Source organism: Pseudomonas mercuritolerans (assembly GCF_025706525.1).
Taxonomy (GTDB): Bacteria; Pseudomonadota; Gammaproteobacteria; order Pseudomonadales; family Pseudomonadaceae; genus Aquipseudomonas; species Aquipseudomonas mercuritolerans.
Map to the genome: position 1 here is coordinate 172836 of NZ_JAMSHA010000008.1, position 56316 is coordinate 229151.

Here is a 56316-nt window from a genome sequence, read left to right on the forward strand (position 1 = left end):
TCTTAGTTAGTGTTCGCAGCGTTCTGTGCCAGATCGCTGTCGGCGCTCAACTCGCGCACGGCGATGTAACGTTCGCTGCGACGGGTGCGATCCAGCACCTGCCCTACCAATTGACCACATGCGGCATCGATGTCTTCACCACGAGTGGTGCGCACGGTGACGTTGAAACCGGCCTGATGCAACTGATCCTGAAAGCGGCGGATGGCGTTGTTGCTCGGCCGCTCGTACCCGGAGTGCGGGAACGGGTTGAACGGGATCAGGTTGATCTTGCACGGGATGTCTTTAAGCAGCTCGATCATTTCCACCGCGTGCTCAAGCTTGTCGTTGACGTCCTTGAGCAAGGTGTACTCGATGGTCAGCACACGTTTTTCGCCAAGGGCGGACATGTAGCGCTGGCACGACTCGAGCAGCATCTTAAGCGGATATTTCTTGTTGATCGGCACCAATTGGTTACGCAATGCGTCATTCGGTGCGTGCAGGGACAACGCCAGGGACACGTCGATGTGCTTGGCCAGCTCATCGATCATCGGCACCACACCCGAAGTGGACAGGGTCACGCGGCGCTTGGAGATCCCGTAGCCGAGGTCATCCATCATCAGATGCATGGCGGCGACGACGTTGTCGAAGTTCAGCAACGGCTCGCCCATGCCCATCATCACCACGTTGGTGATGGCGCGGTCGACGGTGGCCGGGACGCTGCCGAAAGATTTGTTGGCAATCCACACCTGACCGATGACTTCGGCGGCGGTGAGGTTGCTGTTGAAGCCTTGCTTGCCGGTGGAGCAGAAACTGCAATCCAGGGCACAGCCTGCCTGGGACGAAACGCACAAGGTGCCGCGCTTGCCCTGGGGAATGTACACGGTCTCGACGCAGCTGCCGGACGCCACGCGAACCACCCATTTACGGGTGCCGTCGCTGGAGATGTCCTCGCTGACCACTTCCGGACCACGCACTTCAGCAATGGCCTTGAGCTTGTCGCGCAAGGCTTTGCTGACGTTCGTCATGGCGTCGAAATCATCGACGCCAAAGTGGTGAATCCATTTCATTACCTGACCGGCACGGAAACGCTTCTCCCCGATTGAGTCGAAGAATTTTTCCATTTCCGGCTGGGTCAGACCCAGCAGGTTTGTTTTAACAGTCGATGTAGTCATGGATTCACCTTCACTCTGCAAGCAATGCTTAGCGAGTGGTTACTTCAGTAGCTGCGAAGAAGTAAGCGATTTCGCGAGCGGCAGCAGCTTCGGAGTCCGAACCGTGAACGGCGTTGGCGTCGATCGATTCAGCGAAGTCAGCACGGATGGTGCCGGCAGCAGCTTCTTTAGGGTTGGTAGCGCCCATCAGCTCACGGTTGCGAGCGATAGCGTTTTCGCCTTCCAGAACCTGAACGACAACCGGGCCGGAAGTCATGAATGCAACCAGGTCACCGAAGAAACCGCGCTCGCTGTGCTCAGCGTAGAAGCCTTCGGCTTCGGCTTTGGACAGTTGCTTCAGTTTCGAAGCTACAACGCGCAAGCCAGCGTCTTCGAAGCGAGTGGTGATCTTGCCGATCACGTTTTTAGCAACGGCGTCAGGCTTGATGATGGAGAAAGTACGTTGAACAGCCATGGTGTAACTCCAGAAACGGTAATTTGCGAAAAATTAAACCCGCGAATTATACGCGGGTTCTTGGGTATTGCCTAACCTGCGAGACGATCAGTCCAATTCTTTGGCCCAGAGCTCCTGAACCGCTTCGAGCACCTTCTCGCCGACACGGCCAGAAGTAGCATCGAAGTCAGGCAGCTCAAGGATCATCTGCTGCAAACGGACAAAACCTACAGAATACGGGTCGAGCCCCTCGTGGGCCTCGGCCAGCTCTTCGGCAATGCGTTGAACATCATTCCAACCGTAGCTCATGACAGTCTTACCAGTCAGTGCGGCGCTTCGGCCGCATGGTTAAGCGAATATTTCGGAATCTCGACGGTGAGGTCTTCCTCACCAACGATAGCCTGGCAAGCCAGACGCGATTGCGCCTCAAGGCCCCAGGCACGATCGAGGAAGTCTTCTTCCAGCTCGTCGGCCTCTTCCAGCGAGTCGAAACCCTCGCGGATGATGCAATGGCACGTGGTGCAGGCGCAGACGCCGCCGCACGCGCTTTCCATCTCGATATGGTGTTCGTGGGCCAGTTCGAGAATCGATGTGCCGGGCGCAGCCTCGACCACCATGCCTTCAGGGCAAAACTTCTCGTGGGGCAGAAAAATGACCTGCGGCATCAGATATCCTCGATTTCATTCAGGTTGCGCCCCGACAGAGCGGCTTTCACCGTCAGATCCATGCGGCGGGCAGCAAAAGCATCGGTCACTTGCGACAGACGCTTGGTCTGCTGCTCGATGGCGTAACCATCCGTACCTTTCATCAGTTCGGCCAGTTCCTGCATTTGCAGTTCGATGACCATGCGCTCTTCGGCGTCGAGCAAACGCTCGCCATCGGCCTCCAGAGCGCCCTGCACCGCTTCGAGCAGGCGCTGGGCATCGACTTGCTGCTCACGCAGAACGCGGGCGACCTTGTCGTCATTGGCATGCTGGAACGAATCTTTAAGCATCTTGGCGATTTCGCCGTCGGTCAGTCCGTAGGACGGCTTGACCTGAATGCTCGCTTCAACGCCCGAGCCCAATTCACGGGCAGACACGCTGAGCAGGCCGTCGGCATCGACCTGGAAGGTCACGCGAATTTTCGCCGCGCCCGCCACCATTGCCGGAATGCCGCGCAATTCGAAACGTGCCAGAGAGCGGCAATCGCTGATCAGCTCGCGCTCACCCTGCAACACGTGGATCGCCATGGCCGACTGGCCGTCTTTATAGGTGGTGAAATCCTGAGCGCGGGCGACGGGAATGGTGGTGTTGCGCGGAATCACCTTCTCCATCAGACCGCCCATGGTTTCCAGCCCCAGGGACAGCGGAATCACATCGAGCAGCAGCAGTTCGCCGCCATCGCGCTTGTTGCCAGCCAGGGTGTCGGCCTGGATCGCGGCCCCGATGGCCACCACTTGATCCGGGTCGATTTCCGTCAATGGCTGACGACCGAACGCTTCGGCAACGGCTTCACGCACACGTGGAACGCGGGTCGAACCGCCGACCATGACCACGGCGTGGACGTCTTCCAGTTCAATACCGGAATCGCGGACGGCGCGGCGGCAGGCTTTCAGGCTGCGCGCGACCATCGGCTCTATCAGCGCATCGAAGGCTTCGCGGGTCAGTTGTGCTTTCCAGTCGCCGTAAGCCACTTCAACGCTGGCAGCGTCGGTCAAAGCTTCTTTGGCCGCACAGGCGATTTGCAGCAGATTGCGTTGTGCACCCGGGTCGAGATCGGCGGACAGGCCAGCGCTCTCGATGATCCAGCCGGCAATCGCGTGATCGAAGTCATCGCCGCCCAGCGCGCTGTCGCCGCCAGTGGCCAGAACTTCAAAGACGCCGCCAGTCAGACGCAGAATCGAAATATCGAAGGTACCACCACCGAGGTCATAAATCGCCACCAGACCTTCAGCGTGCTGATCCAGACCATAAGCCACCGCAGCAGCGGTCGGCTCGTTGAGCAGACGCAACACGTTGAGACCGGCGAGCTTGGCCGCGTCTTTGGTGGCCTGACGCTGCGCATCGTCGAAGTAGGCAGGAACGGTGATTACCGCGCCAACCAGTTCGCCACCCAAGGTCGCTTCAGCGCGCTGACGCAGGACCTTGAGGATATCGGCGGAGACTTCAACCGGGCTTTTCGGGCCTTGCACGGTATCGATAAACGGCATGTGCGATTCGCCGCCGACAAAGCGGTACGGCAGTTGCTCGCCCAATTGCTTGACGTCGGACAGACCACGACCCATCAAGCGCTTGACCGAGAGCACGGTGTTCAGAGGATCAGAGGCTGCCGCCAGCTTGGCGGACTCACCGACTTCAACGCGGTCGGCGTGATAACGCACGGCGGACGGCAGGATGACCTGCCCGTTGGCGTCGGCCAGCGGTTCGGAAAGACCACTGCGCAGCGCAGCGACCAGCGAATTGGTAGTACCCAAGTCGATGCCCACAGCCAGACGGCGCTGGTGCGGTTGAGGACTTTGGCCGGGTTCGGCGATCTGCAGTAGAGCCATGGTGATCAGGTCTTGTCTGTCTGTCAGCGTGCAATCAGGGCAGCACTGGGTTAATCGTCGAGGCGCTCTTCCAGCTGGCGCACTTCGTAGGTGAGCTTGTCGAGGAACTGCATGCGCCGCATCAGGCGTTCGGCCTGCTCGCGTTGCGCTGCATCATCCCAACAGGCTGCGAAGCTTTCGTTGAGCTGCTCCTGAGCCGCCTTCAAGCGACGCTTGAACACGGCGACACCGTCGAGGTCGGCACTGTCCTGCAGATCTTCAAGCTCTTCGCGCCATTGCATCTGCTGCAAAAGAAACTCGGGATCGTGGACAGTGACTTCCATTGGCACTTCATGCCCGCTGATTTTCAGCAGATAGCGTGCGCGCTGGGCCGGACTCTTGAGCGTCTGGTAGGCGTCGTTGAGCCGCGCCGATTGCTCGAGTGCCGAGCGCTGCTCGCGTTCGGATGCATCGGCAAAACGGTCAGGATGGACGCCGCGCGCCAACTCACGGTAGCGCGTGGCCAACTGCTCGAGATCCAGGCGGAAGCTCGGTTGCAGCTCGAATAAAGCGAAATGACAAGGAATACCCACGACCAGCCTCAGATGTTGAAGCTTTCGCCGCAGCCACATTCACCGCGCACGTTGGGGTTGTTGAACTTGAAGCCTTCGTTCAACCCTTCCTTGACGAAATCGAGCTCGGTGCCGTCCAGGTAGGCCAGGCTCTTCGGGTCGATGATCACTTTTTCGCCGTGACTCTCGAACACCTGATCTTCCGCCACTACCTCGTCGACAAACTCCAGCACGTAGGCAAGGCCGGAACAGCCTGTGGTGCGAACACCCAGACGAATCCCTTCACCTTTGCCGCGCCCGTCGAGGGAGCGCCGCACGTGTCGAGCAGCCGCTTCTGTCATGCTGATAGCCATCGTTGACTCCTTACTCGTCGCCGAATCTTGAAATTCAGATCAAGCCTTTCTTCTGCTTGTAGTCGCGAACTGCCGCTTTGATAGCGTCTTCAGCGAGCACGGAGCAGTGGATTTTCACTGGCGGCAGGGCCAGTTCTTCGGCCAGCTGAGTGTTCTTGATGGTTTCGGCTTCGTCCAGGGTCTTGCCCTTCATCCACTCGGTGGCGAGGGAGCTGGAGGCGATTGCCGAACCGCAACCGTAGGTCTTGAACTTGGCGTCTTCGATAACGCCCTGATCGTTGACCTTGATCTGCAGACGCATCACGTCGCCGCACGCCGGAGCGCCGACCATGCCGGTGCCGACATCAGGATCTTCCGCGTTCATCTTGCCGACGTTGCGCGGGTTTTCGTAGTGGTCGATGACCTTTTCGCTGTAAGCCATGATTCTCAATCCTCACTCATCAGGGCCGCTCTTGAGACCCTGCAACTGCGCTGCGTTAACGCCGCGTCGCTACAGGATCTGTATCCGGCGGCTTCTATAGTTAGTGTGCCGCCCACTCGATTTTCGAGATATCGACGCCGTCTTTGTACATGTCCCACAGCGGCGACAGAGCGCGCAGCTTGGTAACGGCCTCGCAGACCTTCTGCGCGGCGTAGTCGATTTCTTCTTCGGTGGTGAAACGGCCGAAGGTAAAGCGGATCGAGCTGTGTGCCAGTTCGTCGTTGCGGCCCAGGGCGCGCAATACGTACGAAGGCTCCAGCGACGCCGAGGTGCAGGCCGAACCGGACGATACCGCCAGATCCTTGAGCGCCATGATCAGCGACTCGCCTTCAACGTAGTTGAAGCTCAGATTCAGGTTGTGCGGAACGCGGGCGGTCAGGCTGCCGTTGACGTACAGCTCTTCCAGATGCTCGACCTGCTTGTAGAAGCGATCGCTCAAGGCTTTGATGCGCACGTTTTCAGCGGCCATGTCTTCCTTGGCTACGCGGAACGCTTCGCCCATGCCGACGATCTGGTGGGTCGCCAGGGTGCCGGAACGCATGCCGCGCTCGTGACCGCCGCCGTGCATGGTCGCTTCGATGCGCACACGCGGCTTGCGGCTGACGTACAGCGCGCCGATGCCTTTAGGGCCATAAGTCTTGTGGGCGGAGAACGACATCATGTCGACTTTCAGCTTCTGCAGATCGATTTCGACCTTGCCGGTGGACTGAGCAGCGTCGACATGGAACAGCACGCCTTTGGCGCGCAGCATCTCGCCGATTGCAGCGATGTCGTTGATGGTGCCGATTTCGTTGTTGACGTGCATCACCGACACCAGGATGGTGTCTTCGCGCAGTGCGGCGTCAATCATTGCCGGGGTGATCAGACCGTCTTCGGTCGGCTCGAGGTAGGTCACTTCGAAACCTTCACGCTCCAGCTGGCGCATGGTGTCGAGGACAGCCTTGTGCTCGATCTTGCTGGTGATCAGGTGCTTGCCCTTGGAGGCGTAGAAATGTGCCGCGCCCTTGATCGCCAGGTTGTCGGATTCGGTGGCACCGGAGGTCCAGACGATTTCACGCGGGTCGGCGTTGACCAGATCGGCCACCTGACGACGGGCGTTTTCGACGGACTCTTCAGCCTTCCAGCCGAACACGTGGGAACGGGACGCCGGGTTACCGAAGTTTCCGTCGACCAGCAGGCATTCACTCATTTTCTGCGCAACGCGCGGATCAACCGGGGTGGTTGCAGAGTAATCAAGGTAAATCGGCAATTTCATGGACTATCTCCTAAATCAGGGCTGGCGTGCCGCGGGTAGCTCTTCGGCTGTCATTCGACGGCGGACGCTTCAATCTTGTCCAGGCGTGGCGCCTTGCTGCTGCAACGGCGCTGGTCCTGACGCTGGGCCACTTCTTGTACCTCACGGCGAGTCACAAGGTCGGCCAAGCTGATACCGCTCAGAAATTCGTGAATCTGCAGGCTCAAGTCGCACCACAGATGATGGGTCAGGCAGGTATCACCGGAATGGCAATCGCCCTGACCCTGGCATTTGGTGGCATCGACCGATTCGTTCACCGCATCGATCACCTGGGCAACCTGGATGCCCTGCATGTCGCGGGACAACTGGTAGCCACCACCCGGACCGCGAACGCTGGAAACCAGGTTGCTGCGGCGCAGCTTGGCGAACAGCTGTTCGAGGTAGGACAGGGAGATGCCTTGGCGCTCAGAGATATCGGCCAGAGACACCGGCCCGTGCTGCGCGTGCAACGCCAGGTCAAGCATGGCGGTCACGGCGTATCGGCCTTTTGTAGTCAGTCGCATGGACAGTTACCACGGAGTTCGGAATGGGCGGGAGTATGCAATTCCCGAGCATTTAAGTCAACTATAAGACCTAGTGCTTTAGTCGGGTTTACCCGCAAAAGAGCGCGCGCACTATAGCAAAGACGGGGCGCGGACAGCCAGCGCAACCGCGTGATCGTTCTTCGCGAGCAGGCTCGCTCCCACATTGGAATGCATTCATCTGTGGGAGCGAGCCTGCTCGCGAAAAGCAGCGCCGCGGTTCAGCCGGCTTTGGATTCGTCCTTGCCCTTCACGCAGGCGAAATCTTCTTCACGCAGCTCAGGCAGATCTTTCGCACAGTAATTGCTGCCCAGATCCTTCAGCGCGCCACACATTCCTTCCAGACGCCCGTCCACTGCTTGCAGATGATCGAGCAACTGGCCGATGGCGCGAGCCACCGGGTCGGGCATGTCTTCGCTGACGCCATAAGCGTCGAAACCGATCTTTTCCGCCATGGCCTTGCGCTTGGCGTACTGCTCTTCGTCGGTCTTGACGATGATCCGCCCCGGAATCCCCACCACCGTGGCACCCGGCGGCACTTCCTTGGTGACCACAGCGTTGGAGCCGACTTTGGCGCCGGCACCCACCGTGAACGGGCCGAGAACTTTGGCACCGGCGCCGACCACCACGCCATCACCCAGCGTCGGGTGACGCTTGCCTTTGTTCCAGCTGGTGCCGCCGAGGGTCACGCCTTGATAGATAGTCACGTCGTCGCCGATCTCGGCGGTTTCACCAATGACGATGCCCATGCCGTGGTCGATGAAGAACCGCCGACCGACCTTGGCGCCCGGGTGAATCTCGATCCCGGTCAGCCAGCGACCGAAGTTCGACACCAGCCGCGCCAGCCATTTCAACTCGTTGCGCCAGAGCATGCCGGCCAGTCGATGAATCCAGATCGCATGCATGCCGGGGTAGCAGGTCAGGACTTCAAAAGCGTTACGCGCCGCCGGGTCTCGATGGAATACGCTTTGGATATCTTCACGCAAACGCTCAAACATCATTTAATCCTTCCGCTTTAGAAGCTCGCCACGGGCCGCTTTCTGGGTTTCCGTGAGGATGCCACGCAAAATATTCATTTCCGCCCGGCTGACCGAGCTGCGTCCATACAACCGGCGCAGGCGCGCCATCAAGTGCCGTGGTTTTTCCGGATCGAGGAATTCGATGGCGACCAGCGTTTGCTCCAGGTGCTCATAGAATCGCTCCAGCTCATCCATGGTCGCCAGCTCGGCGCTTTTCACCGAGGCCACTTCTTCTTTCTCGACCTTGCTCGGCTGACCCTGTGCGGCCAGCCAGGCCATGCGCACTTCATAACTCAACACCTGCACCGCCGCCCCGAGGTTCAGCGAACTGAACGTCGGGTCGGAAGGGATGTGTACGTGAAAGTGACATCGCTGCAGCTCTTCATTGGTCAGGCCTGAATCTTCACGGCCGAACACCAAGGCAATCTCGGCGCCCTGCCCGGCTTCCTCGACCACCTTGTTGCCGCATTCGCGCGGGTCCAGCAGTGGCCAGGGAATGCGCCGGTCGCGGGCGCTGGTGCCGAGCACCAGATTGCAACCGACCAAAGCGTCTTCCAAGGTGGCGACGACTTGCGCGTTTTCAAGGATGTCGCCGGCACCGGAGGCGCGGGCGTCGGCCTCGTGGTGCGGGAAGACCCGCGGTTCGACCAGCACCAATCGCGACAGACCCATGTTTTTCATGGCGCGCGCGGCCCCGCCGATGTTGCCGGGGTGACTGGTGTTGACCAGGACGACACGAATGTTCTGCAGCAAGGGAGGCGCTCTCGGACACAGGAAAGGGGGGCAAATCTTACAGAACAGCCTACCGTTAAGCTATGAAAGCGAACAGCGTCCTTCACCTGAAGAAAAGTTCTGATAGAATGCGCGGCTTTCTTTAACAACCTTAGGTGACACATCCATGCAGCCCATGCTGAATATCGCGCTGCGCGCCGCCCGCAGCGCCAGTGAACTGATCTTCCGCTCCATCGAGCGCCTGGATACCATCAAGGTCGACGAAAAAGACGCCAAGGATTACGTATCCGAGGTCGATCGCGCCGCTGAACAGAAAATCATCGATGCCCTGCGCAAGGCTTACCCGAATCACTCGATTCAGGGTGAAGAAACCGGCCTGCACGCTGGCACCGGCATCGAAGGCGAAGAGTACCTGTGGATCATCGATCCGCTGGACGGCACCACCAACTTCCTCCGTGGCATTCCGCACTTTGCAGTGAGCATTGCCTGCAAATATCGTGGTCGCCTGGAACACGCAGTGGTTCTGGACCCGGTCCGCCAGGAAGAATTCACCGCCAGCCGTGGTCGCGGCGCTCAACTGAACGGTCGTCGCCTGCGCGTCAGCGGTCGCACCAGCCTCGACGGCGCCCTGCTCGGCACTGGCTTCCCGTTCCGTGACGACCAGATGGACAACCTCGACAACTACCTCGGCATGTTCCGCGCCCTGGTTGGCCAGACTGCCGGCATCCGCCGCGCCGGTTCGGCGAGCCTGGACCTGGCTTACGTAGCTGCCGGTCGTTTCGATGCGTTCTGGGAATCGGGCCTGTCCGAGTGGGACATGGCTGCAGGCGCCCTGCTGATTCAAGAAGCCGGCGGCCTGGTGAGCGACTTCACCGGCGGTCACGACTTCCTCGAGAAAGGCCACATCGTTGCCGGCAACACCAAATGCTTCAAGGCAGTGCTGACGGCGATCCAGCCGCACCTGCCGGCCTCGCTGAAGCGCTAAGCTTTACGCGAAACCAAAAAGCACCCTTCGGGGTGCTTTTTTTATGCCTACAATTCCAAACAGCACAATTCCCTGTGGGAGCGAGCCTGCTCGCGAATGGGCGTGTCAACAAAGGAAATATCAACTGTTGGACCATATTCGCGAGCAGGCTCGCTCCCACAGGTGAGAATCGCGCGCTGCCCTGAATCGCGGGTATAAAAAAAGCACCCCGCAGGGTGCTTCTTTTCACATCCGTAAATCCTTACTGAGCCGGCTCATTCTGCGACAGGATCAGCTTGCCTTCCTTGTCGACCGGAATCTGGTTGCCCGGATCGCGATCCATCCGCACTTTGCCTTCCTTGCCATCGAGCGAGTAACGCACGTCATAACCGACGACCTTGTCGCTGATGTCATTGACCGTGTTGCAGCGGGTTTGCGTGGTGGTGTAGGTGTCACGCTCCTGCATGCCCTCCTGCACCTTGTTGCCCGCATAACCGCCACCGACCGCACCGGCCACCGTGGCAATCTTCTTGCCGGTACCGCCGCCAATCTGGTTACCCAGCAAACCACCGGCCAGCGCGCCGACCACGGTACCGGCGATCTGGTGTTGATCTTTTACCGGTGCCTGACGGGTCACCGTTACATCCTTGCATACTTCACGTGGAGTCTTGATCTGTGTCTTGACCGGCTCAACGGCTAATACTTGCGCATACTCAGGGCCGCTTTTAACCAGGCTGTAGGTGGCAACAGCACCCCCGGCTGTGACACCGACAGCACCCAATACCGCACCAACCAGCAACGACTTGTTCACATGAACCTCCTGACCATCACATGCGGGACGCGCCCGCGCTTCTCCCAGCCTTGGAGCACAAAAAAAGGCGCGAGTTCAACTCGCGCCTTTTGTTGGCTGACAGCCGGGAAATCGTGGCCGTTATGGACGGTCGTCGACTTCCTTGTCGGTGTTGGCCGGAGGAATCAGATCCTCGGTGGTCAGGTTCAGCCAGATCAGCACCACGTTGGCGATGTAGATCGACGAATAAGTACCCGCCAGTACACCGATGAACAGTGCGATGGAGAAGCCGAACAGGTTGTCGCCACCGAAGAACAGCAGCGCCGCGATCGCCAGCAGAGTGGAGATCGAGGTCGCCATGGTGCGCAGCAGGGTCTGGGTGGTCGAGATGTTGATGTTCTCGATCAGCGTCGCCTTGCGCAGCACGCGGAAGTTCTCACGCACCCGGTCGAAGACCACGATGGTGTCGTTCAGCGAGTAACCGATGATCGCCAGCACCGCCGCCAGCACTGTCAGATCGAAGGTGATCTGGAAGTACGAGAGGATACCAACGGTCACGATCACGTCGTGGATCAGCGAGACAATCGCGCCGACCGCGAACTTCCACTGAAAGCGGAACGCCAGGTAGATCAGGATGCCGCCGAGCGCCAGCAGCATGCCGAGGCCGCCTTGGTCGCGCAGTTCTTCACCGACCTGCGGGCCGACGAACTCGACTCGCTTGACGGTCGCCGGGTTGTCGCCGCCGACCTTCTGCAGCGCTTCCGCTACTTGATGGCCCAACTGCGGGTCTTCACCCGGCATGCGCACGAGCAGGTCGGTCGTCGCACCGAAGTTCTGCACCACGGCTTCGTGATAACCGGAGGTCGCCAGTTGCTCGCGCACCTTGGTGACATCGGCCGGACGCTCGTAGGTCAGCTCGATGAGCGTACCGCCGGTGAAGTCCAGGCCCCAGTTCATGCCCTTGGTGGCGACACTGAACAAGGCAATGACGGTAAGCAACACGGTGACGCCGAACGCGAAGTTGCGAACGCCCATGAAGTTGATTGTACGTAACATGGCAGCCCCTTAAATCCACAACTTCTTGAAGTCACGTCCGCCAAAGATCAGGTTGACCATTGCGCGGGTCACCATGATGGCCGTGAACATCGAGGTAAAGATCCCGAGGGACATCGTCACTGCGAAACCCTTCACCGGGCCGGTGCCCATGGCGAAGAGAATGCCGCCGACCAGCAAGGTGGTCAGGTTGGCGTCGAGAATCGCAGTAAATGCCCGGCCGAAGCCTTCGTTGATTGCCCGCTGCACAGTCATGCCGGCGGCGATCTCTTCACGAATCCGCGAGAAGATCAGTACGTTGGCGTCGACCGCCATACCCATGGTCAAGACGATACCGGCGATACCCGGCAGGGTCAGCGTGGCGCCCAGCAACGACATCAACGCCAGCAGCAGCACCATGTTCACCGCCAGCGCGACGGTGGCGATGACGCCGAAGAAGCGGTAGATGGCGATGATGAACAGCGATACGAACAGCATGCCCCACAGGGAAGCGTCGATACCTTTGGTGATGTTGTCAGCACCCAGGCTCGGACCGATTGTGCGCTCTTCAGCGAAGTACATCGGTGCAGCCAGACCACCGGCACGCAGCAGCAGCGCCAGTTCGGACGATTCGCCCTGACCGTTCAGGCCAGTGATGCGGAATTGCGCACCCAGCGGCGACTGAATGGTCGCCAGGCTGATGATCTTCTTCTCTTCCTTGAACGTCTGCACCGCGACGTCTTTCTCGACGCCATCGACCACTTGCTTGGTGTAAGTGGTGACCGGACGCTGTTCGATGAAGATCACCGCCATGCTGCGGCCGACGTTGGAGCGGGTCGCGCGGCTCATCAGCTCGCCACCGTGACCATCCAGACGGATGTTCACTTCAGGCGTGCCGTGTTCGCCGAAACCGGCCTTGGCGTCGGTGACCTGGTCACCGGTGATGATCAGACCACGCTCGATCTGCGCAGGAGGACGATTGCCTTCGCGGAATTCGAACGATTCGGAAGTGGCTTTCGAAGCGCCCGGCTCGGCAGCCAGACGAAACTCAAGGTTGGCCGTCTTGCCGAGAATACGCTTGGCTTCGGCAGTGTCCTGCACGCCCGGCAGCTCAACCACGATGCGGTTGGCGCCCTGACGCTGGACGATCGGTTCGGCAACACCCAGCTCGTTGACGCGGTTACGTACCGTTGTCAGGTTCTGCTTGATGGAGTATTCACGGATTTCCGCCAGCTTGGCCGGGGTCATCGCCAGACGCAGCACCGGTTGACCGTTGAGGTCGGCCGGAACAATGTCGAAATCGTTGAAATTCTTGCGGATCAGCGCACGGGCCTGTTCGCGGGAGTCTTCATCGCTGAAGCCCAACTGAATGGCACCGCCCAGTTGCGGCAGGCTGCGATAGCGCAGCTTCTCTTTGCGCAGCAGGCTCTTGACGTCGCCTTCGTAGACTTTCAGGCGTGCATCGAGGGCTTTGTCCATGTCCACTTCGAGCAGGAAGTGCACACCACCGGACAAGTCCAGACCCAGCTTCATCGGGTGCGCACCGAGGTTGCGCAGCCATTGCGGGGTGGTCTGTGCCAGGTTCAGCGCGACGACGTAGTCATCACCCAATGCCTTGCGTACTACGTCCTTGGCCGGCAGCTGATCTTCAGCCTTGCTCAGACGGATCAGACCGCCCTTGCCGCCCGCGGTCAATGTGGCCGCCTTGACGTTGATGCCGGACTCTTTCAGCGCTGTGCTGACGCGAGCCAGATCGGCGTCATTGACCTGCAGAGCCGTGCTGGCGCCGCTGATCTGAATCGCCGGGTCATCGGGGTAAAGATTGGGAGCGGAATAAATCAGACCGATCGCCAGCACCGCCAGGATCAGAATGTATTTCCACAGAGGGTATTTGTTCAGCATCACGCCGCCCGTTATGAACGCGGGGCGCCTTGCGCGCCCCGTCGATTGAGTAGAAGTTGTTGCTCTTAGATCGCTTTCAGCGTGCCTTTTGGCAGCGTGGCGGCGATGGCGCCTTTCTGGAACTTCATTTCCACGGTGTCGGACACTTCCAGAACCACGAAGTCATCGGCAACCTTGGTGATCTTGCCGGCGATGCCGCCAGTGGTCACGACTTCGTCGCCCTTCTGCAGGCTGCTCAGCAGGTTCTTCTGCTCTTTGGCGCGCTTGGCCTGTGGACGCCAGATCATCAGGTAGAAGATGACCAGGAAGCCGACCAGGAAAATCCACTCGAAGCCGCCGCCCATTGGGCTTGCAGCAGCCGGTGCAGCTGCGTCAGCCATGGCGTTAGAGATAAAAAAGCTCATTTAGCACTCCAGTTGCAAATGTTGAATCTTGGGGTCAGAAAACTCAGTCCAAAGGCGGGACGGGAAGTCCGCGTTTGGCGTAGAAGGCATCGACAAAGGCGGCCAATGTACCCTGTTGAATAGCCTCGCGCAAACCAGCCATCAGCACCTGATAATGGCGCAAGTTATGGATGGTATTGAGCATGCTGCCGAGCATTTCGCCGCACTTGTCCAGGTGATGCAGATAAGCGCGCGAGAAGTTCTGGCAGGTGTAGCAATCGCAGGTCGGATCCAGCGGCGATTCATCATGGCGATGGAACGCGTTACGGATCTTCAGCACACCGGTATCGATGAACAGATGCCCATTGCGGGCATTACGGGTTGGCATCACGCAATCGAACATGTCCACCCCGCGGCGCACACCCTCAACCAGATCTTCCGGTTTGCCAACGCCCATAAGGTAACGAGGTTTGTCAGCGGGCATCTGCCCCGGCAGATAATCCAGCACCTTGATCATTTCGTGCTTCGGTTCGCCCACCGACAGACCGCCGATGGCGAGGCCGTCGAAGCCGATCTTGTCGAGGCCTTCGAGCGAGCGCATGCGCAGGTTTTCATGCATGCCGCCCTGAACGATGCCGAACAGCGCTGCGGTGTTGTCACCGTGGGCATTCTTCGAACGCTGCGCCCAGCGCAGCGATAGCTCCATCGATACCCGCGCGACGTCTTCGTCAGCCGGATACGGCGTGCATTCGTCGAAGATCATCACGATGTCGGAACCGAGATCGCGCTGCACCTGCATCGACTCTTCCGGGCCCATGAACACTTTGGCGCCGTCGACCGGAGAAGCGAAGGTCACGCCCTCCTCCTTGATCTTGCGCATCGCGCCGAGGCTGAACACCTGGAAGCCGCCGGAGTCGGTGAGGATCGGGCCTTTCCACTGCATGAAATCGTGCAGGTCGCCGTGTTCCTTGATCACTTGAGTGCCGGGTCGCAGCCACAGGTGAAAGGTGTTGCCCAGAATGATTTCCGCGCCCGTGGCAACGATGTCGCGCGGCAGCATGCCCTTGACCGTACCGTAGGTGCCGACCGGCATGAACGCCGGGGTCTCGACGGTGCCACGGGGAAAGGTCAGGCGACCACGACGAGCCTTGCCATCGGTGGCCAGCAGCTCAAAGGACATTCGACATTCGCGACTCATTCTGTTTCCTCTGGGCCTGTCTGTTCAGGGGCAGTTGGAGCGGGATTGCGGGTGATGAACATCGCATCCCCGTAACTGAAAAAGCGGTATCCGTTTTCCACGGCGGCCTTGTAGGCGGCCATGGTTTCGGGATAACCGGCAAACGCGGAAACCAGCATCAACAGCGTGGATTCCGGCAAATGGAAATTGGTCACCAGGGCATCGACCACATGAAACGGCCGGCCCGGATAGATAAAGATGTCGGTGTCGCCACTGAACGGCTTGAGCACACCATCGCGCGCCGCACTTTCCAGCGAACGCACGCTGGTGGTGCCGACCGCAATCACCCGGCCGCCACGCGCACGGCACGCAGCGACCGCATCGACCACATCCTGGCCGACTTCCAGCCACTCGCTGTGCATGTGGTGATCTTCGATCTTCTCGACACGTACCGGCTGAAACGTCCCCGCGCCGACGTGCAACGTCACGAACGCAGTCTCGACGCCCTTGGCAGCAATCGCCTGCATCAGCGGCTCATCGAAATGCAGCCCCGCCGTCGGCGCCGCCACCGCGCCCAGACGCTGGGCATACACGGTCTGGTAACGCTCGCGATCCGAGCCTTCATCCGGGCGGTCTATATAAGGAGGCAACGGCATGTGCCCGACGCGATCGAGCAGCGGCAACACTTCCTCGGCAAAACCCAGCTCGAACAACGCATCATGACGCGCCAGCATCTCGGCTTCGCCACCGCCGTCGATAAGGATCTTCGAACCCGGCTTCGGCGACTTGCTGGAGCGCACATGCGCCAGCACGCGGTGCGCATCGAGCACGCGCTCGATGAGAATTTCCAGCTTGCCGCCGGACGCTTTCTGCCCGAACAGCCGCGCCGGAATCACCCGGGTATTGTTGAACACCATCAAATCGCCCGGGCGCAAATGCTCAAGCAAATCAGTGAATTGACGGTGTGCCAGGGCGCCGCTCGGCCCATCAAGGGTCAGCAGGCGACTACCGCGACGCTCGGCCAACGGATGGCGGGCGATCAGCGAATCAGGAAGCTCGAAAGTAAAGTCAGCAACGCGCATGATGGGGTTCGTCTAGCAGGGCCGGAAAGTCTAGCGGAAATATCAAAAATTGACCATGAAACGTGATTGACCAACGGTAATCACCTCTCTATACTTCGCCGCCATTGAGCCCTGATGGCGGAATTGGTAGACGCGGCGGATTCAAAATCCGTTTTCGAAAGGAGTGGGAGTTCGAGTCTCCCTCGGGGCACCAACACAGAGAAAAAGGTCTTGCGAAAGCAGGGCCTTTTTTTTTCGTCTGGTGGAAAGTGGTTGGTGCAATGCCGGCCGCTATCACCTCTCAGATTCATGTTATTCAGTCGCCAAATGATTCAGACCGTCGGCATTATCGGCAAATAAAACGAGCCGAAGTCGAGAAGGCCCAATATGCGGAGAAACAAGCCGCGGCGAGTTATGCGGTAGCTCTCAGTGACGGAGACGACGCAGATGAGCAGCGTGCGGAGAATGCGCTGCGTCTCGCCTCCGAAGCACTGGCAATGGTGACACGTGGCAAGCGAGGATTGGCAGCGACCGCACAGGCCTTGAAAAACGAAGTCGAGAAGCTCGATGTGGAAATTGCAGAGATCAGAGAAGTTTTGAAAGATCTTCGTCAGCGCCAGCTACGCGTAGCGCGGATCATGTGGGCTGACCGCATGGACAAGGCCGCTCAGGAATTCGTCACCGTCGCGGCACACTTGGAAACCACCGAGAAAGCCTTGGGATGGACAAGCTCGTTGAGTGAGCTCTATGTGCCCTTGCAAACCCCGCATGGGGCTTCGTGCATCAGCGAGAAGACAATCAGAGATAAAGCCTATGCACTGTCCATGGAGCAGTTGCTAGCCGCATGACTCACCGCATCGCCGATACCTACGGTGTTGCTTTCCACCCTTAGCCGGATCACCAAATCGCGGAACACCAAACGTGTTCCGCGTAACTGGTGTTCCGGTTATTCGCATTTAGTGTTCCGCCTCTGAAAGCCTCGTATTCCGTGACCTCCGACGTTTCTGGAACACATGGAACTTGTGGAACACTGCCTTTTCGCTACCTACGGATTAGCTTTCCCCTCGCCCCTTTTCACGGCGTGAACCTTCAGCGCGAATGGACGCGCCAGATAGCTCCCGATCTGCCGATTGCTGTGTGCGACTAGTCCCAGGCGAGGAGCCGTAGCGGCAGATTTTACGGGTCCTCCTGAAGGGCCCCCCCCTACACGGGTTATCAGACTCGCAGGTTTCCTCAAGCTGAGATTTCTGCAGGGATGTCCGTCTTTTTATCCACCTATTATGAGCTCCCGCTTCCCCTGCTTCGCTACGATTCCTTTGGTTAATCAAAACACGACGTCGAATCGCATAGCCGTTATCTCTGCTCTCGTCGTAACTCGATAGCCTTTGAAGAATTTCAGAACGAAGCTAGCCTACTGATGAGCCTGAGCTTCATTGATCGGATAACCTAAGAGGCCCCTTCCACCATGGTAAAGCTTCCTATAGAGTGCAGCCCGGCGCAAAGGCTAGTCCACGATGTTTGGCGGAGGGACATATGAGCTCTGATATGAGCGCGGAGGCACTTCTCAAAGCTGCAGTTATTGACCGCTTGATAAATTCCGGAGTTTTGGATGAAAACTCTGTATTGGTTTCAGAACTAACGGTAGATAATTGGACGCATAGAACCGATATCGTTCTTGCAAATGGTCGCCTTTGGGGCTTTGAACTAAAGTCCGAGAGAGATTCCCTTACCAGGCTTCCCGCACAGATAGAGTCTTTTTCCCGGCATTTCGAAAAATTTGTTCTCGTAGTAGCAAAAAAGTTTGAAAAACGAGCTTTAGAACTTATTAAAAATGTGAACGGTGTCGGCCTATGGACTGCCTCGGACAATGGCGAAATAACTGAAAAAGTTCGTCCTCGGGCGCAATCAATATCTCCTGATGCTTCTATAAGCTTAATAACAGTTACTGAGCTACGTCGCCTTTTGACCGCCAACGGCATAAAGCATCAGAAAACAAACCGCAGAACTGAACTAGTCGAGCTCGCAAAAAAATTACCGACAAAGATACTAGCTGACGGCGCTCGCACTGCAATAAAAACACGTTTTAAGGAAGTTCACATCCGCTTCTTACACCAGCGCGAGAAGACAGGATCTTATGACGCTATTCCAGCACTGAGAAGAACGGTTGGTTCTAAACCACCAACCGCCTTTACCATTGAAGCGCACGATTTAACGAAGTACCCGATGATTCCGACAGAACATCCAGACCTTATAAATGCTCCTTCGGGACCTGTAATAGCAAGATCTCGCCGCTAAATATCGATATCAAAATCATCGTCATCATTAACTTGCGATACAATGTGTTGACGTTCGATATGCATGTTTACTCTCGCAGCAATCCAGTTTGCTGGTGCCGCGAAACCTGCAGGTACGCTGACGCTTGTTTCTTCAATTTTCGCGGCTCCCCATGAGAGCTGGGTAAATGCTGGATCCCAATCGGGAGACTGAATTATTGATCTCGCGCATTGCACGTATCCGCCAGCGCTCTCTCGATACCGACGATAAATCCATGAATCTTCCAGGCAGTAATCAATTCTTGGCACGTATCTACTTATACTAGGCTCAAACGGCTCTGAAAATATTGATGAATGGTCGCCGTAAATTGCTACACGATCGCCACCAATCTGCGCATGAAGCTCCCGCTCTTCAATTTCTAACACACCGTTTTCTTCACCATAGGCTGCGACAGAGCGAGGATATGAGGATCCGACGACAGCGACACGCGCCACAGGATCAATCGTCCTTAAAGCAGAAATTAGACGCCTAGCTTCAGACTCTCGTGGTGCAATCGCGCCTCTGATATAACCAAAATCCAACACGAACAGAATATTGTTTACGTCATCAACAGCAGAGATCGCCGCTTGTAAGGCAGGTAAATCGTGCGCACCATTTCTCGAACGAATAGCTACAACGCCATGCCGCCTTTCTATTTCAATTACTTGCCGAATATACGAGCGAACATTGCCACCTTGCTCCAACACTGCTGTTGGAATGTAGTTCTCACTACCGTTAAAAAGATCTCTCCATGCGGCATAACTTCCGGCAGGATCAAGATACTCTGAAAAGTTCGCACAGTGCTGGTGGCTATTCGAATTGATATCTATAAAAGCACGAGGAACAATACTTTTTACCGCATCTAAAACTTGCTGAACACCGGATGTTGTCCCGAGTTTACCAAGAGAAATTAGAGGAATTAAATCATCCTTCGTAGATTGTCTAAGCTCCCTATACCCGCGAAGTTCCGCCCTCCTTGATCTAAGGCATGGAAGATACTTGATACTGTCAAGATCATTACTCGTTATCATTTTGATCATCCTGATTGCGGGGTCTTACTCGGCGAGCAGGAGCCTCCGGTGTTAAGGCAGCTAGCTCATACATGGAGCGTATCGCCACGGAAATACTGTTGGACGTGGCACTCCATTCTCCTGCCTGGCGCCTTGATTCCTTTAGATCGATTTCCAGTTCACTGATGCGCTTACTTTGTTTGTGTGTGATTACCCACAGCCCAACCGCAAGGGTAAAGGAGGCTCCAGCTGCTATAGCTAAAAGAATTGTTTTATCCTGCCAGACAAGAGCCGCAACCCCAACCAATCCGAAAATGAACGCGGATATGGCCAATGTCGCACCGAGCCAAGAAGTGTTTGACGCACTTGCTGATTCCATTCACAAGTCCTCTGCCTTGCGCTGACGCCATCCCGTCATCGAGCGGCTACAGGGCTACTTAATCACGCCGATTGGCCACGAGCAACCACTGAAATTTCATCCGCGTCGGCACCGTCTTTAAGCAGGCTTTTCTCTGCCGCGGCTCAACAGGCCCCATAGCCGGTCAAATACTGCAAAGCGCCTACGAGGGAGCTCGACGAATAGCAAAGTAAACAGGCCTCAATCGCCACACTTGGGAGAGAAACATAAAACGTCCCGGAGTAGAGTTGTCAGCCTGTTTCGGTAACTCAGTCATGATATAGACGGTCTCCTCCCAACTCAGAACCTTGCTGCTCGCTACACGAGAGACAATCTCTGAATGGCTCACAGGCGTCACCTGTCTATGTAAATCCGGGAAGTCTGCATAATTTCTGATATCGACGGAAAATAGAGTATCCTCTTCAATATCTGTGCTGCTGATATCAAGCCAGATGGATTGTGCATCGGCCTGACCAAATATATTATTGGTCAGTGACATTCCGCAAAACGTGGAAATCCCAAAACCCGATGCGCATCGGGCTACTCTGAAAAGGCTCTTGTTAATTTTCCCTTCGACGCAAAGACTTCCAGGACTATCTATTTTTGGTCGTCGCGAGAAAAACGCTACCAAATGAAAACTATCCGCCTTCAAAGACTGGAGAGAAACATTCGTATTTTCTCGCCCTCCTGTAAAAAATATTGGGATCACCGCACCTAACGGTTTGAGAACCTCAATGAACTTCGGGATCAATGTATATTCGGCCGTTCGTTCAGAATAAAAACTAGGCAATCAACATCCTCCAACACCAATACTTAGCAAACTCATCACCCATCAAAACAACCACCCAATGAGACTTAGATGAAGCTGTCAATTTCAGAATGAGTTAATAATCCTTAGATAACCACTATCCTTCCCTAGGTTCGGAATCTGCGGATCAGTACTGACCCCGATCATATTCAGAGCTGCAAGGGTAATCTGATTAGTCGTCAGAGGCATAAATGATTGAGCTAACTGCCGAAAATTTGGCGCACAAGAACGGAGCGAGAGCCTTGCCGATAAATCTCGCTCAAGCAGAAGTCGCACGAACTCTTTGTGCTCATCTTCTGAGAAACTAGAGATCATTACTCTATAGTGAGGCAGAGCCATTTCCGATACTCCGTACCCATTACCAATCGAAGCCATAACGATGGTCTTTACATATCGTGACCTAACGCTCTCAGGAATCTTCCCATTATTTGGTATATAGGCAACTAAATTCCTAGCATGTACCGGTTCATTATGAAAATTATTATAGCCATTATGAGCATTAAATAAGGCAGTGATAGCTTCGGAAAGCTCTACCGCCAGATTATCTGGTGGCAAGTAACCCAAACCGTTCACACCCGCAAGAAACTCATGAGCAAGAGTACGTCTGGCGGCCTCACCGTTTGCGGCGAAAGTTGCAAAACGTAATCCGCACTCAAACCGGGAGTCGTCTTGCGCCAAGGCCCAACACTTTTGTGCTACTAGCTTTATATTTGACTTTATCTGAATTGAGGTGGTTTCGGACGTATACATTCCGAAGATAGTTCGTAAAAGTGATTTGACAATATCTACGGGCAGATGCTCCATACCTGCCCGTATGTGTTGCGCATCCTGCTCGCCAAGTATTGCATTTCGAATGCTATGTAAAAATCGCTTTACTTCTATTGCTGGACCTTCGGGATCCTTAGCAATAACTTCGCGAATACATGTTTCAAGCCAAGAAACCAACTGCAGCCCAGACAGGTCATTTTGATTCGGATGTGCAGCGCTCGCCCAGTTGCGCATATCTCGAATGTAATCAAGATGGCGATAACCTATATCAGAAAGAATCCCTGTTAAATGGCAGCCTCGAACAAGCTCCCACTCATCAATTTTCACTAAATCCTCTTCACTTTTTAACTTAGTTCTCCGCACGGTATCAGTAACGACACTATCAAAAAAGTACTCCAGATCAAATCTGGCGACTTTTTTACGCAGACTCACAACCGTTTCATCCCATATAAAGTTAAGCGCAGCGTCGAACAACCCCGCACCGCACGCAGCGATAAACTTTGATATATAGAGAGACTGCCCTCGCTTGGCATACTCTATCGTACTGACAACATCGGGCAAGTTATTAATTACCTTTTGTCGCTCATGAATTGGGACCAATACATTTTCAGTCGGCAACCCTAGGTGATTCAAATATGCAGTTAAGGCATGAGTAAATTGATCGACCCCGTTTGATACTTGTCCTTGCGCGGTGATAATTGGCGGCTGTGACATATTAGCTCCGTACTCTTATTGGCAGTCGATAAAAAAAACGTGCGAGCATGTAGGTTATTTCAAATTTGCAAACTCGATACGCACCCCACTATTTTTTTCATACAAATACAATTGGCTACTGGCAAAACCAATGTGTACCCGAAAATCTTTACTACCAATGCCTACGGTGTCGCATATCCACTGCTCCCTTCGCTCGCACATTTTTCTAGCCCAATCGAACTGTGCATAAATCTTCTGCAACTGCATAAAATCATTTATTGCGGTGCCGTCGCACATGACACCTCCCCCAGGTGGAAAGATCACCTCTCCGGACTGCTTCGTGACGGTCACGTTTACGGATTTCCTCCTGCAGTCCGCTCGCTGCTCAGTGGTAAGCGTGTCGGGAGTCAAAGTACGACCATTGCTAGGTAGCAGGGTAGGCCAGTTTTTTTCCACAATGTGGATCAATTCTTCGCGCACCCAAACATCAGAGTGTCCAGAACCATGAGGTTGCGTGTCCAGAAAGTAAACGCAGTCGTGATGTACTAAGCCAAAAGCTACGACTTGGGTGCCCTTCACCAGCCCGTTGGCCAACAGCTCCGAGCCGAGGTGAAAATGCAAAATGCCCCAATCATCAAGTAATCCATCAGATTTGTTTGCACACAACGTTGACCTGCTCAAATACGGAAACAGAGGTCTGCCCTCTAGGATCGCTAAGCAAAGATCGTCAAAACCACTCTGCAAATTTGGAGGTACAGAGAAGACGTCAGAGCGCTCGGTACGTCTAGGCACTGGAACGGGAGATCTACGCTGAAGCTTAAGAAATAGCAGCGCACACTCCGTGACGTCTCGACTGGACACCTCGACATGCATTTTTTTCAGTTCCGTTTGAACAAATGCAAGAAGGTCATCTTCAAAATCTGTGCGCATAGTTATCCTTTTTGTTAGCCTCCTGCAGCCTCAATCGTAGCAGTACCTGATTAAGAAGGTCGCCCAACAGAAAGTAGCGTGTATCCCTATTTGTATCCCTAAATCTGAAAATAGGCTGAAGGGCCCAGGGTATATAGGACACACGAGTCTCCCTCGGCACCAACATGGAGAAAAGGTCTTGCGAAAGCAGGACCTTTTTTCGTCTGGAGAGAAGTGGGTGGTGCAACGCTGATCATTGAAGCCTCGTACCGACTGGAGAGCAGTTGAAGCAGTCGAAATCACTGCATCGCAGACACCTGAAATGCTGGTTTCCCCCTCAGTCGCGGGGCACCGAACGTTACCCACGTAACACGTGACCCCGGCCTCATAGCCTAGAGGCTATTTCCTTCCACATGTAGTCATAGTTGTACTCCAACCAACGTACCAACAATTTGTCGTACTGCCTGCGAAACCAATTGCGCCGTCGCGCTGCGAGCCTTTCCTCTATTTCGGCCCTGAGCCAATTCGGGTCGAATCCAGTCCACACAGTAGGCAGGACTGCCGCAATGTTTGTGAAACACACTGGCGCTACTTCTGAATAAAAAATCTTGTAGAGCACCGCTGGATCAACGCCTTTGAGCTGACGAGCAACATAGTCGTAATCAGTAGGAAAATGGTTGAACGGCTCAGAAAGTGCGGCTCTGACGTTTGTCAGTTGTGGTTCAGTCAGAAGATGTCCCAATGAGAAAACTCCTCCAGCTCTTCATCCAGCGAATCCGCGACCAGTCCTCCAGCAACTCCGCCGGCAACAGATCCGACCAAGACCACCGCGATTGCGCATATAGGAGCGCCGGGACCACACAATGCTATGACTCCTGCGCCAGCGAGGAGGCCGCCTGCGGCGCCGCCGCCCACTATGATCCCTTGCCGAGCCGCTTCTTTAGGTTTGTTATCAGCTTCCAGGATTTGATACGTCGCCAAGGCGGCGGTCACGAGAACGCCGAGCTTGCCCATAATCACCATTTTTTTGGTGCCCTTGGTGAATTTCGCATCATCCCGACCGGCAGCTTCCAGAATGGTGTAATGAACCTTCTGCTGCTCTGCCGCTGAAAGGGTCTCGTAACTTTTTTTGAAGAGATCATTTGAGTAGCGATCCAGTAGCCACTTCAGCGTCCTGCCATCTTGCTTCTTCCTTTGAACCACCGCCAAACCCTGAGCAGAGGTCAACTTGCGATGTTCCATCAAGATTTTGTTTCGCATCTCATGACTGAACGCCACCCCTTCTTGGGCGGTAATCTTTCCCGCTTTCACATCCTCTATCGTTTGTAGAGACATGCGTTTGATATTTTTGAGATAGCTCGCCCTGATCTTTTCATCAGAGATCGCATCCAGTGAAAATCTCAGCGCAGTGCCCTCCATCAGCTCCAGAGCCCTGTCGAGTGGCGAGTCCTGAAGGGCGTGCTCGCGCTGGACTACGTAGCTGCCTGTCACAATGTACGGTTCGGTCATAGGACGGTCCTTATCCCAATATTTTGCTCAAAAGGCTTTCAGTAAGAGACGAGCCTTCTGCGAGCTGTTCTTCCTCGAATTTGAGCATCAGGCACGTCTTGCCCGACGGATTTGCGAATTTGACCGCATTGTCCTTGTTGAAGACCCCCGGGAGTGATGAACCATCATCAAAGTGGGCGACACAAGACAGTCCCTCATAGCTTTCCTCGGCAGGAATTCTGAAGCCAATCCATCTGGCTTGCCCGATTAGAGGTTCCGGCGGGACAAAGTCGCAAGGGGTGTGCGTATCACCAATGATGATTGTGCTCGACCCACCTATTACGATGCTGCCGTGCGTACCGCCCGTATTGATCGTGGCAGCATTTTTGCCATTTATGAAAACGGTTGAGGAAAGCCCCGAAGAGAGCGCACTGCCGCAGGTACATGAATCACCTTGGCGAGCTGCGGGCAAACCATCGAAGAACACGTCGGGCGAACCTGTCGCGATGGGGTTCGTTCCGTGCCCTGGAACAGGACAGCTGGAGGGATCGCTTTTACGAGCGGCTGGGTTAGCCATGGATGACTCCTGTCAAAAAAATCCTTTTCGAGAGGTAAACCTATCACGAAATTCAGCCTGGACGGCCGCATCCGATCATTCAAAAAAGTGCTCGATCACCAGACCGCGCTACCTGTTGCTTGGGTTAACGCGGTTGGTACTTCGCTGGCGTTTTCTACCTTGCCGTCAACTCAGGTTTCAGAATGGGACGCGGCTCCTCCCTACTCCTTGACTGCAAACATCCGTTCAGCAATCTCCCGCCCCCGCTCCAACCCTTCCTCCGTCAACCATATCGATTTGTTCCGGTTCACTGGATTACTGATCAAACCCTGTTCGTGCAAGCGGTTCATGATCTCGAAGTCATAGCCCTTCCACGCATTGCCGTCGTCGGAGCTATAAGCTGCCAGGAGAGCAAGGACGGCGTCGTCGATCAGTTTCATGTCGTAGTCCATGATGGTCACTCCGCTGATGTTCAGTGTTTGTAATCAAAGCGTCGTATCAAAGTGGATGTCAATGCTGCGCGAGCTTGTAGGTTTTAGATGCCCGATTGCTGGTTGCCTCGCATGCGATCCCCGCCCGTATAATCACGCCCGCACGGCAAACCTCCTCTGGCCTTTCGCGCATTGGTTTCAAACCTTCCACTTCACTGACAGACATCCCCATGGAAACCTCACTGGAAACCGTCGCCCTCTTCTCCCTCAAACTTGCCTACGAAGAAGAGGGCCTGAGCCCGATCCTGCGCGATGACATGGTCATGGGCGATTATCAGAAAGACGTTTTCGAGTTACTGGTGAAACGCGGCGATGTCGAGGCCATTCAGTTCAAGATGAACGAATGCCTGAACCTTGCGCTGGATGCCTTGGGTGGGGTCGAGAAGCCGTTGGGGCGGGAGTTGCGCAAGTTGTCGGCGGAGTTGGCTCAGGCGCGGTCGGTGGAGCAGCTGGGTCAGCCGCTGCTCGCGCTGAAGGGGTATCTGCGCGACATTCTTTGAATGCCGCGCTACAGCCACGCCGCTATCTCGTCCGATCAGCGACGTGCTTTCAGCACTCGAATATCCGTTGGGAAGCCGTCAGCGCCAGCCAGTTTTTTCCAGCCCATGTATTGAAACTCACCATTGGGATCAATGTAGTCGCCCTTCTCTGCCTGCCCGCCGCCAACTATCGCGACACGCTTCACTTCGCCGCAGCCGCCATCCGATGGTCGCACTGTGTAGATCACATAGGGCTTCACGTATTGCGTGGCGCGGAAGTATTGGCCGCAGATTTCGTCGACGGTGATCAGCATGGTTTTCAGGCGGGCTTCGCCGTCGGTGTCTTCGTGCAGTTTCAGGAAAGAGATGTCGCCGACGTCGCTGTAGCCGAGGGAACGGGCGCGTTGGTAGACGGGGGAGTTCTGGTGCGCAATACGGCCCTCCTCCACACCCCGTTGCATTTGCGCGGCGAACTCGGCTTTGCCTTGGGCCAGGGTTGCCTCGGCGTGAGCGGCGACGTTTTCGCAGTGGGCGTACTCGCTGGAGTCGAGGTGTTGCGGTAGCAGGTTGAGGCGGCGCTCGTTCATGGAGGCGAGGCTGTCTTGCAGGCCGGACGTTAGTGCATAGGCAGCGGAGACGCGACCGCTCTGGACGTCGGCGATTGTCTCCTGCATCCGCTGGCAATTGGCGAGGTAGTAATCCCAGCTGGCTTGCGGGTGTTCTTGCGCGAAGCAGAAGGCTGGGGTAATGGAGACGGCAAGGGTGAGAGCGCCGAGCAGTTGCAGCAAACGGGTTGTGGAAAACATGGGTATTCCATTACAGAGAAGGCATGGCGCGACGCTACTATTTTGCTATCTTGCCGTCCACTCTCTACAGGCGAGCAAGTTGCCGCCTCTGTCTCGTGGCAAGGAAAGAAATCCGATGGATGCTGTGTTGTGTTTGGTAGTCATGGCTGCAATGTGGTTCTGGGTGGTGCGACAGCGCGGGCACTGGAATCTGTTGTTGGCAAACCTCGCCGGAGCGGGCAGCGCTGTGGTGGCGGGCATTGTCTTCACACTGCTTTATGACGGGCTGTTCGGCACCACGATGGCAGCGCCCGGACTGCATAACAGCCTGGTGGTGTTCATGACCAGCGCGGGCGTTCTGGCGGGTGTTTGGCTGTGGATCGCCAAGCGTCGTCAGCCGGCGCATCCGGTTGCCCGTCAACTGCTCGCGGGGGTCTGTGGCTTTGCCGCCGGGATGGTCACGTTGATTTTTCTGGCGGCGAATTATTTTCCGCAACCGTAGCCGGACGGCGCGTCTATTTTGCTATCTTGCCGCGCATCGTCGGGGCTCGCTGATCGTCTCGCGCCGCGTTTGGATTGTTGAAAGGTAAGGAAAGGATCAAATGGAGTTTCTGCGTTTTCTGGCGTTCGTCGCTGTCTGGGGTTTCATGTGGCGCTGGGTGGTGAAGAACCGCGGTAGCTGGAATATTTTCTACGGCAATATCGTTGGCGCGGCGGGTGGGTTCATTGTCGGGCTGGTGATGTTGTCGATCACGTTCTCGCTGTTTCCTTCGTCGTTCGATCACGAGGCGCAGGCGCAAAACACGCCAGTCGTCGAATCGACCTCTGTGTTGCCTGAAGCCGAGGCTGTCACGCCCGCCACCGAGCTGAAAGATGCGCCGGTTTTTGCCGCCATTGAGGCGGACGACAAGCCTTCTCCCCCGGACTCCGCACTGTTGCCGAATAGCCTCAACCGGGCGCCGAAAACAATGGCGGTACAGACGGTGCTGAATCAAAGCGACTATGAAGGTCGCATGGCCCTGGCCGCACTGAACAAGAAGTTGCGCGGCGACGCACAGGCCGACAAATCGATGATCGCGTATGTCATGTGCAGCCCGTTTGTCACCAGCACCCTGCGTTATCCCGCTTCGGCGCGTTTCGCTGACAGCAAAGCGCTGGTCAGTCATCGCTACAAGGATCAGGTCTACAGTTTCAGCAACAGCGTCACCGCGCGCAACATGAATGGCGACGATGTCACCTACCGTTTCGATTGTTCCGTGCAGGAATTGCCACGGGTTGATGCGACGGCTGGGGAATGGCGTTTGCTGGCGCTGAAACTGCAAAAAACCGACTCTTAAGGCTGATTTAAGGGATCAAGGCGCCGGCTGCGCTATCATCGCCGGCCTATGCGCCTTGAACTTTGCCCTCGATGTTTTCAACACCTGATGACCTCACCTCGCTGCCTCCTGTACTGGCCGGCCCGCTGCTGCGGCGGCTGGAGCCGACGCGCGTGGTGCTGTGGCTGGTGGGCTCGCGTGAACTGACGCTGACCTTGCGCCTGCAAGGTGTAGGAGATATTCCGCTCGACTCAGAGAAATGCACGGTCATTGCCGTAGGCCGTCATGCGTTCGTGCATCTGATCGACGTTCAACTTGAAAGCGCCCTGCCCTGCGACACGTTTATCGATTACGACCTGCTGATCGATGACGCCATCGGTATGGCTCAGTGGGCACCTCATCTGCTTTACCCCGGCGCTACCTGCGCGAACCTCGTCGTGCGTTCGCGGATCGACCAATTGCTCCACGGCTCCTGCCGCAAGCCGCATCATCCGGCAACCGATGGTTTGCTCTGCGTCGATCAATTGCTGGCTGACGAAACCGATGCGCAGCAACGTCCGGCGTTGCTGATGATGAGCGGCGATCAGGTGTATGCCGATGACGTCGCCGGGCCGATGCTGCGGGCGATTCATGCCTTGATCGAGCGTCTGGGTCTGTTCGATGAGCACCTTGACGGTGCCGTGGTCAGCGACAGCGCCAAGCTCTATGAGCACCCGGCCAGCTACTACCACCGCGCGGATTTGTTACCGGCGCTGGAGAGCAACGAGACCTTGCGCGAGCGATTTTTCGGTGGCGCGCGTAAGCCTATTTTCACCAGCAGCAGTGCCGACAATCACCTGGTGACGTTCGCCGAAGTCATGGCCATGTACATGCTGGTGTGGTCGCCGACGCCGTGGTCGCTGATCAATCCGAGCGCGCCGACGCTGACGCCGGAACGCCGCAAGCGCTACCACCTTGAGCAGACGCGCATCGATGCCTTCAACGCTGGCCTGGGCAACGTCGCGCGGGCGCTGGCGCATCTACCGAGCCTGATGATTTTCGATGATCACGACATCACCGACGACTGGAATCTTTCTGCGCAGTGGGAGGAAACCGCCTACGGCCATCCGTTCTCCAAGCGCATCATTGGCAATGCGCTGATTGCTTATCTGTTGTGTCAGGGCTGGGGCAACAATCCGGATGCCTTCAAGGGCGCGTTGGAGCAGACCGCGCAACTGAGCGCCAGTGGCGACGACGGCTATCTGGACATGCCGGTGCAGGACGAACTGATTGATCAGTTGCTGCGTTTTCAGCAGTGGCATTTCGTGCTGCCGAGCACTCCGGCACTGGTGGTGATCGACACGCGCACCCGGCGCTGGCGCAGCGAGATGGCGCTCAAGCAACCATCGGGCCTGCTCGACTGGGAAGCCTTGAGCGAACTGCAACAGGAACTGCTCGATCACCCTTCGGCAATCATCGTGTCGCCGGCGCCGATCTTTGGCGTCAAGCTGATTGAAACCGTGCAGAAGGTGTTCAGCTGGTGCGGTTATCCGCTGCTGGTCGACGCGGAAAACTGGATGGCCCATCGCGGCGCGGCACAGGTGATCCTGAACATTTTCCGACACTCGCGCACACCCGGAAACTACGTGGTGCTGTCCGGCGATGTGCATTATTCCTTCGTCTACGAAGTCCTGATCCGCCACCGCAAGGCCGGCCCACGGATCTGGCAGATCACCAGCAGCGGCATCAAGAACGAATTCCCGCCAACGCTGCTGGAATGGTTCGACCGCCTCAACCGCTGGCTCTACTCACCGCGCTCGCCGCTGAACTGGTTCACCAAACGCCGCCTGATGCGCATAGTCCCGTATACGCCGGAACATGCCGAAGCCGGGGAACGGTTGTGGAATTCGGCGGGGATCGGACAGGTGTTTTTCAATGAACAGGGGCAGCCGAGCGAGATTGTTCAGCACAACGCGAATGGGGCGGTGAAGACGAGGATGCTGGCGCCGGAGTTTAAAGATGTGCCGGACTAAAGCCATGCGCTGATCTGTGGGAGCGAGCCTGCTCGCGAAGGCGCAATTTCAGTCGACATCTACTGTGAATAGTCGACCGCTTTCGCGAGCAGGCTCGCTCCCACAGGGCTTTGCGCAGACCAATCAATGTGCGGCTAGAGCCCGCCCAACCCCTCTGACGATCATCCCCACCTCGCGCTCATCAATCGTCAGCGGCGGCAGCAACCTGATGGTCTTGCCACGAGTCACGTTGATCAACAAGCCGTGATCCCGCGCGGCGATCAGCGTCAGATCGCGCACCGGTTGTTTCAGTTCGATACCGATCATGAGGCCCTGCCCCCGGATTGCCAGCACGTTCGGGTTGTCTGCCAATTCGGCGCGCAAGCGTTCCAGCAGCCGTGCGCCCTGCACCCGCGCATTCTCCAGCAGGCCTTGCTCTTCGATGATGTCCAGCACCGTGCAGCCAACCCGACAGGCCAGCGGATTGCCGCCGAAAGTGCTGCCGTGGCTGCCCGGGGTGAACAGGTCCGCCGCGCGGCCACGGGCCAGGCAGGCGCCGATCGGCACGCCATTGCCAAGGCCTTTGGCCAGAGTCATGACGTCGGGAACGATGCCTTCGTGCTGGAAGGCGAACCACTTCCCGGTGCGGCCGATGCCGGTCTGGATTTCATCGAGCATCAGCAGCCACGCGTGGCGATTGCACAGTTCACGCAGCGCTTTGAGATAACCCGGCGGTGCGACTTGTACGCCGCTTTCGCCCTGGATCGGTTCGACCAGAATCGCCACGATGCGCGCGCCGTGTTTGCGCTGTATTTGCTCCAGCGCGGCGAGATCGCCGAACGGCACTTTGACGAAGTCCCCCGGCAGTTCGTTGAAGCCCAGGCGCACCGCCGGGCCATCGCTGGCAGACAGCGTGCCGAGGGTGCGGCCATGAAACGCGTTGGCCATGACCACCACCAGCGGCTGCTCGATGCCTTTGCGCCAGCCGTACAGGCGCGCCAGTTTCAGTGCCGTCTCGTTCGCTTCGGCGCCGGAGTTGTTGAAAAACGCGCGCTCCATCCCCGACAACACAGTCAGCCGCTTGGCCAGTTGTTGTTGCCAATCGATGCTGTACAGGTTGGAGGTGTGCAGCAGCAATCCCGCCTGCTCGCTGATCGCCGAGACAATGCGCGGATGCGAGTGACCGACATTGGTCACTGCCACGCCGGCAACAGCGTCCAGATATTCGCGCCCCGCCTGATCCCACAGGCGCGTGCCCAGGCCCTTGGTGAAACTCAGGGCCAGTGGTTGGTAGGTGTTCATCAGGGCGGCGGTCATGACGTGAAACTCCATTGCAGGTCGGTGTTTTTGCAGTATGGTTAGCCACCTGAGCTGGATAAACTCGGAAAAACTTCAATCATTTAAAAGCTGAGCTTGATAATGGATTTGTTCCAGTCGATGGGCGTGTACGTCAAAGTGGTCGAAACCGGGAGCATGACGGCCGCCGCCGCTAAGTGCGAAATGTCGACGACGATGGTGGGCAATCATCTGCGCGCGCTGGAGCAACGGCTCGGCGTGCAACTGCTGCAACGCACCACGCGCCGCCAGCGCCTGACCGAATTCGGCAGCGTCTATTATCAGCGCTGCCTGGAAGTGCTCGGCCTGGTGGCCGACTCCGAACGCCTGGCCGAACAAGCGTCGGACGAGCCGCGCGGTTTGCTGCGTATCACCGCGCCGCTGACCTTCGGCGTCGAACGACTGACCCCGGCCCTCAGCGAATACTCCTTGCTCTATCCGCAAGTGAAGCTCGACGTGGTGCTGACCAACAGCCGTCCGGATCTGCTGGAGAACGGCCTCGATGTCGCGTTCCGCCTGGGCAATTTCGACCAATCCAACCTGATCGCCCGGCCTTTGATCGACTACACCCTGACGGTCTGCGCTTCCCCCGAATACATCGCGCGGCGCGGCATGCCGCACACGCCACAGGATTTGCAGCAACACGATTGCCTGTCCTTCGCCTACCCGGCTGGGGATGATTGGCAATCGGTGGAAAAACGCTGGCGTCTGAGCGGCCCGGAAGGTGAAGTCCTCGTCGACGTCAGCGGGCCGATGCTGATCAACAGCTCCGCCGGACTGCATCAAGCGGCGCGCAACGGCATGGGCATCATGATGCTGCCCGATGCGCTGGTGGAGCAGGATCTGCGCGACGGCAAACTGGTCAGGGTAATGACGGACTACCAACCGCCGAGCAGGCCGATGCATCTGTTGTATGCGCAGGATCGCTATCGACTGCCGAAGCTGAGACGGTTTGTCGAGTTTGCGATGCGTACGTGGGGGAAACCCGCTGACGCCATGCTCGGAAAATAACGCACGCCGGGAAAAATCCCGACCACCATACCGTTGCTCCGTGACAACGCCGCCCCGCTCCCCTAAATTAGTCGGCCTGAAAAAGACCTCGTGCTTTCTCGCCTCAACTCAAGTTAAAAAAGTAGTGAAATTTCAATGTCCGATTTCAACACCGCTGAATCCGTAGTCACCCAGTCGTCCAAAGCGGAATACGAAAACTCCATCAATCTTTCACAACACCTGCCACAAGCCAAAATCATCAGCGAGATGGTCCTGGACGCGTTCCAGTCGACCCGCGAAAGCGACCAGATCCGTGAATTGCGTGCGGCGATCCGTCAGGCGCATGACAGCTTTGATGACGACAAGGCGTACGAGCTGATGGGCGAACTCAAGCGCCTGAAAGACGCCGAGGCAGCGGACATCGCCGCGCTGGAAGACCTGAGCAGCAGGTTCTCGATCGGGCGCATTCTGTCCAGCTTCAAGGACGATCCGGCGTTTCAGGAAATCGTTTATGGTCTGGCGCTGAAGGTGCTGAATCAGACCCACCAGGCGATCAGCAACCCGAGCGGCGGCAAGAGCAAGGCCGCCAAAAAGAAAGAAGTGGAAATCTTCACCATCAGCAAGGACGGCGCCAGCGTAACCCTGCCAATGCGCACGCCGCGTTCGCGCCTGAATGTTGATCGTGAGGCACTGGAATTCCTCGGTTTCACCTTCGTGGGTGAAGGCGATGAAGCCGAGCTGGAGAGCGAAACCTTCGTCGATAACGCCGGCACGGAACAGGCGGTGAACCGCAAGAACATCATCACTGCCCTGCAGCAGCAGACGGCGTTTGACGGGTATAGCATCGCGGCGCAGTAATCTGCAAAGCGCTTGTGAAAAAGCCCCGCGCTGAGTGATCAGGCGGGGCTTTTTTCGGCTTGAGGTTTGCGGTGCTGGTTCGATCGTAGCCCCTCACCCCAGCCCTCTCCCGAGGGAGAGGGAGCCGATTTGTGGGTTATTCAACATTGCGTTCAACGCGATACCGCATGTCGACGTATCTCGCCCAATCACCTCGGTCAGTCCCCTCTCCCTCCGGGAGAGGGCTAGGGTGAGGGAAGCATGCGCCGGAGATCTCAAGCCGAAGGATGCAAAGCCGCAATCATGTCCACTTCAATCGCCGCATTCTTCGGCAACTGATACACGCCGATGGTCGTACGTGTATGCCGTCCGGCATCGCCCAGCACATGGCTGAACACATCCGAAGCGCCGTTGGCCACTTCGCTCAGGTCGACAAAGTCAGCAGTCGACTTCACATACACCGTGACCCGCAACAACGCGCGAATCTTGTCCAGCGAACCGACCGCATCGACGATCAGCGCCAGGCAACGCATGGCGCTGATGCTTGCGGCGGCTTGCGCATCCTTGAGGTTCAATTCCAGCCCCACGCGACCGGGATACAGGACCTTGCCATTGACCCGCGGCACCATGCCGCTGATGTACAGCTCATCGTGATGACGGATCAGCGGCGCGTAATTGCCACCGGCGGTGTTCTCGCCATAGATGTCGTAGTTGAGTTCTTTGGCCAGGGCGATAAAGCGCTCATCGCAGGTCATCCGTTCGGTCATTGCGCCCAGCCTTTTTGAGTTAAGCCAATTTGTTTAGCCAGATGAGGGCCGCATCAGACTCACTGGCATGCCGTTGACATATTTGGATCCAAATCTAGGTCTTTTACTTGAACTGCGCAACCAGCCAATACAAAGGCCAGTTTCAAAGCACTTCGGCTCTCCCGCCACACTAATGCCAGTCGGCGGGGCATATCGCTACGATTGTGTCCATCCGATAGCAAACCTAATGTCCTGGAAAAGCGACAGACAATCCAACCCGTGGCTAAGCACTTAGCTACTTATTTGCGGTTATAGGTGCTTTCCGCTATAACCATGAATAATTCCGTATGAGATCTAGCTGTGGACAAGAATACCAACCCCTTCAACCCCGGAGCAGGTGTTTCCCCACCCGAATTAGCGGGCCGATCGGAAGTACTCGAAACGGCAGAGACTGCATTGGCTCGCACAAAGCGCGGCAAGCACGCAAAATCCTTGATGATATTGGGCCTACGCGGTGTCGGAAAAACGGTACTTCTGAATCAGATCAATGATCGAGCTTTGGCATTGGGTTATCTCGCCGAAATGCAGGAGGCCCATGACGGTGCGGAGTTGAAACAGCTCTTGATTCCGGTGTTACGCCGCGTGCTGTTGCGTTTGGATCGAGTGCAGAACACGGTCGAGACGGTCAAAAGAGGGATACGCATACTTCGTAGCTTTATCGGCAATATCACCATCGCGGCGGGCGGGGCCGAAGTTACGCTTGGCGGAGACTCCGAAGCCGGCTATGCCGACAGTGGCAATCTGGAAGATGATCTCCGTGACGTTCTGATAGCAACAGCGGAGGCCGCGAGGGACGCAGGGAAACCAGTCGCCATTTTGATTGATGAATTACAGTATCTTTCCAAAGATGAGCTTGGCGCGCTTATCCGCGGCATCCACGCGGTCAACCAGGCAGCTCTCCCTCTGATTCTTTTTGGCGCGGGTCTTCCACAGCTTGCGGGCCAAGCAGGCGATGCGAAAAGTTATGCGGAGCGACTATTCGAATTTCCTCGTCTGGGCGCTCTCTTAGAGACAGATGCCTGGAAAGCCTTGCGTGATCCTGTTGAAGAAGAAGGCGCCAGTATCTCTGACGACGCATTGCGTGAGATTTTTGAAAAAACCCACGGCTATCCCTATTTTTTGCAGGAGTGGGGCTATACCGCTTGGAACATTGCCAAAGCACCGACCATAACCGAGGCCGATGCGCAGGCAGCGACAGAGGAAAGCATCCGTAAACTTGACGAGTCGTTTTTCAGGGTCCGCTTTGATCGCACCACGCCGGCTGAAAGGGACTACATGCGTTGCCTTGCCGAGTTGGGAGAGGGACCGCAACGCTCTGCTGACGTAGCCAAAGCGCTGGGGCGAAACGCTACGAGCCTGGGCCCCGTACGCGATAGCCTGATCAAAAAGGGCATGATCTACAGTCCCGAGTACGCACTGATAGCATTCACCGTTCCGTTGTTCGATGAATTTATGAGGCGTGTGACTGCCTCACCACTTACATAAACGTCGCATTAGTCACACACCCCTCAAGCCGCCACCACAAGCTGTTGGGCCAAGGAGCAGGCAAATCGGCACACTCCAGGCCAGCCAACAAAAAACCCCGCACATCTCTCAACGTGCGGGGTTTTTCCTGAAGCTTGCGAACCTTACGGCGCGTACGTCAGCAGCAGCTCTGTCGGTACCTTGAAGTCCAGGGACATCATGACGCTCAACGCAGTGATGGTGAAGATCGAGAACACGAACAGCTTGCGTGCCCAGACGGTGTCATCAACTGCCTTGTAGCCGGTCCAGGCCATGTACAGCCAGTACATGCCCATGGCGGCGGCGACGGCGAGGTAGCTCATGCCGGCGTAGCCGCTGAAGGTCAGCATCAAGGTCGCCACGAGGAACGCCAGGATGTAGAGCAGGATGTGCTTCTTCGCCACTTGAATGCCGCGTTTCACTGGCAGTACCGGAATCGATGCGGCCAGGTAATCGTTGAAACGGAAAATCGCGATGGCGTAGGAATGCGGCATCTGCCACAGGCTGAACATCACCAGCAGGGTCAGTGCGGCCATGTCGAAGCTGTTGGTCACGGCAACGTAACCGATCACTGGCGGCATGGCGCCCGACAGACTGCCCACCAGCGTGCCGTGAACCGACTTGCGCTTGAGGTACAGGCTGTAGAAGCCGACGTAGATGATGAAGCCGATTACTGCGAACAAGGCAGCCAACGGGTTGGCCACCTTGTACAACAAGGCAACGCCGAGAACACCCAGAATGGTCGCGTAAACCAGGGCCAGTTTCAGGGAGATGAGGCCCTGGACCAGCACACGGTTCTTGGTGCGTTCCATCTTCAGGTCGATGTCGCGGTCGATGCAGTTGTTGAACACGCAACCGGAGGCCACGACCAGGGAAGTACCGATCATGGCGGCCAGAAACACCGCCAGATCGACATGCCCTTTCGAGGCCAGGAAGAACCCGCCTGCCACAGAAAGCACGTTACCGAAAATGATCCCCGGTTTGGTGATTTGGATAAAGTGCTTGAGCGACATCGGGTCTACCTCACTTCGCCATCATGTACGTGTGGATGCTGAACATGATCCACAGCGACAGGCCAACCAGCAGCACGATCACGATCGCCGTAAAGACGAATGCGATCACGTTGTTACGCTGTGCAATGGAACGGTCCAGGTGCAGGAAGTAATACAGGTGAACGATCACCTGGATCACTGCGAACAGCAGAACGATTGCCAGCGTCGTCGACTTCGGCAGGGTCGGGTACATCACCAGACCGAACGGAATGACGGTCAGGATTACCGACAGGATGAAGCCGATGGCGTACGACTTGACGCTGCCGTGGCCAGCATCGTGGCTGTCATGGGAGTGTGCATTAGCCATTACAGAGTCCCCATCAGGTAAACAACGGTGAAGACGCAAATCCAGACCACGTCCAGGAAGTGCCAGAACAGGCTCAGGCAGCTCAGACGGGTCTTGTTGGTCGACGTCAGGCCATGCTTGTTGACCTGATACATCATGATGCCCATCCAGATCAGACCGGCCGAAACGTGCAGACCGTGGGTACCGACCAGGGTGAAGAACGCCGACAGGAAGCCCGAACGGCTAGGACCGAAGCCCTCGGAGATCAGCAGGTGGAACTCGTTGATCTCCATGGCGATGAAGCCCGCGCCGAGCAGGAAGGTCATGAACAACCAGCCCAGGACCGCCTGCTTCTTGCCCTTGTACAACGCCAGCATGGCGAAGCCGTAGGTGATCGAACTGAACAACAGCAGAGCGGTTTCGCCCAGCACGTATGGCAGTTCGAAGATGTCGTGGCCCGACGGGCCACCGGCAACGTTGTTTACCAGTACTGCGTACACCGCGAAGATCGACGCAAACAGAATGCAGTCGGTCATCAGGTAGAGCCAGAAACCGTATACGGTCATCTCGCCCGAGTCGTGGTGATGGTCATCGTGCCCATGGTCACCATGGGCGTGTCCAACATTGGTCACTAAGTTCGACATGGTTTAAGCCTGTTCCAACGAGGTTTCAACACGGGTGGCATTGGCCGGGATTTTCCCTGCCGCGACCAGACGCTTGTGCTGCTCGGCTTCGATACGCTCGATCGTTTCAACCGGAACCATATAGCCCTGGTCGTCACGTGCAGCGTGGATCACGAAGTAAACGACGGTGCCCACCAGGCTCGCGATCGCCAGCCACCAGATGTGCCAGATCATCGCGAAACCGAAGACGGTCAACAGCGCGCCCATCACCACGCCAGTGGCGGTGTTGTTCGGCATGTGGATCGGCTCGTACTTGGCCGGACGCTGGTACGCAGTACCGTTTTCCTTGGCTTCGGTGAACGGGTCGATGCAGTCAGCCTTAGGCAGCACAGCGAAGTTGTAGAACGGTGGTGGCGACGAGGTCGACCATTCCAGGGTGTGTGCATTCCACGGGTCACCGTGATCGCAAACGTTCTCTGGCTTGTTGCGGTCACGCACACTGACGTACAGCTGGATCAGCTGGCAGGCGATACCGACAGCGATCATCACCGCACCGAACATGGCAACGTACAGGTACGGTACCCACTCAGGGTTGGTGGTGGCGTTCAGACGACGGGTCATGCCCATGAAGCCCAGTGCGTAGAGCGGCATGAACGCGACGAAGAAGCCCGAGATCCAGAACCAGAACGCTGCTTTACCCCAGCCTTCGTGCAGCTTGAAGCCGAACGCTTTCGGGAAGTAGAACGCGAAGCCAGCGATGTAACCGAATACCGCACCGCCGATGATCACGTTGTGGAAGTGCGCGATCACGAACAGGCTGTTGTGCAGCACGAAGTCAGCACCCGGGATGGCCAGCAGTACGCCGGTCATGCCGCCGATGGCGAAGGTCACCATGAAGCCCAGAGTCCACATTACCTGGCTGGTGAAGCGCAGACGGCCCTGGTAGATGGTGAACAGCCAGTTGAACAGCTTCACACCCGTCGGGATGGAAATCAGCATCGTCGCCAGACCGAAGAAGGCGTTGACGCTCGCACCCGAACCCATGGTGAAGAAGTGGTGCAGCCAGACCATGAAGCCCAGTACCGAGATCGCGCCCGAGGCGTAGATCATCGAGTGGTGGCCGAACAGTTTCTTGCCGGTGAACGCCGAGATCACTTCCGAGAAGATGCCGAAGGCCGGCAGGATCAGGATGTAAACCTCAGGGTGGCCCCATGCCCAGAACAGGTTGACGTACATCATCGGATTGCCACCAAGTTCATTGGTGAAAATGTGGAAATCCATGTAACGGTCAAGGGTCAGCAGTGCCAGGGTAGCGGTCAGGATCGGGAACGAAGCCACGATCAGAACGTTTGCCCAGGTGCAGGTCCAGGTGAAGATCGGCATGTCCATCAGTTTCATGCCAGGGGTACGCATTTTCAGTACGGTCGCGAGGAAGTTGACCCCGGTTAACGTCGTACCCAATCCGGATAGCTGTAGCGCCCAGATGTAGTAATCCATACCCACGCCAGGACTGTATTGCAGACCCGACAGCGGCGGATACGCAACCCAACCGGTCTTGGCGAATTCACCGATACCCAGCGACAGGTTGATCAGCACAACGCCGGACACCAGCAGCCAGAAGCTCAGGGAGTTCAGGAACGGGAACGCAACGTCACGCGCGCCGATCTGCAGCGGCACTGCAAGGTTCATCAGGCCGGTGAAGAATGGCATCGCCATGAAGATGATCATGATCACACCGTGAGCGGTGAAGATCTGGTCATAGTGTTCAGGTGGCAGGTAGCCAGGCGATCCCTCGGTGGCCATGGCCAGCTGGGTACGCATCATGATCGCATCGGCAAAGCCGCGCAGCAGCATGACCATGGCGACGATGATGTACATCACGCCGATTTTCTTGTGGTCGACCGAAGTCAGCCACTCGGTCCACAGGTACGTCCACTTCTTGAAGTAAGTGATCGCAGCGAACAGCGCCAGACCGCCGAGGGCGATCATGGCGATGGTCACCATCACGATCGGCTCGTGGAATGGGACTGCTTCCCAACTTAATTTACCAAACATCGTTTACTCCTCTGCCCCGGCAGCTGAATGCGAACCCGCGTCAATATCCGTGGCCGCCACTTCTTTCTCTTTCTTCTCGTGCTTCAGCGGCTTGCCCGGCTTCATACCTTCGTACTTGTCGACGATGATCTGGAACTGGTTCGGCGTGACCGACGAGTAGAGTTCGACTGGGTTGTTCTGGCTCGGTTTGGCCAGGGCCGCGTATTCAGCCTGATCAAGCTGTTTAGGCGACTTCTTGACTTCACTTACCCAGGCGTCGAAATCTTCCTGAGTGGTGGAGATAGCCTTGAATTTCATACCGGTGAAACCGGCACCGCTGTAGTTGGCGGAGATACCGTCCATCTCAGCGTTGCGGTCAGCGATCAGGTGCAGCTTGGTCTGCATGCCCGCCATCGCGTAGATCTGGCCGCCCAGGCCCGGGATAAAGAACGAGTTCATCACGGCATCGGAGGTGATCTTGAAGTTGATTGGCGTGTGCGCCGGGAACACGATCTTGTTGACCGTGGCAATGCCTTGTTCCGGGTAGATGAACAGCCACTTCCAGTCCAGCGCGACGACTTCGATGGTCACCGGCTTGACGTCAGACTCGATCGGACGATACGGGTCCAGCTCGTGAGTCGAGATGTAAGTGATGTAGCCCAGGGCGATGATGATCAGCACCGGGATGGTCCATACGGCCACTTCGATCTTGGTCGAGTGCGACCACTTCGGCGTGTAGACGGCGTTCTTGTTCGAAGCGCGGTACTTCCAGGCAAACAGGAAGGTCATGACGATGACCGGCACGACGACCAACAGCATCAGCAGCGTGGCGGTGATGATCAGGTTGCGCTGTTCCAGGCCGACCTGGCCCGTTGGATTGAGCAAGGTCATGTTGCAGCCTCCCAGCAACAACGTGCCGAGCAGCGGCACTAGGCCTAGTAATCTGGGGTACCTGTTTTTACTCATCTCACGACCTCTAAAGCAGCTTGCGCAATGCAGTTGGGTTTTGATCGCCAACACTTCACCCTGCCAAGGGTTGGCATTTTCTTTGGATTGAATAAGGGCCGCCCGTCGCGCGTTACACGCTCGACAAAACCTTGGGACAGCGTTCAGTTCTTATTCGAATTCGTGGTCAAAGGCCTTGTTACAGACCAATTCCATTTGGTGCGGAAAGTTGGAAAGGCACCGACACCTGGGTGTCTCGAAAGCCTCGCGGCTCGCTCGACACCCGACCTCCTGATCAGTTCCTTGATAAGGGCTGAACAGCGCCGGGAATTCAGTGCGGGCGATTGTAGATAGGTAGCGCCCTATACACCATGTCTTATCCCGAAATAATTTTTATCACTCAGAGCAACAATCCATCGCCATTTTTGCAAAAGTTGCGCAAGTTATCGAAAGCGTTTCTCAATAAAAGCGGCAAAATCTGCCAGCGTAACCGCCTCAAATCAGACAGCTCTGCACCCGATCTACAAACGCTGGGGCGGCGCAAAGCCCGATGTTCCAAGGGCTTCGCCCATCTGCCGGCGCCTGTTAAAACTGCCTGCTCTGGTACGTCCGTGCTCAAGCCCGAAAACACTAAAACTGGCCAATGTTTTTATGTAACAGGCGGCCAATCCGCCGCATCCCGAGTCCCTGCGACAGCCCCTGTGTGACAACATGTCGCACATTTGCCGCACGCTTCATTGCCGTTCGTCACGGTGTTTTCACAAACGCTCTGAAATGCAAAACGCCCCGATTTTCATCAGCGAAAATCGGGGCGTTTTGTTTATCGGCAGGTGCGCGCAGAAGTTGACTCAGCGCAGCGCTTTTCGATTTCGCGAAGTCAGCAGCGGCACCAGAATCACCACCAGCACGAACGCCACCAGCGCCCATTGCGCCAGCGACAGACCGAGGATCGGTGGATACGGCGTCGAGCAGAAACCGTCGACCTGGAAGCCCAGCGGGAAGATCTTTGCCAGCGGCAGATCATCGACAATCGGCTGCAGCACATCGACGCCACAGCTCACCGCCGGATAGAACTGCGTATAGACGTGATGCCCGGCCACACCGGCCCCGGCAATCGCACAGATCACTACCAGCGTCTCGAACACGGTGATGCTGCGACGGCTGCGCATGCCCGCACCGATGAAGGCGAACAGGGCGATCAACAACAGTGCATAGCGCTGCAGAATGCACAGCGGGCAAGGTGCTTCGCCGAGCACGACCTGCATGTAAAGTGCGCCGCCGATCAACGCCAGGCAGATGATCCCCAGCAACACCAGATAGCGCCGCTCACGCCCCAACCGCATCGTTTCCTCGCTCATTGCCTTTCCTTTGTAAGTCCATGGTCCAGCCGGCCGGCGGCTGAAATTGTCGCAAGTCTACACCGGGGCAATAAACGATAGAGCGGTTAAGGAATGATTAACCAACATGGCTTTTGCGGCGCGCAGAAGATTCGCGAGCAGGCTCGCTCCCACAATGGATCTGCGTCGAACGCAAATCCGGTGGGAGCGAGCCTGCTCGCGAACGACACAACTCGGTCTCGGATCACTCCAGAGCAGCAGCCGGGCCGAAGAACTCGTAACGGCTCTGCTTCTCCGGCACGCCCAACGCTTTCAGGTGCCGTTTGATCGCGCCCATGAACCCTTTAGGCCCGAGGAAGTACGCATCGACATCGCGCTGCGCCGGCAGCCACTGGCCGAGCAGTTCTTCGCTGAGCAGGCCGACCTTGTCCGCCGCCGGGCTGACGCCATCCTCTTCGGCGTAGCAATAGAAGCGCTTGAGTCGCGGATGGCGCGCCGCCAGCCCATCGACCCAGTCACGGAACGCATGCACGCTGCCATTGCGCGCGCAGTGGATAAAGTGCACCGGACGTTCGGTGGCCAGCGCGGCTTCCAGCATCGCCAGCGTCGGGGTGATACCGACGCCGCCACTGATCAGCACCAGTGGTTTGTCGCTGGCCGCCAAGGTGAATTCGCCCGACGGCGGGAACAGTTGGATGCTCGAGCCGACGTGCAGTTGATCATGCAGATAGTTGGACGCGCGGCCATTCGGTTCACGCTTGACGCTGATGCGGTACTGACCGTTATTGGCCAGTGACGACAGCGAATAGTTGCGACGGATTTCTTCGCCGTCGAGGATCAGCTTCATGCCGATGTACTGACCCGGTTCGGCCGCAAGAATCGGCCCTTTGTCTGCCGGTTCGAAGTAGAACGAGGTGATTTCCGCGCTCTCCTGCACCTTCGCCGCGACGATGAATTCCCGCGCACCGCGCCAGCCGCCGACGGCGTGTTCCTTCTGGTCATAGATCGCGGTTTCCGCGCCGATCAGGATGTCGGCCAGTTGCCCGTACGCAGCGCCCCAGGCACTCATCACCTCAGGCGTGGCGATCTCTTCGCCGAGCACTTCGGAAATGGCGCGCAACAGGCAGGTTCCGACGATCGGGTAGTGCTCTGGCAGAATCTGCAGGGCCACATGCTTGTTGATGATCTTCGCCACCAGATCGCCCAACTGGTCGAGCTGATCGATGTGCCGGGCGTACATCAGCACGCCGTTGGCCAAGGCACGCGGCTGATCGCCACTGGCCTGATGCGCCTGGTTGAACAGCGGCCGCACCTCTGGGTATTCGGAAAGCATCATGCGGTAAAAATGCGTGATCAACGCCTCGCCGCCGCTTTCCAAGAGAGGCACGGTGGATTTGATGATGGCACGATCCTGGACGCTAAGCATAAGTTGACTCCTGCGCTTTCTTGAAAGATTGCCTTAGGGATATCAGCTTTCGTGCCAACTAATTAACCCTTTAAATTCAACAGCTTGAAATCTGCGTAGTCATTTCGACACAAATGGACGTATAGTCATCGCGACTACACCTTGTCTCTTTGACTACATAACCATGATCGCCAAATCTCTGCTTACCGCCCTGCTGCCTCTGGTCGCCGACCTGTCCCGCGAACTGCCCGAAGGCGAGCGCTACCGGCGTTTGCTCGAGGCCATGCGCGCTTTGTTGCCCTGCGATGCCGCCGCGTTGTTGCGTCTGGATGGCGAGTCACTGGTGCCGCTGGCGGTGGACGGTTTGAGCACCGACACTCTCGGCCGGCGCTTTAAGGTCAGCGAGCACCCGCGTTTTGAAATCCTGCTGGCCGGCGCCGGGCCGACGCGCTTCGCTGCCAACAGCGACCTGCCCGATCCTTATGACGGATTGGTCGATGGCCTCGACGATCATCTTGAAGTTCACGACTGCCTCGGCTGTCCTTTATTCGTCGATGAAAAACTCTGGGGCCTGATCACCCTCGACGCGCTGGACCCGGAGCGTTTCGAGCCGATCGAACTCGACGCCCTGCAAGCCTTCGCCAGCCTCGCCTCGGCCACGGTCAATGCCGCCGAACGCATCGAACGTCTGGCCACCCGCGCCGAAGACGAGCATCAGCGCGCCGAGGTCTACCGCCAGGCCAGCGGCCAGCAGAACCGCGAAATGATCGGGCAGAGCAAAGCGCACAAACGCTTGGTGGAAGAAATCAATCTGGTCGGCGGCAGTGATCTGACTGTTCTTATCACCGGCGAAACCGGGGTCGGCAAAGAGCTGGTAGCCCAAGCGATCCACGCCGCCTCCGCCCGCGCCGACAAACCGATCATCAGCCTCAACTGCGCAGCCCTCCCCGACACGCTGGTGGAAAGCGAATTGTTCGGCCACGTGCGCGGCGCCTTCACCGGCGCCACCAGCGACCGGCGTGGCAAGTTCGAGCTGGCCAATGGCGGCACGCTGTTTCTCGATGAGGTCGGCGAGCTGTCGCTGACGGTCCAGGCCAAGTTGTTGCGCGTACTGCAGAGCGGTCAGTTGCAGCGCCTGGGTTCGGACAAGGAGCATCAGGTCGATGTGCGTCTGATTGCAGCGACCAATCGCGATCTGGCCGAGGAAGTGCGCAGCGGTCGCTACCGTGCCGACTTCTATCACCGTTTGAGTGTATATCCGCTGCGAGTGCCGGCCCTGCGCGATCGCGGGCGCGACGTGTTGCTGCTCAGTGGTTTCTTTCTCGAGCAGAACCGCTCGCGCATGGGCCTCAATAGCCTGCGCTTGAACAGTGATGCTCAGGAAGCGTTGCTCGCCTATACCTGGCCGGGCAATGTCCGAGAGCTGGAGCATTTGATCGGACGCAGCGCGCTGAAAGCGCTGGGTAACTGCAAAGTGCGGCCGAAGATTTTGAGTCTGAGCGCGGCAGATCTGGATCTGCCCCGTGAGGTTGTGGATAACGTGGTTGCGCCTTCTAATGCAGACTTGGCCAATGCAATGCCGATGATCGGTGGTGATTTGCGCAGTGCCACCGATGAGTTTCAGCGGCGCCTGATCAGCGCAGCGCTGGAGCGTCATCAGGATAACTGGGCGAGTGCGGCGCGGGAGTTGGGGGTGGATCGGGCGAATCTGGGGCGGATGGCTAAGCGTTTGGGGATGAAAGATTGATAGATGACGGCCAAGAGCCAAATGCCCCTCACCCCAGCCCTCTCCCAAAGGGAGAGGGAGCCGATTGGGGGATATTGGAGAACTCTGTCGACCTGAACGTGATTTACCGAATCCATAACGTGACCGGCTCCTGTGCGCTAGTCGATTCAAGCTCTTCGAATCCATAATCGACTCGTTTTTTCAGGTCGATGTATGACGCGCGACACCTCGGTCGGCCCCCCTCTACCTCCGGGAGAGGGCTGGGGTGAGGGGCTTTTGATCTGTGACGACAAACTAAAGCCCACCCCATTCAAGCCGATAACCCGGCATCAAAGGTTTCTGGCGATTTCCACTCTCGCCCATCCACAGAAGGTTCTTATGTCCTCCACCAAAGCCCGCGCAGATTCACTTTCGCTTCTGCTGTTTACCTTGCGCAGCGGCAAGCTGATGGCGATCAACCTGCTGAAAGTCAGTGAAATCATCCCCTGCCCGCCGCTGACCAAGCTGCCGGAGTCGCACCCGCACGTCAAAGGCATCGCTTCCCTGCGCGGCGCCTCGCTATCGGTGATCGACCTCAGCCGCGCAATCGGCGAGCGGCCGCTGGAAGATCCCAACGGTGGCTGCCTGATCGTCACCGATGTCAGCCGTTCCAAGCAGGGTCTGCATGTGCAGGCGGTGAGCAAGATCGTCCATTGCCTGACCACCGACATCAAGCCGCCACCGTTCGGCTCCGGCGGCTCGCGCGCCTACATCACCGGCGTGACCTCGGTGGACGGTACGCTGGTGCAGGTGCTGGACATCGAAAAAGTCATCCACAGCATCGCCCCGGCGCAGATTGAAATGGCGCCGACCGACCTGACCATGGAAGACGCCGAAGTGCTCGGCAACGCGCGCATTCTGGTGGTCGACGACAGCCAGGTGGCCCTGCAGCAATCGGTGCACACCCTGCGCAACCTCGGCCTGCAATGCCACACCGCGCGCAGTGCCAAGGAGGCCATCGACTGCCTGCTCGACCTGCAAGGCACCGCGCAGCAGATCAACCTGATCGTTTCCGACATCGAAATGTCGGAAATGGACGGCTACGCCTTCACCCGCACCCTGCGCGAGACCCCGGACTTTGCGCACTTGTACGTCTTGCTGCACACCTCCCTCGACAGCGCGATGAACAGTGAAAAGGCGCGGCTGGCCGGTGCCAATGCAGTGCTGACCAAGTTCTCCTCGCCGGAGCTGACCCAACGTCTGATCGAAGCCGCCAAGCACGTCGCGGCCAATGGGCACTGAGTCTTGGCCGAGACGTTTTGCTTTCTGCTGCGGCGCGACTTGAGTGAAGCGGTGCCGGATGCGCAGTGGCCGGACGGGGTTGAGCTGTCCGTCTACCGCGAGGAGCTGGCGCCGGCGGTGCATCAGTTGATGCAGCTTGGACATCTGAAAGGTGGCGGTCGAGCGCCGTCACTGGACGATTGGCGTCAGCGCTTTGCCAGCGACCCTGAATACGACCCTGCGTTGTGTTTCATTGCCTGCGATGCCGAGGGCGTGGTGGGCGTGGCGCAGTGCTGGACCAGTGCGTATATCAAGAATCTGGTGGTGCACCCGCGAATGCAGGGTCGGGGGCTTGGGCGGGCGTTGTTGCTGCATGCCTTTAGCGTCTTTCAACAGCGCCGCGAGGGCTTTGTCGATTTGCGGGTTCTGGAGGACAACCTGCGGGCGCGGCGGTTGTATGAGAGTGTCGGGATGGTTGTGGTCCGGCGCGAGCTTGTGCCCGACTGATCTACCGCTTTCGCGAGCAGGCTCGCTCCCACAGATGGATTGCATTTCAAACTGTGGGAGCGAGCCTGCTCGCGAAGGGCAGCACTGGCAACTTCCGCTATCCGACAGACTCCAACCTTGGCCATAACCAAGGATGCCCCAACCATGAAAGCCATCACCCTGGCGCTGCTCAGCCTCACCGCCCTGGCCTCCCAGGCCCACGCCTCCAGCCCCGACGCCTGGGCCGCCTACGACAAGACCGTGCTCGCCAGTTGCACCAAGGCCAGCGGTCTGAAAAACGTCAAACCGGTCGGCACACCCGCGCAATTCGATGACCGCGTCGGTTACACCGCCGTTCTGCTGCAAGGCCAATACCCGCAAAAACACATGAAAGGCCAGCAAGGCAGCGAGCTGTGCCTGTACAACAAACAGTCGAAAACCGCGTTCGTCACCGAGTGGGATTCGATTCGCCCAATCGCCAAACCTCAGTGAATGGCGCACAACTTGCTTCGACCAGGGCCTGTGCGGTGGTTTTCCGCCACCGTTTCACACCCTGATTGAAGATAGATCGCTCAAATGAATACGACGTTTTCCTGCGTAGGGTGCGGCAAATGCTGCACCGACCACCATGTCCCGCTGACGCTGGCCGAAGCGCGGATGTGGGCGGCCGATGGCGGTCAGGTGATCGTGTTGGTCGAGGCGTTTCTCGGCAATGGCCTGGGCCTGCCGCCGCAGCAGCGCGAACATGCCGAGCGCCGTTCGACAGTGGTCCGCAGTGGCACTGCCGATGCTCATGTGGCGATCACCTTTGCCGCCTACAACGTCGGCCCCTGCCGGAATCTTGACGATGACAAGCGCTGCCGGATCTACGAGCGGCGCCCGCTGGTGTGCCGGATTTACCCGGCGGAAATCAATCCGCACATCCCGCTCAATCCTGCTGCCAAGGATTGCCCACCGGAGTCCTGGGAACAGGGACCGGAGCTGATCGTGGGCGGCGAGTTGGTTGATCGGGAACTGCTGGAGTTGATTCAGCGTTCGCGTCAGGCGGATCGGGATGACATCAGACTCAAGGATGCGATCTGCGCAACGTTGGGGATTCGCACCACGGCGCTCAAGGGCGACGGGTTCACCGCGTACTTGCCGAACATGGATGCCTTTGCGGCAGTGATCGACCAAGTGAGCGCGCAACCGCTGGCGGCGCGAACCAGTGAATGGCTGTTTCATTTGTCTGGCGATGACGTAGCCGGACAGGTACTGGCTGCGGGTGGGCAGGTGGTGACCGAGCCGGCGCAGACTTATGCGTTCATTTCATTGCGCGCGGCTTGATCTGATATTTGTGCTGTAGCGGATGTCGCTTTCGCGAGCAGGCTCGCTCCCACAGGTTTGGGTTCTACACAAATCCAATGTGGGAGCGAGCCTGCTCGCGAAGAGGCCAGCACCATCACTTTCCGATGTCAGCGCTTGCCCATCGACCGACGCGTACCCGGCGGCGCCATGCCCGGGGTTTTGGTGTGGCCATTCTTCGCGCCATTCTTGTACCACGGCTGATTCGAGCCTTTCGCCGAGGCAAGCTCGCCCGGCTTGAACGGGAACTTGAACGCCGGGATCTCGGCCTTGGTTTCGCTGGCATCAGCCACTTCAGCCGGGACGTCGCTCACAGCGTCGTCAACCGGCGGTTGGGTCGGGGAAGTCATAAAAGCTCCGGGAACAAAAAGTCGGCCCGATCAGAGAGCCGCAAAGGCGCGCAGTATACCTGTGCGCTCTGGCTCGGCATCTGAAGATTTGCACCGTGCGCTGAACGGGTTTCCCTTCACCCTAACCCACTCCCGAGGGAGAGGGGACAGACCGAGGTTTTTACTCAAGGTTCGCCGACAAGGGATACCGAGTCGAACTCAGGTTTGAAAAGCCCACAAATCGGCTCCCTCTCCTTGGGGAGAGGGCTGGGCGGGCGGCGTTCCGATGAGGGGCGAATCCAACACAAGACCATCGCCGCACACTGCTACTCCCCAGCTATCCAAACGAAACTGACAATCCTGACAGCCAGCCGTCACCCTGCCGACCGCCTGACCGGTTTATAACTGGTCAATCTGCCCAAACTCCAGACTTCGGCGCCGCGCATGTCCATCCAGAAAAACAAAATCCTGCTGGCCACTTTCCTCATTCTGCTGGCAGCCGCCGGCCTGTGGTTCGCGTTGAAACCGGCGCCGGCCAAACTGGCTACACCGACTGCCATCCCGGTGCGGGTGGTGACGGTCAGCGCCAAAGACGTGCCGCGCTATACCAGCGGCATCGGCTCGGTGCTGTCGCTGCACAGCGTGGTGGTGCGTCCGCAGATCGACGGGATCCTGACGAAAATTCTGGTCAAGGAAGGTCAGCTGGTCAAAGCAGGCGACCTGCTCGCCACCATCGACGACCGCTCGATCCGCGCCGGCCTCGACCAGGCCCGGGCGCAGTTGGGCGAGAGTCAGGCGCAGTTGCAGGTCGCGCTGGTCAATCTCAAGCGCTACAAACTGCTCAGCGTCGACGACGGCGTGTCGAAGCAGACCTTCGATCAGCAACAGGCACTGGTCAACCAGCTCAAAGCCACGGCACAAGGCAATCAGGCCTCGATTGATGCAGCGCAAGTGCAACTGTCCTACACGCAGATTCGCTCCCCGGTCACCGGGCGTGTCGGTATTCGTACGGTCGATGAAGGCAACTTCCTGCGCATGAGCGACACCCAGGGCCTGTTCACCGTCACGCAGATCGACCCGATCGCCGTCGAGTTTTCCCTGCCGCAGCAGATGCTGCCGACCCTGCAGAGTCTGATCAGCGATCCGCAACGCGCCCCGGTCAAGGCGTACATCGGAGCCGATACTGATGGCGAAACCGGCAATCTGCTCGGCGAAGGTCAGCTGACCCTGATCGACAATCAGATCAACGCCAACACTGGCACCATACGCGCCAAGGCCGAATTCGCCAATGCCAGCCAGAAGCTCTGGCCGGGTTTGTTGGTGACGGTAAAAATTCAGACGGCTGTGGATAAAGATGCGCTGGTGGTTCCGCCCACCGTCGTACAGCGTGGCCTCGAACAACACTTCGTTTACCGCGTGAAGGACGACAAGGTCGAGGCAGTGCCGGTACAGATGATTTATCAGGGCAGCGGCCAGGACATCATCAAAGGTGTCAACGCTGGTGACGTGCTGGTGACCGACGGGCAGTCGCGACTCAAACCGGGCTCGAGCGTGCAAGTCATGAGCGAGCCAGCGCAAGTGGTGCAGGCGGAGCCCAAGCCATGAACTCGCACAAGGGCATCTCGACCTGGTGCATCGATCACCCGGTGGCGACGATTTTGCTGACGTTCGCTCTGGTACTGGTCGGCGTAATTGCCTTCCCGCGTTTGCCGATTGCGCCACTGCCGGAAGCGGAATTTCCTACGATCCAAGTCTCGGCACAGTTGCCCGGCGCCAGCCCCGACACCATGGCTTCCTCCGTGGCCACGCCGCTGGAGGTGCAATTCAGCGCCATCCCCGGCATGACCCAGATGACCTCCAGCAGTGCGCTGGGCTCAACTCTGCTGACCCTGCAATTTACCCTCGACAAAAGCATCGACACCGCCGCCCAGGAAGTACAGGCGGCGATCAACACCGCCGCCGGCAAGTTGCCCAAAGACATGCCGACGCTGCCAACATGGAAGAAGGTCAACCCGGCCGATAGCCCGGTGCTGATCCTCAGCGTCAGCTCGACGCAAATGCCCGGCACCGAGCTCAGCGACCTGGTGGAAACCCTGCTCTCGCGTCAGATCAGCCAGATCGACGGCGTCGGCCAGATCAACATCACCGGCCAGCAACGCCCGGCGATCCGCGTGCAGGCGTCGGCGGACAAACTCGCGGCCATCGGCCTGACGCTGGCCGACATTCGGCTGGCGATCCAGCAGACCAGCCTCAACCTGGCCAAAGGTGCGCTGTACGGCGAATCGAGCATTTCCACGTTGTCGACCAACGACCAGTTGTTCCACCCCGAGGACTACAGCCAACTCATCGTTTCCTACAAGGATGGCGCCCCGGTTCACCTGCGCGATGTCGCCAACGTCGTCAACGGTGCGGAAGATGCCTATGTGCAGGCCTGGGCCGGAGATCGACCTGGTGTGAATCTGGTGATTTTCCGCCAGCCCGGCGCCAACATTGTCGAGACCGTTGATCGCATCCAGGCCGCCCTGCCCGGCCTCGAAGCGATGCTGCCGGCCTCGGTGCAGGTGAAAACCCTGATCGACCGCACGCAGACCATTCGCGCCTCGCTGCATGAAGTGGAAATCACTTTGCTGATCGCGATCCTGCTGGTGGTCGCAGTGATGGCGCTGTTCCTGCGCCAGTTATCGGCGACGCTGATTGTCTCGGCGGTGCTCGGTGTCTCGCTGATCGCCAGTTTCGCCCTGATGTACGTCCTCGGTTTCAGCCTCAACAACCTGACGCTGGTGGCGATCGTCGTCGCGGTCGGCTTCGTCGTGGACGATGCGATCGTGGTGGTGGAAAACATCCACCGCCATCTCGAGGCCGGCGATGACATGCGCGAGGCGGCGATCAAGGGGGCCGGCGAGATTGGCTTCACCGTCGTTTCGATCAGCTTCTCGCTGGTGGCGGCGTTTATTCCGTTGCTGTTCATGGGCGGTGTGGTCGGGCGACTCTTCAAGGAATTCGCCCTGACCGCGACTTCGACGATCATGATTTCCGTGGTGGTGTCGCTGACGCTGGCGCCAACCCTTGCCGCGCTGTTTATGCGTAAGCCGGTACATCACGCCAATGCCAAACCCGGCTTTAGTGAACGCTTGCTCGGCTGGTACGAAAAAGGCCTGCGTCGCGCTCTCGACCATCAGAAACTGATGATCGGCGTGTTCGGGCTTTCGCTGGCGTTGGCGATCGCCGGCTACATTTTCATTCCCAAGGGATTCTTCCCGGTGCAGGACACCGGGTTCGTCCTCGGCACCACCGAAGCCGCTGCGGACATTTCCTACGGCGACATGGTGAAAAAACACCTGGCGATGGCCGAAATCGTCGCGGCCGATCCGGCGGTGCAGGCATTTTCCCACTCGGTCGGTGTTTCCGGCAGCAACCAGACTATCGCCAACGGGCGCTTCTGGATCGCCCTGAAAAAACGTGGCGATCGCGATGTCAGCGCCAGCCAGTTCATTGATCGCATCCGCCCGCAACTGATGAAAGTCCCCGGCATCGTCCTGTATCTGCGCGCCGGGCAGGACATCAACCTCAGCTCCGGCCCCAGCCGTGCGCAGTACCAATACGTACTCAAGAGCAATGACGGCGCGACCCTCGCCACCTGGACCCAGCGCCTGACCGAAAAACTGCGCAGCAATCCGGCATTCCGCGACATTTCCAACGACCTGCAACTGGGCGGCAGCATCACCCATATCAGCATCGACCGCAGCGCCGCCGCGCGTTTCGGCCTGACCGCCAGCGATGTCGACGAGGCGCTGTACGATGCGTTCGGCCAACGGCAGATCAATGAATTCCAGACCCAGGTCAATCAGTACAACGTGATTCTGGAACTGGATACCAAACAACGCGGCAAGGCCGAGAGCCTCAACTATTTCTACCTGCGCTCACCACTCAGTGGGGAAATGGTTCCGCTGTCGGCGCTGGCAAGGTTTGACGCGCCAACCATCGGCCCGCTGTCGATTGCCCATGACGGCATGTTCCCCGCCGCCAACATGTCATTCAACCTCGCCCCCGGCGTGGCATTGGGCGATGCGGTGATTCAGCTCAATCAGGCCAAGGCCGAGATCGGCATGCCCACCGCGATCAGCGGCAATTTCCAGGGTGCGGCGCAGGCGTTCCAGAGTTCGCTGGCCAGCCAGCCGTGGCTGATTCTGGCTGCGCTGGTGGCGGTGTACATCATTCTCGGCGTGCTTTATGAAAGCTTCGTGCATCCGTTGACGATCATCTCGACCCTGCCGGCGGCAGGCCTCGGCGCGGTGATCATGCTGTGGATCTGCGGCCAGGACTTTTCGATCATGGCGTTGATCGGCCTGGTGCTGCTGATCGGCATCGTCAAGAAGAACGGCATCCTGATGATCGACTTCGCGCTCGAGGCGCAGCGCCAGCGCGGACTGTCGCCGCAGGAGGCGATTTTCGAAGCGTGCATCACGCGGTTCCGGCCGATCATCATGACCACCCTCGCCGCGCTGCTCGGCGCATTGCCGCTGATGCTCGGCTACGGCACCGGCGCCGAATTGCGCCAGCCGCTGGGGATTGCCGTAGTCGGCGGTTTGCTGGTCAGCCAGATGCTGACGCTGTTCACCACGCCGGTCATATACTTATGGCTCGAGCGGCTGTTTCACCGGCACTCACACCCACTAGCCCCAACGCCCGCAACGGCACTGGCGACCACAGACTGAGGCGGTCATGCGCGTTCTGATTATCGAAGACGAAGAAAAAACCGCGGACTATCTGCACCGTGGCCTGACCGAACAGGGCTACACCGTCGACCTTGCCCGCGACGGTGTCGAAGGCCTGCATCTGGCGCTGGAATGCGACTACGCGGTGATCGTCCTCGACGTGATGTTGCCGGGGCTCGACGGCTTCGGCGTACTGCGCGCGTTGCGTGCGCGCAAGCAGACCCCGGTGATCATGCTCACCGCCCGCGAGCGCGTCGAAGATCGCATCAAGGGCCTGCGCGACGGCGCCGACGATTACCTCGGCAAACCGTTTTCCTTTCTCGAACTGGTTGCCCGCCTGCAAGCCCTGACCCGCCGTAGCGGCGGCCACGAACCGGTGCAAGTGACCATCGCCGACCTGTGGATCGACCTGATCAGCCGCAAAGCCACCCGCGCCGGCACGCGCCTGGATCTGACCGCGAAAGAGTTTTCCCTGCTCAGCGTGCTCGCCCGTCGCCAGGGCGAAATCCTTTCGAAGACCGCTATCGCCGAAATGGTCTGGGACATCAATTTCGACAGTGACGCCAACGTCGTCGAAGTCGCGATCAAACGCCTGCGCGCCAAGCTCGACGGGCCGTTCGACGAAAAACTGCTGCACACCATTCGCGGCATGGGTTATGTGCTGGAGAGCCGTGGTGTCCAGTAACTCGATTGCCTTGCGACTCAGCGGAATGTTCACGCTTGTGGCGCTATTGGTGTTTCTACTAATTGGCGGCGCGCTGTATCAGCAGGTCGATAAGGGCTTGGGATTGTTGCCCGAAGCCGAGCTGGATGCGCGTTACAGCGTGCTCGAATCCACCGTCGGCCGTTACGGCACGCCGGAGCATTGGGTGAAGATCAACAACAAGCTCAAACTGCTCGGTGAGGAAGACAAGCGCATCAGTTTCTGGATCAGCAGCGGTGATCCGCGCTACGAATACGGCAACCTTACGCCGCAGATTCGTGCCGCCATCAATGGCCCGTTGGGCATGCATGATCTGCAACTGCCCGATCAGCCCTACCCGCTGAAAGTGCTGGTCAGTCAGTTCCCCGCCAAGGATCAGCGCCCGCCGCTGCGTTTCATGATCGGCATCGACACAGAGACGCTGCATCAGACCCAGCATCACTTGCTCATCGCCCTGATCAGTCTGGCGATTGTCGGGGTGCTGCTGGCCTCTGCATTGGGCTATTGGGTCGCAAGAATCGGTCTGAAGCCGTTGATCAAACTATCGCAGGAAGCCCAGCGTCTGGCACCACCGCTGCGCGCCGGACGCTTGCGCCTGTCGCCGCTGCCGCCGGAACTGGAACAGTTTGTCGAGTCGTTCAACTCGACCCTGGAACGGGTCGAATTGGCCTATTCGCGGCTGGAATCGTTCAACGCCGACGTCGCCCATGAACTGCGTTCGCCGCTGACCAACCTGATCGGCCAGACCCAGGTCGCGCTGACTCGCGGGCGCTCCGCCGAACACTATTTCGAAGTGCTGCAATCCAATCTCGAAGAACTGGAACGGCTGCGCTCGATCATCAACGACATGCTGTTTCTGGCCAGCGCCGATCAGGGCAACAAGGCGACCAAACTGACCTCGACGTCATTGGCTGATGAGGTGGCGACGACGCTGGACTATCTGGATTTCATCCTTGAAGACGCGCAGGTTGAAGTGCAGGTCAGCGGCGATGCGCAAGTGCAAATCGAGGTCGCGCACCTGCGCCGGGCATTGATCAATTTACTCAGCAACGCGGTGCAGCACACCGAACCGGGTCAAGTGATCGAGGTGCGCATCGAGGTTGAAGAACATCAGGTGAGCATTGGCGTGGCCAATCCCGGGACGCCGATTGCCAGCGAGCATCTGCCGAGGTTGTTCGAGCGGTTTTATCGGGTTGATGCCTCGCGCAGCAACAGCGGCAACAACCACGGGCTGGGGCTGGCCATCGTCAAGGCGATTGCGCTGATGCATGGCGGGGATGTGTTTGTGCGCAGTGACCGGGGCATGAACACCTTCGGCATTCACCTTCCGGTCTGAAAAGATCAAAAGATCGCAGCCTTCGGCAGCTCCTACAGGTGTACGCCAAGCCCTTGTAGGAGCTGCCGAAGGCTGCGATCTTTGCTTTTGCTGTAACAGTCATTTATGAAAATCACGCTGTTTCCCAACCCTCGGCAACCTTATCTTTGCCCGCACCAAACAGCACTCGCCAAGCGAGAAGGTTTTCAAGATGTCCAACAGTATGGGTATTGCCAGCGCATTCGTTTTGTCCTCATTGATCCTGTCGCCGATGGCGATGGCTGAAGAATCGCAAACGTTCGTCGCGCAAAAAGTCGCTCGCGCACAGGCATTCGATCAGCATCAGGCCGAAGTGATGGCCAAGGCTCAAGACGCGACGCAATCCCCACAGGCCGCTACTTCCCAGGCTCAAGCGCTCGAGAAAGACAGCTGAGTCGCACCGCGAAAGGTTTCCCTCGACGCGGTTGTTTGGCTCTTCCCGTTCAACCGTCGTCACTCCAGGCCGCTGCCATTCAGCGGCCTTTTTTCGTTGTGGTCTGAAAGCCGTCTGCTGCGTCTGTAACAACGAGAAACATCAAGCCGCTCAAGAACCAGAGCGGCCCGCTGACCCAAGGAGCCCCACCGCACGTGTTTTACCCTGTCCGCCTCACCCCGCTGTTCATTGCAATTGCCGCAACGATTGCCCCCGCTGTCCACGCCGATGAGTCTGCCCAACAAGGCTTCATCGCAGGCTCGAGCCTCAACCTCAACGCCCGCAACTACTACATGAATCGCAACCGCTTGCAGAAGGCGGACGACAATATCGAGTGGGGTCAGGGTTTTCTCGGCGTGTTCCAGTCTGGCTACACCGAAGGCACGGTCGGCTTCGGCGTCGATGCCCACGCCATGCTCGGTTTGAAACTCGACG

Annotated in this window: 59 protein-coding genes and 1 tRNA gene (1 of these 60 cut by a window edge); 22 read left to right on the forward strand and 38 right to left on the reverse strand. The window is 57.8% G+C overall.

The genetic code is table 11. The features are described from left to right. Positions 1-2 precede the first annotated feature (2 nt). The 12 genes from rlmN to trmJ form a co-directional block, all read right to left on the reverse strand. Positions 3-1151 (reverse strand): 23S rRNA (adenine(2503)-C(2))-methyltransferase RlmN, encoded by a 1149-nt coding sequence (rlmN, locus tag ND528_RS22000; protein ID WP_024014215.1) that lies wholly within the window; start codon positions 1149-1151, stop codon positions 3-5. Positions 1152-1179: 28 nt separating this feature from the next. Then, on the reverse strand, positions 1180-1605 hold the full coding sequence (gene ndk, locus ND528_RS22005) for a nucleoside-diphosphate kinase (RefSeq protein WP_024014216.1): 426 nt from the start codon (positions 1603-1605) through the stop codon (positions 1180-1182). Between the two features lie 87 nt (positions 1606-1692). Beyond that, positions 1693-1893 (reverse strand): Fe-S cluster assembly protein IscX, encoded by a 201-nt coding sequence (iscX, locus tag ND528_RS22010; RefSeq protein WP_123530472.1) that lies wholly within the window; start codon positions 1891-1893, stop codon positions 1693-1695. Positions 1894-1907: 14 nt separating this feature from the next. Next, on the reverse strand, positions 1908-2249 hold the full coding sequence (fdx, locus tag ND528_RS22015) for an ISC system 2Fe-2S type ferredoxin (protein WP_016773327.1): 342 nt from the start codon (positions 2247-2249) through the stop codon (positions 1908-1910). Beyond that, positions 2249-4114 (reverse strand): Fe-S protein assembly chaperone HscA, encoded by a 1866-nt coding sequence (gene hscA / locus ND528_RS22020; protein WP_263471244.1) that lies wholly within the window; start codon positions 4112-4114, stop codon positions 2249-2251. Before hscA ends, fdx begins: the two co-directional genes overlap by 1 nt. Positions 4115-4164: 50 nt before the next feature. Continuing rightward, on the reverse strand, positions 4165-4686 hold the full coding sequence (gene hscB / locus ND528_RS22025) for a co-chaperone HscB (RefSeq protein WP_016773325.1): 522 nt from the start codon (positions 4684-4686) through the stop codon (positions 4165-4167). Positions 4687-4694: 8 nt separating this feature from the next. Beyond that, positions 4695-5018 (reverse strand): iron-sulfur cluster assembly protein IscA, encoded by a 324-nt coding sequence (gene iscA, locus ND528_RS22030; RefSeq protein ID WP_003227904.1) that lies wholly within the window; start codon positions 5016-5018, stop codon positions 4695-4697. Between the two features lie 34 nt (positions 5019-5052). Beyond that, positions 5053-5439, reverse strand: a complete 387-nt coding sequence (gene iscU / locus ND528_RS22035; RefSeq protein WP_003227907.1) for a Fe-S cluster assembly scaffold IscU — start codon at positions 5437-5439, stop codon at positions 5053-5055. Between the two features lie 100 nt (positions 5440-5539). Continuing rightward, a complete protein-coding gene (locus ND528_RS22040) occupies positions 5540-6754 on the reverse strand; it encodes an IscS subfamily cysteine desulfurase (protein ID WP_016773324.1) in 1215 nt (404 codons plus the stop codon). Positions 6755-6804: 50 nt separating this feature from the next. Next, positions 6805-7296 carry a Fe-S cluster assembly transcriptional regulator IscR gene (iscR, locus tag ND528_RS22045; protein ID WP_016773323.1) on the reverse strand — a complete coding sequence of 164 codons (492 nt, stop codon included), beginning with the start codon at positions 7294-7296 and terminating at the stop codon, positions 6805-6807. Between the two features lie 239 nt (positions 7297-7535). After that, positions 7536-8312: a serine O-acetyltransferase gene (cysE, locus tag ND528_RS22050; RefSeq protein ID WP_263471245.1), complete on the reverse strand. Its 777-nt coding sequence runs from the start codon at positions 8310-8312 to the stop codon at positions 7536-7538. 3 nt (positions 8313-8315) lie between these two features. Further along, positions 8316-9086 (reverse strand): tRNA (cytosine(32)/uridine(32)-2'-O)-methyltransferase TrmJ, encoded by a 771-nt coding sequence (trmJ, locus tag ND528_RS22055; RefSeq protein WP_073473313.1) that lies wholly within the window; start codon positions 9084-9086, stop codon positions 8316-8318. Positions 9087-9231: 145 nt separating this feature from the next. Between trmJ and suhB the strand changes: the two genes are divergently transcribed. Further along, on the forward strand, positions 9232-10050 hold the full coding sequence (suhB, locus tag ND528_RS22060; protein ID WP_016773320.1) for a type III secretion system regulator SuhB: 819 nt from the start codon (positions 9232-9234) through the stop codon (positions 10048-10050). A gap of 241 nt (positions 10051-10291) precedes the next feature. Here suhB and ND528_RS22065 read toward each other — a convergent pair whose 3' ends face one another. From ND528_RS22065 to queA, 6 genes are all read right to left on the reverse strand, one after another. Next, the gene (locus tag ND528_RS22065; protein WP_007916907.1) at positions 10292-10840 is read right to left on the reverse strand and encodes a glycine zipper 2TM domain-containing protein; all 549 of its coding nucleotides are present in this window, start codon (positions 10838-10840) and stop codon (positions 10292-10294) included. A gap of 120 nt (positions 10841-10960) precedes the next feature. Beyond that, complete coding sequence (gene secF, locus ND528_RS22070; RefSeq protein WP_150741864.1) at positions 10961-11875, reverse strand: protein translocase subunit SecF; 915 nt, start codon at positions 11873-11875, stop codon at positions 10961-10963. A 9-nt stretch (positions 11876-11884) separates the two neighbouring features. Further along, complete coding sequence (gene secD / locus ND528_RS22075) at positions 11885-13753, reverse strand: protein translocase subunit SecD (protein WP_016773318.1); 1869 nt, start codon at positions 13751-13753, stop codon at positions 11885-11887. A gap of 65 nt (positions 13754-13818) precedes the next feature. Continuing rightward, on the reverse strand, positions 13819-14157 hold the full coding sequence (gene yajC / locus ND528_RS22080; RefSeq protein WP_016773317.1) for a preprotein translocase subunit YajC: 339 nt from the start codon (positions 14155-14157) through the stop codon (positions 13819-13821). 43 nt (positions 14158-14200) lie between these two features. Beyond that, a complete protein-coding gene (tgt, locus tag ND528_RS22085) occupies positions 14201-15316 on the reverse strand; it encodes a tRNA guanosine(34) transglycosylase Tgt (protein WP_160768392.1) in 1116 nt (371 codons plus the stop codon). 14 nt (positions 15317-15330) lie between these two features. Then, the gene (gene queA / locus ND528_RS22090; protein WP_016773315.1) at positions 15331-16395 is read right to left on the reverse strand and encodes a tRNA preQ1(34) S-adenosylmethionine ribosyltransferase-isomerase QueA; all 1065 of its coding nucleotides are present in this window, start codon (positions 16393-16395) and stop codon (positions 15331-15333) included. A gap of 108 nt (positions 16396-16503) precedes the next feature. On the opposite strand from queA, the gene ND528_RS22095 reads away from it, so the two are divergent. From ND528_RS22095 to ND528_RS22105, 3 genes are all read left to right on the forward strand, one after another. Continuing rightward, positions 16504-16588 (forward strand) — tRNA-Leu (locus tag ND528_RS22095). 67 nt (positions 16589-16655) lie between these two features. Beyond that, the gene (locus ND528_RS22100) at positions 16656-17222 is read left to right on the forward strand and encodes a hypothetical protein (RefSeq protein WP_122611848.1); all 567 of its coding nucleotides are present in this window, start codon (positions 16656-16658) and stop codon (positions 17220-17222) included. A 685-nt stretch (positions 17223-17907) separates the two neighbouring features. Further along, positions 17908-18669: a sce7726 family protein gene (locus ND528_RS22105; protein ID WP_263471246.1), complete on the forward strand. Its 762-nt coding sequence runs from the start codon at positions 17908-17910 to the stop codon at positions 18667-18669. Here the strand turns inward: ND528_RS22105 and ND528_RS22110 are convergent. From ND528_RS22110 to ND528_RS22150, 9 genes are all read right to left on the reverse strand, one after another. Continuing rightward, on the reverse strand, positions 18666-19718 hold the full coding sequence (locus ND528_RS22110) for a beta family protein (protein WP_263471247.1): 1053 nt from the start codon (positions 19716-19718) through the stop codon (positions 18666-18668). The genes ND528_RS22105 and ND528_RS22110 overlap by 4 nt on opposite strands. Further along, positions 19705-20076, reverse strand: coding sequence for a hypothetical protein (locus ND528_RS22115; protein ID WP_139217356.1), 372 nt, complete (start codon positions 20074-20076; stop codon positions 19705-19707). Before ND528_RS22115 ends, ND528_RS22110 begins: the two co-directional genes overlap by 14 nt. Positions 20077-20257: 181 nt before the next feature. Beyond that, positions 20258-20884: a hypothetical protein gene (locus tag ND528_RS22120; RefSeq protein WP_263471248.1), complete on the reverse strand. Its 627-nt coding sequence runs from the start codon at positions 20882-20884 to the stop codon at positions 20258-20260. Positions 20885-20968: 84 nt separating this feature from the next. Then, positions 20969-22384: a hypothetical protein gene (locus ND528_RS22125; RefSeq protein WP_263471249.1), complete on the reverse strand. Its 1416-nt coding sequence runs from the start codon at positions 22382-22384 to the stop codon at positions 20969-20971. Between the two features lie 54 nt (positions 22385-22438). Then, the gene (locus tag ND528_RS22130) at positions 22439-23293 is read right to left on the reverse strand and encodes a hypothetical protein (RefSeq protein ID WP_263471250.1); all 855 of its coding nucleotides are present in this window, start codon (positions 23291-23293) and stop codon (positions 22439-22441) included. Between the two features lie 364 nt (positions 23294-23657). Further along, positions 23658-24014 (reverse strand): DUF7079 family protein, encoded by a 357-nt coding sequence (locus tag ND528_RS22135; RefSeq protein WP_125917633.1) that lies wholly within the window; start codon positions 24012-24014, stop codon positions 23658-23660. Continuing rightward, the gene (locus ND528_RS22140) at positions 23999-24781 is read right to left on the reverse strand and encodes a hypothetical protein (protein WP_263471251.1); all 783 of its coding nucleotides are present in this window, start codon (positions 24779-24781) and stop codon (positions 23999-24001) included. Before ND528_RS22140 ends, ND528_RS22135 begins: the two co-directional genes overlap by 16 nt. Positions 24782-24791: 10 nt before the next feature. Further along, entirely contained in the window at positions 24792-25337 is a 546-nt protein-coding gene (locus ND528_RS22145) for a PAAR domain-containing protein (protein WP_263471252.1), read from the reverse strand. Between the two features lie 200 nt (positions 25338-25537). Then, positions 25538-25756 carry a DUF6429 family protein gene (locus ND528_RS22150; RefSeq protein WP_232245565.1) on the reverse strand — a complete coding sequence of 73 codons (219 nt, stop codon included), beginning with the start codon at positions 25754-25756 and terminating at the stop codon, positions 25538-25540. Between the two features lie 221 nt (positions 25757-25977). Between ND528_RS22150 and ND528_RS22155 the strand changes: the two genes are divergently transcribed. After that, positions 25978-26307, forward strand: coding sequence for a hypothetical protein (locus tag ND528_RS22155; protein ID WP_016773313.1), 330 nt, complete (start codon positions 25978-25980; stop codon positions 26305-26307). A gap of 35 nt (positions 26308-26342) precedes the next feature. Here ND528_RS22155 and ND528_RS22160 read toward each other — a convergent pair whose 3' ends face one another. Next, complete coding sequence (locus ND528_RS22160; protein WP_263471253.1) at positions 26343-27092, reverse strand: hypothetical protein; 750 nt, start codon at positions 27090-27092, stop codon at positions 26343-26345. 115 nt (positions 27093-27207) lie between these two features. Here ND528_RS22160 and ND528_RS22165 point away from each other — a divergent pair, with 115 nt between their 5' ends. The 3 genes from ND528_RS22165 (at position 27208) to ND528_RS22175 (ending at position 30399) form a co-directional block, all read left to right on the forward strand. Then, positions 27208-27573: a hypothetical protein gene (locus ND528_RS22165; protein ID WP_263471254.1), complete on the forward strand. Its 366-nt coding sequence runs from the start codon at positions 27208-27210 to the stop codon at positions 27571-27573. Between the two features lie 100 nt (positions 27574-27673). Then, positions 27674-28408 carry a hypothetical protein gene (locus ND528_RS22170; RefSeq protein ID WP_263471255.1) on the forward strand — a complete coding sequence of 245 codons (735 nt, stop codon included), beginning with the start codon at positions 27674-27676 and terminating at the stop codon, positions 28406-28408. Between the two features lie 71 nt (positions 28409-28479). Continuing rightward, the gene (locus ND528_RS22175) at positions 28480-30399 is read left to right on the forward strand and encodes an alkaline phosphatase D family protein (RefSeq protein ID WP_263471256.1); all 1920 of its coding nucleotides are present in this window, start codon (positions 28480-28482) and stop codon (positions 30397-30399) included. Positions 30400-30522: 123 nt separating this feature from the next. Here the strand turns inward: ND528_RS22175 and ND528_RS22180 are convergent, their stop codons facing one another. Next, positions 30523-31695: an aspartate aminotransferase family protein gene (locus tag ND528_RS22180; RefSeq protein WP_263471257.1), complete on the reverse strand. Its 1173-nt coding sequence runs from the start codon at positions 31693-31695 to the stop codon at positions 30523-30525. 102 nt (positions 31696-31797) lie between these two features. Here ND528_RS22180 and ND528_RS22185 point away from each other — a divergent pair, with 102 nt between their 5' ends. Both ND528_RS22185 and ND528_RS22190 read left to right on the forward strand, forming a co-directional pair. After that, positions 31798-32724, forward strand: coding sequence for a LysR family transcriptional regulator (locus ND528_RS22185; RefSeq protein ID WP_122507822.1), 927 nt, complete (start codon positions 31798-31800; stop codon positions 32722-32724). A gap of 135 nt (positions 32725-32859) precedes the next feature. Continuing rightward, positions 32860-33561 (forward strand): hypothetical protein, encoded by a 702-nt coding sequence (locus ND528_RS22190; RefSeq protein ID WP_137214114.1) that lies wholly within the window; start codon positions 32860-32862, stop codon positions 33559-33561. 254 nt (positions 33562-33815) lie between these two features. Here the strand turns inward: ND528_RS22190 and ND528_RS22195 are convergent, their stop codons facing one another. After that, a complete protein-coding gene (locus ND528_RS22195) occupies positions 33816-34307 on the reverse strand; it encodes a RidA family protein (protein ID WP_137214115.1) in 492 nt (163 codons plus the stop codon). Between the two features lie 339 nt (positions 34308-34646). Between ND528_RS22195 and ND528_RS22200 the strand changes: the two genes are divergently transcribed. Beyond that, the gene (locus ND528_RS22200) at positions 34647-35831 is read left to right on the forward strand and encodes an AAA family ATPase (protein WP_263471258.1); all 1185 of its coding nucleotides are present in this window, start codon (positions 34647-34649) and stop codon (positions 35829-35831) included. A 143-nt stretch (positions 35832-35974) separates the two neighbouring features. On the opposite strand, the gene cyoE is transcribed toward ND528_RS22200, so the two are convergent. The 7 genes from cyoE to hmpA all read right to left on the reverse strand — a co-directional run bounded on the left by cyoE (position 35975) and on the right by hmpA (position 43552). Further along, positions 35975-36862 (reverse strand): heme o synthase, encoded by an 888-nt coding sequence (gene cyoE, locus ND528_RS22205; protein WP_016773305.1) that lies wholly within the window; start codon positions 36860-36862, stop codon positions 35975-35977. Positions 36863-36872: 10 nt separating this feature from the next. After that, complete coding sequence (cyoD, locus tag ND528_RS22210) at positions 36873-37208, reverse strand: cytochrome o ubiquinol oxidase subunit IV (RefSeq protein WP_011335842.1); 336 nt, start codon at positions 37206-37208, stop codon at positions 36873-36875. After that, positions 37208-37831 carry a cytochrome o ubiquinol oxidase subunit III gene (cyoC, locus tag ND528_RS22215; protein ID WP_016773303.1) on the reverse strand — a complete coding sequence of 208 codons (624 nt, stop codon included), beginning with the start codon at positions 37829-37831 and terminating at the stop codon, positions 37208-37210. The genes cyoD and cyoC overlap by 1 nt, the downstream gene beginning before the upstream one ends. 3 nt (positions 37832-37834) lie before the next feature. Further along, the gene (cyoB, locus tag ND528_RS22220) at positions 37835-39865 is read right to left on the reverse strand and encodes a cytochrome o ubiquinol oxidase subunit I (RefSeq protein ID WP_016773302.1); all 2031 of its coding nucleotides are present in this window, start codon (positions 39863-39865) and stop codon (positions 37835-37837) included. A 3-nt stretch (positions 39866-39868) separates the two neighbouring features. Next, a complete protein-coding gene (gene cyoA / locus ND528_RS22225; RefSeq protein ID WP_024014231.1) occupies positions 39869-40810 on the reverse strand; it encodes a ubiquinol oxidase subunit II in 942 nt (313 codons plus the stop codon). Between the two features lie 827 nt (positions 40811-41637). After that, positions 41638-42147: a disulfide bond formation protein B gene (locus ND528_RS22230; protein WP_016773299.1), complete on the reverse strand. Its 510-nt coding sequence runs from the start codon at positions 42145-42147 to the stop codon at positions 41638-41640. Between the two features lie 223 nt (positions 42148-42370). Then, on the reverse strand, positions 42371-43552 hold the full coding sequence (hmpA, locus tag ND528_RS22235) for an NO-inducible flavohemoprotein (protein WP_263471259.1): 1182 nt from the start codon (positions 43550-43552) through the stop codon (positions 42371-42373). Between the two features lie 163 nt (positions 43553-43715). Here hmpA and norR point away from each other — a divergent pair, with 163 nt between their 5' ends. The 5 genes from norR (at position 43716) to ND528_RS22260 (ending at position 48329) form a co-directional block, all read left to right on the forward strand. Next, a complete protein-coding gene (gene norR / locus ND528_RS22240; RefSeq protein ID WP_263471260.1) occupies positions 43716-45278 on the forward strand; it encodes a nitric oxide reductase transcriptional regulator NorR in 1563 nt (520 codons plus the stop codon). Between the two features lie 357 nt (positions 45279-45635). Beyond that, entirely contained in the window at positions 45636-46538 is a 903-nt protein-coding gene (locus tag ND528_RS22245; protein ID WP_016773296.1) for a chemotaxis protein CheV, read from the forward strand. A 3-nt stretch (positions 46539-46541) separates the two neighbouring features. Further along, positions 46542-47024, forward strand: a complete 483-nt coding sequence (locus ND528_RS22250; protein ID WP_130911216.1) for a GNAT family N-acetyltransferase — start codon at positions 46542-46544, stop codon at positions 47022-47024. Between the two features lie 144 nt (positions 47025-47168). Beyond that, on the forward strand, positions 47169-47495 hold the full coding sequence (locus ND528_RS22255) for a hypothetical protein (RefSeq protein ID WP_263471261.1): 327 nt from the start codon (positions 47169-47171) through the stop codon (positions 47493-47495). An 84-nt stretch (positions 47496-47579) separates the two neighbouring features. Continuing rightward, complete coding sequence (locus ND528_RS22260) at positions 47580-48329, forward strand: YkgJ family cysteine cluster protein (RefSeq protein WP_263471262.1); 750 nt, start codon at positions 47580-47582, stop codon at positions 48327-48329. A 128-nt stretch (positions 48330-48457) separates the two neighbouring features. Here the strand turns inward: ND528_RS22260 and ND528_RS22265 are convergent, their stop codons facing one another. Then, complete coding sequence (locus ND528_RS22265) at positions 48458-48697, reverse strand: hypothetical protein (protein ID WP_016773292.1); 240 nt, start codon at positions 48695-48697, stop codon at positions 48458-48460. Between the two features lie 423 nt (positions 48698-49120). Here ND528_RS22265 and ND528_RS22270 point away from each other — a divergent pair, with 423 nt between their 5' ends. The 6 genes from ND528_RS22270 to ND528_RS22295 form a co-directional block, all read left to right on the forward strand. Then, positions 49121-50281: an efflux RND transporter periplasmic adaptor subunit gene (locus tag ND528_RS22270; RefSeq protein ID WP_263471263.1), complete on the forward strand. Its 1161-nt coding sequence runs from the start codon at positions 49121-49123 to the stop codon at positions 50279-50281. Next, positions 50278-53391 carry a multidrug efflux RND transporter permease subunit gene (locus ND528_RS22275; protein WP_263471264.1) on the forward strand — a complete coding sequence of 1038 codons (3114 nt, stop codon included), beginning with the start codon at positions 50278-50280 and terminating at the stop codon, positions 53389-53391. Before ND528_RS22270 ends, ND528_RS22275 begins: the two co-directional genes overlap by 4 nt. A gap of 7 nt (positions 53392-53398) precedes the next feature. Further along, positions 53399-54076: a heavy metal response regulator transcription factor gene (locus ND528_RS22280; protein ID WP_150638550.1), complete on the forward strand. Its 678-nt coding sequence runs from the start codon at positions 53399-53401 to the stop codon at positions 54074-54076. Beyond that, positions 54066-55430: a heavy metal sensor histidine kinase gene (locus ND528_RS22285; protein ID WP_122699539.1), complete on the forward strand. Its 1365-nt coding sequence runs from the start codon at positions 54066-54068 to the stop codon at positions 55428-55430. Before ND528_RS22280 ends, ND528_RS22285 begins: the two co-directional genes overlap by 11 nt. Before the next feature lie 190 nt (positions 55431-55620). Beyond that, positions 55621-55842 (forward strand): hypothetical protein, encoded by a 222-nt coding sequence (locus tag ND528_RS22290; RefSeq protein ID WP_122693152.1) that lies wholly within the window; start codon positions 55621-55623, stop codon positions 55840-55842. 194 nt (positions 55843-56036) lie between these two features. Beyond that, positions 56037-56316: the start of an OprD family porin gene (locus tag ND528_RS22295; protein ID WP_263471265.1), read on the forward strand. It continues 1037 nt past the right edge of the window; the window shows 280 of its 1317 coding nt (coding positions 1-280); it begins with the start codon at positions 56037-56039; its stop codon lies off the right edge, out of view.

Bases quoted from the DNA above. Each gene is read 5' to 3' on its own strand.
- rlmN (WP_024014215.1), bottom strand. From the start codon at position 1,151: ATGACTACATCGACTGTTAAAACAAACCTGCTGGGTCTGACCCAGCCG.
- ndk (WP_024014216.1), bottom strand. From the start codon at position 1,605: ATGGCTGTTCAACGTACTTTCTCCATCATCAAGCCTGACGCCGTTGCT.
- iscX (WP_123530472.1), bottom strand. From the start codon at position 1,893: ATGAGCTACGGTTGGAATGATGTTCAACGCATTGCCGAAGAGCTGGCC.
- fdx (WP_016773327.1), bottom strand. From the start codon at position 2,249: ATGCCGCAGGTCATTTTTCTGCCCCACGAGAAGTTTTGCCCTGAAGGC.
- hscA (WP_263471244.1), bottom strand. From the start codon at position 4,114: ATGGCTCTACTGCAGATCGCCGAACCCGGCCAAAGTCCTCAACCGCAC.
- iscA (WP_003227904.1), bottom strand. From the start codon at position 5,018: ATGGCTATCAGCATGACAGAAGCGGCTGCTCGACACGTGCGGCGCTCC.
- iscU (WP_003227907.1), bottom strand. From the start codon at position 5,439: ATGGCTTACAGCGAAAAGGTCATCGACCACTACGAAAACCCGCGCAAC.
- ND528_RS22040 (WP_016773324.1), bottom strand. From the start codon at position 6,754: ATGAAATTGCCGATTTACCTTGATTACTCTGCAACCACCCCGGTTGAT.
- iscR (WP_016773323.1), bottom strand. From the start codon at position 7,296: ATGCGACTGACTACAAAAGGCCGATACGCCGTGACCGCCATGCTTGAC.
- cysE (WP_263471245.1), bottom strand. From the start codon at position 8,312: ATGTTTGAGCGTTTGCGTGAAGATATCCAAAGCGTATTCCATCGAGAC.
- suhB (WP_016773320.1), top strand. From the start codon at position 9,232: ATGCAGCCCATGCTGAATATCGCGCTGCGCGCCGCCCGCAGCGCCAGT.
- secF (WP_150741864.1), bottom strand. From the start codon at position 11,875: ATGTTACGTACAATCAACTTCATGGGCGTTCGCAACTTCGCGTTCGGC.
- secD (WP_016773318.1), bottom strand. From the start codon at position 13,753: ATGCTGAACAAATACCCTCTGTGGAAATACATTCTGATCCTGGCGGTG.
- yajC (WP_016773317.1), bottom strand. From the start codon at position 14,157: ATGAGCTTTTTTATCTCTAACGCCATGGCTGACGCAGCTGCACCGGCT.
- tgt (WP_160768392.1), bottom strand. From the start codon at position 15,316: ATGTCCTTTGAGCTGCTGGCCACCGATGGCAAGGCTCGTCGTGGTCGC.
- queA (WP_016773315.1), bottom strand. From the start codon at position 16,395: ATGCGCGTTGCTGACTTTACTTTCGAGCTTCCTGATTCGCTGATCGCC.
- ND528_RS22100 (WP_122611848.1), top strand. From the start codon at position 16,656: ATGCCGGCCGCTATCACCTCTCAGATTCATGTTATTCAGTCGCCAAAT.
- ND528_RS22105 (WP_263471246.1), top strand. From the start codon at position 17,908: ATGAGCTCTGATATGAGCGCGGAGGCACTTCTCAAAGCTGCAGTTATT.
- ND528_RS22110 (WP_263471247.1), bottom strand. From the start codon at position 19,718: ATGATAACGAGTAATGATCTTGACAGTATCAAGTATCTTCCATGCCTT.
- ND528_RS22115 (WP_139217356.1), bottom strand. From the start codon at position 20,076: ATGGAATCAGCAAGTGCGTCAAACACTTCTTGGCTCGGTGCGACATTG.
- ND528_RS22125 (WP_263471249.1), bottom strand. From the start codon at position 22,384: ATGTCACAGCCGCCAATTATCACCGCGCAAGGACAAGTATCAAACGGG.
- ND528_RS22130 (WP_263471250.1), bottom strand. From the start codon at position 23,293: ATGCGCACAGATTTTGAAGATGACCTTCTTGCATTTGTTCAAACGGAA.
- ND528_RS22140 (WP_263471251.1), bottom strand. From the start codon at position 24,781: ATGACCGAACCGTACATTGTGACAGGCAGCTACGTAGTCCAGCGCGAG.
- ND528_RS22145 (WP_263471252.1), bottom strand. From the start codon at position 25,337: ATGGCTAACCCAGCCGCTCGTAAAAGCGATCCCTCCAGCTGTCCTGTT.
- ND528_RS22150 (WP_232245565.1), bottom strand. From the start codon at position 25,756: ATGAAACTGATCGACGACGCCGTCCTTGCTCTCCTGGCAGCTTATAGC.
- ND528_RS22155 (WP_016773313.1), top strand. From the start codon at position 25,978: ATGGAAACCTCACTGGAAACCGTCGCCCTCTTCTCCCTCAAACTTGCC.
- ND528_RS22160 (WP_263471253.1), bottom strand. From the start codon at position 27,092: ATGTTTTCCACAACCCGTTTGCTGCAACTGCTCGGCGCTCTCACCCTT.
- ND528_RS22165 (WP_263471254.1), top strand. From the start codon at position 27,208: ATGGATGCTGTGTTGTGTTTGGTAGTCATGGCTGCAATGTGGTTCTGG.
- ND528_RS22170 (WP_263471255.1), top strand. From the start codon at position 27,674: ATGGAGTTTCTGCGTTTTCTGGCGTTCGTCGCTGTCTGGGGTTTCATG.
- ND528_RS22175 (WP_263471256.1), top strand. From the start codon at position 28,480: ATGTTTTCAACACCTGATGACCTCACCTCGCTGCCTCCTGTACTGGCC.
- ND528_RS22180 (WP_263471257.1), bottom strand. From the start codon at position 31,695: ATGACCGCCGCCCTGATGAACACCTACCAACCACTGGCCCTGAGTTTC.
- ND528_RS22185 (WP_122507822.1), top strand. From the start codon at position 31,798: ATGGATTTGTTCCAGTCGATGGGCGTGTACGTCAAAGTGGTCGAAACC.
- ND528_RS22190 (WP_137214114.1), top strand. From the start codon at position 32,860: ATGTCCGATTTCAACACCGCTGAATCCGTAGTCACCCAGTCGTCCAAA.
- ND528_RS22195 (WP_137214115.1), bottom strand. From the start codon at position 34,307: ATGACCGAACGGATGACCTGCGATGAGCGCTTTATCGCCCTGGCCAAA.
- cyoE (WP_016773305.1), bottom strand. From the start codon at position 36,862: ATGTCGCTCAAGCACTTTATCCAAATCACCAAACCGGGGATCATTTTC.
- cyoD (WP_011335842.1), bottom strand. From the start codon at position 37,208: ATGGCTAATGCACACTCCCATGACAGCCACGATGCTGGCCACGGCAGC.
- cyoC (WP_016773303.1), bottom strand. From the start codon at position 37,831: ATGTCGAACTTAGTGACCAATGTTGGACACGCCCATGGTGACCATGGG.
- cyoB (WP_016773302.1), bottom strand. From the start codon at position 39,865: ATGTTTGGTAAATTAAGTTGGGAAGCAGTCCCATTCCACGAGCCGATC.
- cyoA (WP_024014231.1), bottom strand. From the start codon at position 40,810: ATGAGTAAAAACAGGTACCCCAGATTACTAGGCCTAGTGCCGCTGCTC.
- ND528_RS22230 (WP_016773299.1), bottom strand. From the start codon at position 42,147: ATGAGCGAGGAAACGATGCGGTTGGGGCGTGAGCGGCGCTATCTGGTG.
- hmpA (WP_263471259.1), bottom strand. From the start codon at position 43,552: ATGCTTAGCGTCCAGGATCGTGCCATCATCAAATCCACCGTGCCTCTC.
- norR (WP_263471260.1), top strand. From the start codon at position 43,716: ATGATCGCCAAATCTCTGCTTACCGCCCTGCTGCCTCTGGTCGCCGAC.
- ND528_RS22245 (WP_016773296.1), top strand. From the start codon at position 45,636: ATGTCCTCCACCAAAGCCCGCGCAGATTCACTTTCGCTTCTGCTGTTT.
- ND528_RS22255 (WP_263471261.1), top strand. From the start codon at position 47,169: ATGAAAGCCATCACCCTGGCGCTGCTCAGCCTCACCGCCCTGGCCTCC.
- ND528_RS22260 (WP_263471262.1), top strand. From the start codon at position 47,580: ATGAATACGACGTTTTCCTGCGTAGGGTGCGGCAAATGCTGCACCGAC.
- ND528_RS22265 (WP_016773292.1), bottom strand. From the start codon at position 48,697: ATGACTTCCCCGACCCAACCGCCGGTTGACGACGCTGTGAGCGACGTC.
- ND528_RS22270 (WP_263471263.1), top strand. From the start codon at position 49,121: ATGTCCATCCAGAAAAACAAAATCCTGCTGGCCACTTTCCTCATTCTG.
- ND528_RS22275 (WP_263471264.1), top strand. From the start codon at position 50,278: ATGAACTCGCACAAGGGCATCTCGACCTGGTGCATCGATCACCCGGTG.
- ND528_RS22280 (WP_150638550.1), top strand. From the start codon at position 53,399: ATGCGCGTTCTGATTATCGAAGACGAAGAAAAAACCGCGGACTATCTG.
- ND528_RS22290 (WP_122693152.1), top strand. From the start codon at position 55,621: ATGTCCAACAGTATGGGTATTGCCAGCGCATTCGTTTTGTCCTCATTG.